Source organism: Nocardioides imazamoxiresistens, assembly GCF_032378595.1.
GTDB lineage: Bacteria > Actinomycetota > Actinomycetes > Propionibacteriales > Nocardioidaceae > Nocardioides > Nocardioides imazamoxiresistens.
Map to the genome: position 1 here is coordinate 114279 of NZ_JAVYII010000003.1, position 55402 is coordinate 169680.

Here is a 55402-nt window from a genome sequence, read left to right on the forward strand (position 1 = left end):
CCCGGACCGCTTCGCCGCCGCCCTCACCGACCGGCCGCCGCCCCGCGGCCGGTTGCTGCGCTGGGCGGTGGAGAAGCGCCGCCGGCGGCTGCGGCTCGAGCCGGAGCACGTCGAGCAGTTCGGTACGCGGCTGCGCCGACGCCTCGCCGACATCGACCACCTCGTCGACGACCCGCTCGGGCCGCGCGAGGGCGCCGTCGTCGTGTGGGCCGGGATGCGTGGCGCCGTCACCCTCGCTGCCGCCCAGACGCTGCCGTCCGACACCCCGGAGCGGTCGCTGCTGGTGTTCCTGGCCTTCTGCGTCGCGGCGGGCTCGCTGGTCCTGCAGGGAGCGACCCTCGGCCTGCTCGTGCGCTGGGTGCGCCCGGCCGGCGTCGACACCGAGGCGCTGGCCCGCGAGCGGGCCCAGCTCGTGGAGGTGCTCCGGGCGACCGCCGAACGGGTACGCCGCGACGCCTCCGAGGAGGGTGTCCCGCTGCTCGTGGCCGTCATCGAGGCGCAGCGGGACGTGCTGCTCGACCTCGCCCGCGAGGGCACCTTCGCCACGGCGTCGCTGCGCGCGGCCATGGCCGTGCTCGACGCCGACCAGATCCGGCTCGAGCTGCGCGGCAAGCCGGTCGAGGACGCGTAGGGCCGCGCGCGCCCGACCTCGGCCGAGAAAACGCGGACCGACGACGGGAAAACGCGGACGCAGGACGCGTCCCGGGGCCGGATGGTCCGCGTTTTCTTCCGGCCGGTCCGCGTTTTCTTCTCCGTGGATCGCCCGGGCCATCGATGCACCACCACCCCGCGCTCGCACCGGTGCTCCTCCGGGTCCACGACCGGCGAACCGGCCCCGGACCCGTCACGCCCGGCCCCGCCCGGGAAAACGCGGACCGACGACGGGAGAACGCGGACGCAGGAGGCGTCCCGGGGCCGGATCGTCCGCGCTTTCTTCCGGCCGGTCCGCGTTTTCTTCGTCGCAGTCGCAGTCGCGGGCGCGGATCGTTCGACCCGGGCTACGAGTCCTCGGCCATCGCGACGCCGAGGCCGCCGAGCGGTGCGGTGAGCGCGCGCGCCCGGGTCGCCCGGTCGACGAGACCCCGCCGGGCGAGGGTGTCGACGGCGGCGGCGAGGTCGGCGCGTACGCCCTGCTGCACCGTCTCCGGCGCCTCCTCCGCCGCCGTCCGGGCGTGCTGCTCCGCCACCGGCGTGCCGGGCGGGTGCGGGTCCCGGGCGGCACGGAGTCCGACCACGAGCATGCGTGCGGCGACCACGACGAGGGCGACGACGCCGACGATCCCGATCGGGTCGCGCAGCTCCACACCCGCCGTCGGGGCGGCGAGGACGCCGACCAGGGCGAACGTCGCCGGCAGCAGGAGGAGGAACCCGACGATCTGGGCAGACCCGGGTCGCAACGCCGGCACGAGCGGTCGGTGGCGCCGGACCAGCCCGCGTACGCCGCGACCGCCCCCAGCGCCAGGCCCGCCCTGCCCGCCTCCGACGGGACGCCCGCCGGGGTGTCGGGCAGCAGCCACCCGACCGCCATCGCGGTCCCGAGGAGCACCGCGAGGATCGACCCGACGAAACCCAGGAGGCCGACGACCCCCCTCACCCACGACCCGGCCCGCTCCCGGACGATCTGGCCCCGCAGGCGCAACGGCGCCAGCATCACGACGTGCCGCAGCACGGTGCCGCGACGCTCCCACGCCGCCGCCTCGAGCAGCCACCAGTCGTCGGCCGACCACGTCTCGGCGGAGGCGGCGAGCCGTCGCGCCGGGCCGGCGTCGCTCACCGACCGGCGGCGAGGCGGTACTGCCGCACCGAGAGCGGCACGAACACCACGAGGATCAGACCGACCCACAGCAGCGTGTAGAGCGCCGGGTGCTGCATCGACCACGCGTCGCCGACCGGCACCCGCGGGTCGTAGTTGCCGAACAGCTCGCGGCACGCCTGGGTCAGCGTCGAGACCGGGTTCCACTCCACCAGCACGCGCAGCACGCCCGAGAAGCTCTCCAGCGGCACGAACGCGTTCGAGACGAACGTCAGCGGCATGATCACGATGAACGAGGCGTTGTTGATGACCTCGACCGACGGCACGAGCAGGCCGATCCACGCCATCACCCAGCTGATCGCGTAGGCGAACACCAGCAGCAGCGCGAAGCCCGCGATCGCGTCGAGCACGCCCTCGCGGATGCGCCAGCCGATCAGCAGACCGGTGATCGCCATGATCGCGAGCGACAGCACGTTGTAGACCACGTCGGAGGTGGTGCGCCCGATCAGCACCGCGGCCGGCGACATGGGCAGCGACCGGAAGCGGTCGATGATGCCCTTCTGCATGTCCTCGGCCAGGCCGGCGCCCGTGAAGGTCGCTCCGAACACGACCGTCTGGGCGAAGATCCCGCCGATGAGGAACTCGCGGTAGCCGACCCCGCCCTCCGGCCCGATCGCGCCCTCGAAGACGAACGCGAACAGCAGGATGAACATGATGGGGCTGACCAGCACGAAGACGAGCACCTCGGGCACCCGCTTGATCTTGATGAGGTTGCGCTTGGTGACGACCCAGCCGTCGCTGGCCGTGCGGGCGAGGCTGCTCATGCCTGCTCCTCGGAGGTGGCGGCCGCGTCGGCCTCGGCGGGCTGTCCGGTCAGCGTGAGGAACACGTCGTCGAGGGTCGGGCGTCGCAGGCCGACGTCGAGGAGCTCGATCCCCGCGGCCTCGAGGCCGTCGAGGGCGTGGCGCAGCGCCGGTACGCCGTCGCTCACCGCCGCGGTCAGCCCGCGGCCGCTGTCGTCGACCTGCACCTCGGTGCCGTCGATCGCGACCCCGGCGAGGATCCGGACGGCGGCGTCGCGGTCGTGCGCGTGCCGCAGCACGGCCTCGACCCGCTCGCCGCCGGTCTGCGCCTTGAGCTCGTCGGCCGTGCCGCGCGCGATGGCGTTGCCGTGGTCGATGACCACGATGTCGTCGGCGAGGCGGTCGGCCTCCTCCAGGTACTGCGTCGTCAGCAGCAGCGTGGAGCCCGAGGAGACGAGCTCGCGGATGACGTCCCACATCTCGAGGCGGCTGCGCGGGTCCAGGCCCGTGGTCGGCTCGTCGAGGATCAGCACCGGCGGGGAGGCGACCAGCGCGCCCGCCAGGTCGAGGCGGCGTCGCATGCCGCCGGAGTAGGTCTTCGACGGCCGGTCGCCCGCGTCGGCCAGGGAGAAGCGCTCCAGCAGCTCGCGGGCCCGCTCGCGCGACTTCGTCCGGCCCAGGCCGTAGAGCCGGCCCACCATCTCCAGGTTCTCGAACCCGGTCAGGTGCTCGTCCACCGCCGCGTACTGCCCCGAGAGACCGATCCGGTGGCGCACGCCGTCGGGATCGGCGAGCACGTCGACGCCCGCGACGTGCGCCGAGCCCTCGTCGGGTCGCAGCAGCGTGGCGAGGATCCGCACCGCGGTCGTCTTGCCGGCGCCGTTCGGGCCGAGCAGGCCCAGCACGGTGCCCTCGGGCACGCTCAGGTCGAGGCCGCGCAGGGCCTCGACCTTCCCGTACCGCTTCACCAGCCCGGTGGCGGTGATGATGTCGGTCATGGGGGTCCTCTCGGGAGGGGTCGACGGAGGCTATCGACTCCCACCGACAACCGGAATCATCGCTGCGCCCGGGAGGACCTGCATCACTCCAGCAGGAGGTCCAGTCCGGCCTGCGCGGGGCCAGGCACCCGCACCCCGAGGTCCACGACCTCGTCGTCCCACACCTGCACGCCGAGGTAGCGGGTCGTGTCGCCGGAGGAGACCAGGAAGGTCAGCGCCACGACGCCCGGCGACGACCCGCCCTTGAACGCGACTGCGTCCGCCCCGGCCGGCGGCTCGAGCCCGGGGTTGGTGGTGAGGATCCGCGCCAGCGGCGCGCCGGCGGGCGTGCTCCCCGCCTCGTGCAGCGCGACGTGCAGCCCGCAGGCCTGGGCGGGGGTGAGGAAGTACTCCACCCCGTCGGTCCAGCCGGGAGTGGTGACGGTCGCGGGGTCGAGACCCTCCAGGCCCGGCAGGGCGTCGAGGATCGCGCGCCGCTCCTCGGCGTCCGCCGCGGACCACTGCGCCCGCTGCTCGGGGGCGCCCCAGCCGAGCCGGAAGAGCTGGCGCGTGGTCGGCACCGGCACCAGGTCGTCGAGGCCGTGCTCGGTCGCCCACGCGTCGACGCGGTCCCCCAGCGCGGCCATCAGCAGGTCCGTGGCGGTGTTGTCGCTGATCGAGATCATCCCCAGCGCCGCCTCCTCGACCGTGACGACGGTGCCGTCGGGCCGGTCCTGCAGCTCCCCCGACGGCAGCGAGCGGACCTCGTCGGTCACGGTCAGCTCGTCGTCCCAGGCGAGGTCGCCGTCGGCGACGGCCTCGACGAGGGCGTTGAGCACGACGAGCTTGAAGACCGAGCCCGACGGTGCCGCCACCGGGTCCTCGGTGGCGTACGTCGGCTCGCACCGGCCGTCGACGACGTCGGCCACGAGCAGCTGCACGTGGTCGGCGTCCTCGGCGAGCAGGGCCTCGAGCTCGGCGTACGAGGCGACGTCCGGCACCACGGGCACCGGGGTGAACAGCAGCGTCGAGAGCAGCCCGTCGCCGTCGACCGCGACGACGAGCTGCAGCGGCGCTCCGGTCGCGGGCTCGAGGCGCACCTGCAGGCCCGTGCTGCCCTGCGGCACCACGGTGCCGACGGTGTACGGACCGCCGGCCCGCACCTGGGCCAGCGCCGGCGTCAGGACCTCCACCGTCAGCTGCTCGGCGACGGCCGGGCTGACACGCTCGGCGACCTCGTCCTCCGTGAGGTCCGCGGGGTCCCCGCCGTCCTCGGCCAGCAGGTCGAGGACCCACCGGACGTGGTCGCCGGCGGGACCGTCGGGGATCTCCGCCTCGCCCGAGGCCGCGGCATCGGTGGCCCCGGTCGCGGTGTCGGCGCCGCCGGGCTCGTCGCCGTCCCCCGGACCGGAGCAGCCCGCCACGACCAGGCAGGTCACGGCGAGCAGGGCGGTGACGGTCGGTCGCATGCGGTCCCCCGAGGATCGTGGTCGAACGGTCCCCGCACGCTACCGAGCGCCCGTCACGCCCAGGTGCCCACGGTCTCGCGCAGCGTCCGCGGCGCGCGGCCGAGCAGCGCGGCCAGGTCGTCGCCCGTGCCGGCGAGGTCGCCGTCAGCGATGTTGAGGTCGGCGGTCACGAGGAACCCGGCGGTGCCCTCGTCGAGCCCCGCGCCGAGGAGGACCTCGCGGTACGCGTCGGCGTCGAGCGCGGCGTACGTGACCTCGCGGCCCAGCACCTCGCCGAACGTGGCGGCCAGCTCGGCGTGCGTCCACGCGGTGGGGGCGACCAGCTCGTACGCCTTCTGCTCATGGCCCTCGGTGCTCGCCACGACGGCTGCGGCCTCGGCGAGCTCGGCGCGCTCCACGCTGGCCACGCGGCCGTCGGCGGCCGCGGCGGCGATCGCCCCGGTGGCCTGCGCCTGCGCGAACGCGGGGGCGTAGTTCTCGGTGTACCAGCCGTTGCGCAGGAACGTGCGCGGCAGCCCGCTGGCCTCGATCAGCGCCTCGGTCTCGCGGTGCTCCGGGGCGACCACCAGGTCCGTGTCGATGTTGGCGGTCGAGGTGTAGACGACCCGCGCGACGCCGGCAGCCACGGCGGCCTCGACCACGTTGCGGTGCTGGGCGGTACGCTGCCCGACCTCGCTGCTCGACACCAGGACGAGCACGTCGCCGGCGGAGAGCGCCGACCCCTCGGCCTGCACGTCCGTGTAGTCGAGCCGCGCGGTGCGCACGCCGCGCTCCGCGAGGTCGGCGATCCTCGCCGTGTCGCGCGCGGTCGCGACCACGTCGCCCGCGGGCACGCCGCGCTCCAGCAGCTTCTCCACGATCTGTCGGCCGAGCTGTCCGCTGGTGCCGGTCACCACGATCGCCATGTCAGGTCTCCTTCGTCAGGGTGCGTACGCCGCGTGCTCGCGGCGGTTCCGACGGGCTCAACCGGGCCGCGACCAGCACCCTTCCCGGAGTCGGGTACCGACTTTGAAGTAGGGTACCCACCTGCGAGTAAGGTGGACGACATGTCCACCGGTCTGCGCCTCGACGCGCTCGACACCGCGTGCCCCCACATGCGTCTGCTCTTCGAGCACGTCACCAGCAAGTGGGGCCTGCTCGTGCTCCTCGGCCTCGACGGGCGCACCCTGCGCTGGAGCGAGCTGAAGCGCGAGATCGTCGGCGTCAGCGAGAAGATGCTGATCCAGACGCTGCAGACCCTGGAGGCGGACGGGCTCGTGCTGCGCGAGGCTCGGCCCGTCGTTCCGCCGCACGTGGAGTACTCCCTCACCGACGCCGGCCGCGAGGCCGCCACGCTGCTGGCCCCGCTCGCGCTGTGGGCGCAGGACCGCGTGCAGGCGGCGGCGCCGAGCGCCTGAGGCAGCCCGGCCGGTCCGTGGAGGGGGTGTCCGTCAGCGGCGCAGCGTCGCGAGGAAGTCCGCGATCCGCTCGATGGCCTCGGTCAGCATGTCGACGTCGGGCAGCGTGACGAGCCGGAAGTGGTCGGGCTCGAACCAGTTGAAGCCCGTGCCGTGGGTGACCAGCAGCTTCTTCGCCCGCAGCAGCTCGATGACGAACTTCTCGTCGTCGTCGATGCCGAACATCTCGGTGTCGAGCTTGGGGAAGCAGTAGAGCGCGCCCATGGGCTCGACGCAGGAGACGCCGTCGATCTCGTTGAGCAGGCGCCAGGCGGTCTTGGACTGCTCGTAGAACCGGCCGCCGGGCACGATGTACTCGTTGATCGACTGGTAGCCGCCCAGCGCGGTCTGGATCGCGTGCTGCGCCGGCACGTTGGCGCACATGCGCATGTTGGACAGCAGGGTCAGGCCCTCGAGGAAGTCGCCGGCAAGGTGGCGCGGGCCGGAGATCATCACCCAGCCGGCGCGGTAGCCGCAGACCCGGTACGCCTTCGAGAGGCCGGAGAACGTCAGGCACAGGACGTCCTCGCCCGCGAACGTGGCGGTGTGGTGGTGCTGGACGCCGTCGAACAGGATCTTCTCGTAGATCTCGTCGCTCATCAGCACCAGGTCGTGGCGCCGGGCGATGTCGACGAGGCCCTTGACGGTCTCCTCGCTGTAGACCGCGCCGGTCGGGTTGTTCGGGTTGATCACCACGAGCGCCTGGGTGTTCGGGGTGATCTTGGACTCGATGTCCTCGAGGTCGGGGTTCCACCCGTTCTCCTCGTCGCAGCGGTAGTGCACGGGCGTACCGCCGCACAGCGAGACCGCCCCGGTCCACAGCGGGTAGTCGGGCGCCGGCACCAGCACCTCGTTGCCGTCGTCGAGGAACGCCTGGAGGACCAGCGAGATCATCTCGGAGACGCCGTTGCCGATGAAGACGTCGTCGACGGAGGTGTCCGTGAGGCCGCGGGACTGGTAGTACTGCGCGACCGCCGTGCGGGCCGAGTAGATGCCGCGCGAGTCCGAGTAGCCCTGCGCGTCCGGCAGGTGGTTCACCATGTCCGCGACGATGGACTGCGGCGCCTCGAAGCCGAACGGCGCCGGGTTCCCGATGTTGAGCTTGAGGATGCGGTGCCCCTCCGCCTCGAGCCGCTGCGCCTCGACGAGGATCGGGCCCCGCACGTCGTAGCGGACGTTCTGCAGCTTCTGGCTCTGGACGATCTCGCGCATGGCGGCAGTCTGGCAGCACGACCGGCCGCGGCGCGCGGGGGTTTTGCTCACGCCCCCCGGTCCGCGCGCGGCAGCCGCGCCTCCGGGCCCGGTCCGGGCTGGCACCGCGGGCACCACCAGGTACGCCGGTTGGCCGGGTCGCCGGGCGACTCCGCCACGACCCGCACCGTCGTGCCGCAGCGCGGGCAGGGCCGCCGCGCCCGCCCGGCGACCCAGTGGCTCTCGCCGCGCCGGCTGTTGCCGGTGGTGACCTGGTAGGCCCCCGGCACCTGGACCGAGTGCCGCAGCGCCGTCGCCGCCCGCTCCACCAGCCGGGGCACGTCCACCTCGCCGACCGGCGTCCACGGGCTGCGGCCGAGGAGGAACGCGAGCTCGTTGACCCACAGGTTGCCCAGACCGGCCAGGTTGGTCTGGTCGAGCAGGGCCGAGACCAGCGGGGTGGTCGGGCGGGCCAGGAGGCGCCGCACGGCCTCGTCGGGGTCCCAGTCCTCGCGCAGCGGGTCGGGGCCGAGGTGGCCCACCAGCGTGTGCTCCTCGGCGGTCGGCACCAGCTCCAGGTCGTGCAGCAGGACCCCCCAGGCCGTCGGCCCCTCGGTCGTGCGCAGCACCACCCGGACGTCCGGCATCAGCCGCGACGGCAGACGCCGCCCGGCACGGGTGACGGTCCAGCTGCCGTCCATCCGCAGGTGGGAGTGCAGCGTGGCGTCGCCGCTGAAGCGGGTCAGCAGGTGCTTGCCGTGGGTGGCGTGCTCGAGGATCGTGCGTCCGCCCAGGTCGCGGGTGGCCAGACGCGGCACCCGCAGGTCGGCGGCGGCGAGCGTACGCCCGCGCAGCGAGCGGTCGAGCCGCAGCGCGAGCAGCCGGACGCTGTCTCCCTCGGGCACGTCGGCGACGCTAGCCGAGGCAGCCGAGCGGCCGGCTCACCCCGGCACGTGCCCGCTCACACCGCCTTGCTCGCCGCCACCGCCAGACGGTCGACGAAGTCGTTCATCGCGTGCCCCGAGTGGCCCTTGACCCAGCGGAACGCGACGTCGCCGCGCTCGACGTACAGCTCCACGAACGGCTCCCACAGGTCGCGGTTGGCGACCGGCTTGCGGGCCGAGTTGGTCCAGCCGCGCTCGAGCCAGCCCTGCCACCACCGGTCGCGGAAGCAGTTGACGACGTAGGTCGAGTCGCTGACGACGACCAGCGGCCCCGGGTTGGCGCGTACGGCCTCGAGTGCAGCGCGGATCTCCATCCGCTGGTTGGTCGACGCGCGCTCGCCGCCGGAGGCGTACGCCTGCTCGTCGCGCGCCCACGCCCACCCGCCCGGTCCGGGATTGCCGGCGCAGGCGCCGTCGGTGAAGACCTCGACCGCCCCCTCCGGGGCGGCCATGTCGGCCGGGCGCGGGCGCCGGGCCCGGGTGGCGCCGGTGGTGCGGGTGGTGCGGGCGGGGGTGCGTCGGGCGGTGGGCATCCGCGCATCCTCCCCGATCCGCGGAACATCGGCGGCACCGCCTCGGTTGCACCCTCCATGAGCACCGTGGACCTGGCCGGCGCCGACTTCGAGCGCACCGTGACCGAGAACGAGCTCGTCCTCGTGGACTTCTGGGCGTCCTGGTGCGGCCCGTGCCGCCAGTTCGCGCCCGTCTACGACCAGGCGTCGACCCAGCACGAGGACGTCGTCTTCGCGAAGGTCGACACCGAGGCCGAGCAGCAGCTCGCGGGCGCTGCGCAGATCACGTCGATCCCGACGCTGATGGCGTTCAAGAAGGGCCACCTCGTCTACCGCGAGGCCGGCGCCCTGCCCCCGCAGGGCCTCGAGCAGCTGATCACCGCGCTGAAGGAGCTCGACGTCGACGCCGCGATCGCCGCGCAGAAGGCCGCCGAGGACGGGGACGGGAACGGCGCGCCCGCCTGACCCCCACCTCCCCCACCGCTTCTCCACCCGGGTCGTCGGGAGGTGTCGCCGGTGGGTCAGCGGGCGGCGAGGAGCTCGCACACCCGCGGGGCGACCTCGGTGCCGTACAGCTCGATCGCGTGCATCAGCTGGCCGTGCGGCATCGGGCCGTTGGAGTACTTGAGGTCGAAGCGCTGCACGTCGAGCTTGGCCACGGTGTCCGCGATCTTGCGGGCCACGGTCTCCGGCGAGCCGACGTAGAGCGAGCCGACCTCGACCTCGGCGTCGAACTGCTCGCGCGTCGCGGGACCCCAGCCGCGCTCGGCGCCGATCCGGTCGCGGTTGGCCTTGAAGTGCGGGAACAGCAGCTCGCGCGCCTCCTCGTCGGTGTCGGCGACGAAGCCCGGCGAGTGCACGCCGACGGGCAGCGGCTCGGAGCCGAACTCCTTCAGCGCCCGGTGGTAGAGGTCGACGAACGGGGCGAAGCGGGCGGGCTCGCCGCCGATCACGGCGAGCATCAGCGGGAAGCGGTAGTGCGCGGCGCGCACCACCGACTCGGGCGACCCGCCGACGCCGATCCAGGTCGGGATCCGGCCGGCGGCCGTGGTGGGGAAGACCCGTGCCCGGTCCAGCGGTCCGCGGACGCTGCCCTGCCAGCTGACCTCGCCCTCGCCCTGCAGGGCGGCCCACAGGTCGAGCTTCTCGCTGAACAGCTGCTCGTAGTCGGCCAGGTCGAGGCCGAAGAGCGGGAACGACTCCGTGAAGGAGCCGCGTCCCAGCGTGACCTCGGCGCGGCCGGGCGCGATGGCGTCGAGGGTGGCGAAGCGCTCGTAGACGCGCACCGGGTCGTCGCTGCTCAGCACGGTCACGGCGGTGCCCAGCAGGATCCGTTCCGTGCGGGCCGCGACGGCCGCGAGCACGACGTCGGGAGCGGAGACCGCGTAGTCGTCGCGGTGGTGCTCGCCGATGCCGATCGCGTCGACGCCGACCCGGTCGGCGAGCACGGCCTGCTCGACCACGTCACGGATCACCTGGGCGTGCGGGACGGGGCTGCCGTCGGCGTCGACGGTGACGTCGCCGAAGGTGTCGAGACCGAGCTGGACGGTGGTCGGGGCAGTCATGTCGGACCTTCCTGGCAGGTGCTGGTTGACCGTTCAACCACGCCGAGATCGGGAGTGTTCCACGACCCCGCAGTGTGGCACCATTGCGCCCGACGCAGCCGCGGTCGCGCCTGCGCACCTCGTGCCACCACCCTCCCTGACTCGTGGATCCCCGGAGACGCCCATGTCCAGCAACGACGCGCGCATCCGCACCGGCGACGACGCCGTGCGGGAGTACGTGGCGCTCGACCGCGCGCTGACGCGGCTCGAGGTGGTCGACCCCGCCCAGTCGGCGGGTCTGCGACTGCAGCTGAACCGGGCACGGAAGGCGTACCTGCGCGCGGGCGACCGCGGCCTGGAGACCTACCTCGACCTCCTGACGCTGCTCGGCACCGCCTGCGCCAGCGCCCTGCAGGACGACCCCGGCGTCCCGGGTGGCTCCGGCCCCCGCCCCGCCGTCGACGACGCGCCCGCCGCGGCGCACTGACGCCGGCGCCACGGACGCGGCGGGAGCACGCGACGTGGACGAGGCACGGGCCGCCGGCCAACGCACCCTCGACGACCTCGCCGTCGGGTTCCTCGTCCGCCCCGGCGTCGACCGCCGGCGCATGTTCGGCAGCGACGCACTGGCCGTCGACGGCCGCATCTTCGGCTTCGTCGTGCCCGGCGGCTCCCTCGTGGTGAAGGTGCCGGCCCGGCGGGTCGACGAGCTGCTGGCGCTGCCGGGCGCCGAGCGGATGCAGATCGGTCGCAACCCCGCGCGCGAGTGGGTCGCGGTCCCCGAGGCGACGGGGCTCTGGGAGCAGCTGCTCGAAGAGTCGTACGCCTTCGTCCGCGGCGCCTGACCACCCCACCGCAAATGTGAGCAGTGCTCTTGCTTTGTCGCGCCTCCGCACGCATGCTGTCCTCGCCAATAGAGAGCGCTGCTCACATTTCGGAGGACCCCCCATGAACCGCACCCGTCTCGCCCTCGTCGCCGCAGCGGCCGCGCTGCTGGCGTACCCCGTCCTGCGTGGCTACGGCGTCGAGGACGGCCGCGCCGCCGCGGAGCTGTACGCCCGCCCCGCCTGGCTGTGGGCGCACGTCGCCGGGATGGCCGGCTTCGCGCTCGTCGCCGCGGCGCTGGCGGACCTCGACCGCTGGGCGCACCGCGTCGCCGTGGTCGGGGTCGCGCTGCTGCTGCCCTACTACGGCGCGGAGGCGTACGGCCTGCACGCCGTCGGGCGCCGCGTGCTCGAGACCGGCGACGACGCCGTGCTCGCGCAGGGCAGCGGGGCGGCGGACCTGTTCCGCTACGAGCCCGTCGCCATGACCCTCTTCGCGCTCGGGTGGCTCGCCCTCGCGGTGGTGGCCGGTCGCCTGGCGCTGCGGTCGGCCCGCGGGCGCACCGGTCGCCTCGCCCGGGCCGGGTACGCCCTCACCGCGCTCGCCCTGGCCACCTACCTGCCGCAGTTCTTCCTGCCCGCGGGCGGTCGCGTCGCGCACGGTGCGCTCGCCGCGGGCGGCCTGGTGCTGCTGGCCGTCGGTCTCCGTGAGACGGGTCAGGCCCGGGCCGTGCGACGGGCCAGCGGCACCGCGAGCAGCAGCAGGACGGCCGGCAGCGCGAACGCCGCCGCCAGGCCCGTGCCCTCGGCGAGCAGCCCGAGCGAGGCCGCGCCGAGCACCACGCCGGCGTAGTTGAACAGGTTGACCCGCGCCACGACGGCGTCGCTGCGGTCCGGGTCGAGCGCGCCGGCGGCGCCGAAGGCGATCGGCACGAGCGTGCCGGCCGCGACCCCCGCCGCCGCGAAGCCGACGACGGCGCCGGCGATGGTGCCGCTGGCGGCGACGACCGCGCAGCCGACGACACCGGTGGCCAGGCCTCCCAGCGCGACCGGGCCGCGGCCCCAGCGGCGCACGAGCCGGTCGGTGAGCAACCGCGAGGTGAGCACGGCGGCCTGGTAGGCGGCGTACCCCAGCGGCGCGATCCCCGCCGCGGCGCCGAGGGTGTCGTCGATCAGCACCGTGCTCCAGGTCGAGACCGCCGAGTCGACGACGAACGCGACCAGCACCAGGGCGCCGATCGCGACGGTGCCCGCGGGCATCCGCACGCGGGTCCCGGCCCCGGGCGTGCCCGGGACCACCGCCGGGACCACCGCCGGCGTCGCGACCCCGGGCGTCCGGTCGGCCCGCGCGAACGACAGGCCGCGCACCAGCAGACCGAGACCGAGCAGGCCGACCCCGGCCTGCACGAGGGCGGCGAGCAGCGGGGAGAGCAGCGGGTAGGCCCCCACCGCGCCCACTCCGGCCGTCGCGAGGGCGCCGACGATCGCGGCCGCGGTGTAGCCCGCGTAGAAGCGGCCGAGCAGCGGGGTGCCGCCGAGCCGCTCGAGGAGGACGCCCTGCATGTTCGTGGCGGCGTCCACGGCTCCGAGACCGACGGCGTACACGACCGTCGCGGCGAGGAAGACGCCGAGACCCGGTGCGGTGGCCGCCACCGCCAGCGCCGCCGCCTGCACGAGCAGGCCCGCCGCCAGCGCCCGGTCGCTGCCTCGACGCCGCGCCACGACCCCGGCCAGCACGGAGCCCAGAGCGGCGGCGACGCACACCGCGACCAGGAGCCCCGAGATGAACGCGTCGTCGACGTCGTGGCGGTCCTTGAGCGCGGGCAGGCAGGTGACGACGGTGGCGTACCCCAGCCCCTGCGCCGCGTACGCCGCGGCGACCGCACCCCGAGTGCCTCGATCCATGCACGCATGATGGACCCCGTGAGCGCCCTGACCTGGACCGACCTGCCGACGACCCCCGCCCTGGAGCGTCCCGACCTGCTCGCGGCGCCGGTCGCGGCCGCCGTCGCGGGCCTCGCGGACCCCGCCGCGGCGCGGGTCGTCGAGATCGACCCCGACCTGGCGGACACCGCGGCGATGACGCAGGCCTACGGCGCGCCGCTGGAGGCGAGCTTCAACTGCGTCGTCGTCGCCGGTCGCCGCGACGGCGAGGAGCGGATCGCCGCCTGCGTGGTGCGCGCCGACACCCGCGCCGACGTCAACGGCCTGGTCAAGCGCACGCTGGACGTGCGCAAGTGCTCCTTCCTCCCCACCGACCGCGCGGTCGCGGAGTCGGGCATGGAGCACGGCGGCATCACGCCCCTCGGCCTGCCGGCCGGCTGGCGGGTGCTGGTCGACGCGCGCGTGCGCGAGGCCGACGTCGTGATCCTGGGCTCGGGCGTGCGCCGCTCCAAGCTGCTGGTCCCCGGGGCCGTCCTCGCCGCCGCGCCGGGCGTAGAGGTCGTCGAGGGCCTGGGACGCTGAAGGACCGGGGTCGCCGAGACGTCAGCGGCGGCCCACGTCGTAGATCGACAGCTGGATCCCGTTGGAGTAGGCGGCGCTCTCGGTCAGCGTCAGCAGCGTCTTCCCGGCGCCGTCGGCGAACAGCCGCTTCCCGCCGCCCAGCAGCACCGGGAACGTCAGCAGCGTGAGCCGGTCGACGAGGCCCGCGGCGAGCAGCCCCTGGGCGAGGGTGGGGCTGCCGTGGACGTGGATCTCGCCGCCCTCGGTCTGCTTCAGCTCGGCGACCTCGTCGAGCCCGCGCAGCACGTGCGTGTTGTTCCACTCCGGGTCCCTCAGCGTGGAGGACACCACGTACTTCGGCATCGCGTTGTACTCCGCGAACTCCTCCATGGTCGGCCACACGGGCGCGAACTCGTCGTAGCTGCGGCGACCGAGCAGGAGCGCGGTGGCGGCCTCCTGCTCGCGGCCCTTCACCTCGTAGGCCTCCGGCACGAACTCGACGTCCTCGAACGTCCACCCGGCGTGCGGGTGCTCCCCGCCGCCGGGGGAGTCCACGACGCCGTCGAGGCTGATGAACTGGGTGACGACGATCTCTCGCACGGGGTCTCCTCCTGGTGCCCGGTGGCCCGGGGCCGGCCGCGTGGTGCGGTGACGGCGAGTCTGACCGGTGCCACCGACGGAACTCATCGCAGGGCGTAGGTTCGACCCCGTGCTCGAGCTGACCTTCACCGGCGAGGTGGTCGAGTGGCGGGGCCCGGCGCCCCACCACTTCGTCGCGGTGCCCGAGGACCTGGCCGCCGAGATCGCCGAGATCGCCTCGGCGGTGACCTACGGCTGGGGCTGCATCCCCGCCACCGTGCGGATGGGCGCCACCTCCGTCACCACCTCGATCTTCCCGAAGGACGGCGGCTACCTCGTGCCGCTCAAGGTCGCGCTGCGGCGCCCGGAGGGCGTGGGGCTCGGCGACGTCGTCACCCTGACCGTGGAGATCGCGGAGCCGTGAGCACCGCGCGTACCCCCCGCCAGGTGGCGCGGGCCGAGACCCTGCGCCGGATCCGCGTCCTCGCGCTGGCCCAGCTCGCCGAGAGCGGCGCCAGCGAGCTGTCCCTGCGGGCGATCGCGCGCGAGCTGGGGATGGTCTCGAGCGCGATCTACCGCTACTACGCGAGCCGCGACGAGCTGCTCACCGCGCTGATCGTCGAGGCGTACGCCGACGCCGCGGCCGCCGTGGAGGCCGCCGGGAGCACCGGTTCCCCCCGCGAGCGCTGGCTCGCGGGGGCCGCGGCGCTGCGGGCGTGGGCGCGGGCGGAGCCGCACCGGTTCGCGCTGGTCTACGGCTCCGCGGTGCCCGGCTACCGCGCCCCGGCCGACACCGTCGAGCCCGCCGGGCGGGTCGTGCGGGCCTTCGCGGCACCCGTCGTCGCGGCCTCCCCGCAGCTCGCGGCCGCCGCGCCCGGGATCGCGACGCCGCTCGCCGGCGAGCTCGCCGCGGCCGACGAGGCGTTGGCGCTGGACCTCGACCCCGCCGTGACGCTGTGGCTCGTCGGCGCCTTCGCCCGCGTGGTCGGGCTGCTGACGCTCGAGCTCAACGGGCACTTCGTCGGCGCGTTCGAGCCCGCCGACGCCCTCTTCGCCGCCACCCTCGACCGCGAGGCCGCCGCCCTCGACTGGTGAGCTCAGCTCTCGTGCACGAGGGCGGCGATCCTCCGCTCGAGGTCGTTGAACTCCGGCCCGTTGACGTCGCGGACGTCCCCGAGGCCGACGGGCACGATCTCGGCGATGTGCCCCGGCGCGCCGTGCGAGGCGCCGCCGGCCATCACGACGACCCGGTCGGAGAGGTAGACGGCCTCCTCGATCGAGTGCGTCACGAACAGCACGGTCGCGCCGCTCTCCGCGCGCAGCCGCTTCAGCTCGTGCTGCATCGTCGTGCGGGTCAGCGCGTCCAGGGCGCCGAACGGCTCGTCCATCAGCAGCAGCGCCGGGTCGCCCGCGAGCACGCGGGCGATGGCGACGCGCTGCTGCATGCCGCCGGACAGCTCGCCGGGGAAGCGGTCGGCGAAGCGGCTGAGGCCGACGACCTCGATCATCTCGGCGGCCCGCCGCCGCGCCCTCGACCGCGGTACGCGCTGCTGCCGCAGGCCGAAGCGGACGTTCTCCGCGACGGTGAGCCACGGGAACAGGCCGTAGTCCTGGAACACCACGCCGCGCTCCGGCGCCGGGCCCCGCACGGGCGCGCCGCCGACCTCGACCGTGCCGGAGGTGTGCCGCTCGAAGCCCGCGAGGATCCGCAGCAGCGTCGACTTCCCGCACCCGCTGGCGCCGACGATGGCGACGAACTCGCCGGGCGCGACCTCGAGGTCGACGTCGGCGACCGCGTCGACCGGGCCGCGTCGGGTCTCGTAGCGCTTGCCGACCGCGGCGAGCACGACCCGGCCGGACTCGTCGACGACCGGCGCGACGGCGCGGTCGGTGGTGGCTGCCGTCCCGCTCGCCGGCGTCACGGCGCTCATGCCCGCACCAGCGGCCGACGGCCGAACAGTCCCTTGAAGCCGAGCACCAGCAGGCGGTCGGAGAGGAAGCCGGCGAGGCCGATCACGATCATGCCGACCACGACGCGGTCGGTGCGTACCTGCTCGCGGGCCAGCATGATCATGCTGCCGAGTCCGGTGTCGATGCCGTTCGCCTCCCCGAGCACGAGGATCACCCAGCCGAGGCCGAGGCCGATCCGCAGTCCGCTGACGATGCCGGGCGTCGCCGCCGGCACCACCACCTTGAGCAGCACGCCGGTCGGCGACGTGCCGAGCATCCGGGCCGCCTCGACGAGCCGGGGCGGCACCTCGCGGGTGGCGGCGATGGTGTTGAGCAGGATCGGGAAGAACGCCGAGAGCGTGATCAGGAAGATCGTCGCCTGGCTGCCGAACCCGATGATGAGCAGCACCAGCGGCACCCACGCCGTGGCGGGCACCGGCCGGAACAGGTTGACCGCCGGGTCGAGGGCCGCGTTGACCAGCGGGAAGCGGCCCATCAGTACCCCGATCGGCACGGCGAGCGCCGCCGCCAGACCGAAGCCGGCCAGCACGCGCAGCGCGCTGGCACCCAGGTGCTCGAGCAGGGTGCCGCTGTAGGCGTCGTCGAAGATCCCGCCGAAGGCGAAGTCCCACAGCAGCCGCGCCACGACGTCCGGCGGTGGCAGGAACGCCATCTTGATGTCGAAGACCAGCACCCACTCGCCGCGGACCCCGAGGTCCCACATCAGCAGCAGGAGCGCCACGAAGCCGAGGCCGAGGGCGGTGTGTCCGACCCGGCGGCGCCAGAGGGCGGCCCTCACGACTCCTCCGGCTCCTCGCGCGAGGCGAAGGAGGTGTCGACGACGTCCGCGACGTCGGGGGCGGTCGCGATCATGCCGAGGCGGGCCATCTGGGCGCCGAGGTTGGCGATCTGCTCCTCGTAGGTCGGCGAGAGGTCCGAGCGCAGCCAGAAGTTCTCCAGCGCGGTCGCGAAGACGGCCTCGTCCCCGCCGTACTCCTCGACGAGCTCCGGCAGCCACTCGTCCTGGTTGCCGACCATGTACTCCGTCGTCGCCGCGTGCGTGTCGACGACCTCCTGGACGGCGTCGGGGTTCTCGTCGATGAACGCCTGGCTGGCCAGCAGCCCGATGTTCACGCGGCCGATCTCCGTCTCGTACGGCGACGCGAGCTCGGTGCCGCCGGCCGCCAGCGCCAGCGAGACGCCGATCTCGGGGGCCAGGAACGCGTCGATCTGGCCGGTGTCGAAGGCGTTGAAGAACTCCGGCGCCGACAGCGAGACGAGGTCGACCTCGTCGGTGCCGATCCCGGCCTCCTCCAGCAGGAGCTGGAGCACGACGTACTGCGAGCTCGACTCCAGGTAGCCGACGGGCCGGCCCACGAGGTCGTCGATGCTGTCGATGCCCTCGGCGGCGACGAAGCCGCTGCCGCCGTCGGAGGCCGCGGCGACGACCTTGACGTCGCGGCCCTGCGCCGCGCCCGCGATGGTGGCGGTGATGCTGCCGACCGCCATGTCGACGGTGCCGCTGAGCAGCGCGTCGTTGAGGGCCGGCGCGGTGTCGAGCGTGACGACCTCGTACTCGATGTCCCCGGTGGCGTGGTCGCCGTAGAGGAACGGCGCGTAGAAGTGCGGCTGCCCGCGCAGCGTGCCGACGGTGACGGTCGTGACGTCGCCGTCGTCGTCGCCGCCCGTGGAGGTGCAGGCGACCGAGGCGCCCAGCAGGGAGGCGACGGCCGCGGCGGTGCCGAGCCGGGCCCGCAGCGAGCGGGCGGACGGGCGGGGTCCAGACAGTGGGGACACGGGGGAGCTCCTCGGGCCGGTTTCGGGAAGCCCCACCGTCTGCGACGTTCGTTTCACGCCCGTGTCGGACGTGTTGTCACCGCGGCACGGTCGCCGTCACCGCGTGAACAACTCGCGGCGTCAGTCGGCCGGCAGGTCGATCTCGAAGTAGTACGACTCCACGTCCGGACCCCGGCGCTCGTGCCGGTCGAACCCGACGGACTCGTAGAGCGCGACCGCGGCCTCGTCGGTGTTGGTCGTGGTGAGGTCGAGGTAGGTCGCCCCGCGGGCGTGCACCGCGTCCATCGCGGCGCGCAGCAGGACGCGTCCGTGCCCGCGGCCCCGCAGCGCGGGCACGACGTAGAGCTCGGCCAGGTACGCCTCGAGCGCGTCCTCCCACAGCGACGGGCGCAGCCGCAGCAGCGCGAGGCCGTGCGGTCCGTCCCCGGCCTCCCCGGCGTCCCCTCCCTCGTCCGTCGCGGTCGCCAGCACCACGACGGTGTCGTCGGCGAGCAGCGCGCCCACCCGGGCGGCGAGCCACTCCTGCGGCGGCGCCGGGTCGTCGTACTCGGCGTTGAAGTCGCGCAGCAGGCGGGCGACGTCGGCGGCGTCGGCCGCCGTCGCGAGGCGGGTCGTGGTGCCCACGGCGCGCCCCTCAGGCCCCGCGCCGGGCGTGCGGCACGGGGCAGCCGGGCACGTGCGTACCCATCTCCTCCACCACGAAGCCGTCGGGGTAGCTGCGGATGCGGCGCTGGTCGCGGACGTACGCCGGTCGTCGGCGCGGCGGCAGCAGGCGCACGAGCCGGCCGCGCGCCCGCAGCGCGCCGGTCGCCAGGCGGCGCGCCCGGGCGCTCGGTCGCGGGTAGCCGAGGGCGTCGAGCAGCGCGTCGTCCATCAGCGCCAGGCTGGACGCGCGCACGGCGCGCCGCGTGCCGCGCGGGTAGAAGGTGGTGAGCAGGTCGAGCGTCGCGTCGGCGACGCGCCGCGACCCGGCGTCGTACGCGAAGTGCTCGCGCTCGTAGGAGTCCATCAGCTGCTCGTACGCCGCGTAGCTCGTGGGCAGGTCCCGGATGCCCATCAGCCGCCCGACCTCGGCGTAGTAGTGGACGGTCGCGGTGCGCTCGTCGTCGGTGAGGTCGCGCCAGCCGTACGCCGCCACCCACCGCGTCGGGCACACGACGAACGTGGCCAGCACGTAGCGCATGTCGTCGTTGCCGATGTCGTACATCCGGTGCATCTGGTTGATCCGCCGGATCGCGGCTCGGCCGCGGGGACTGTCGGCGCCCTCGACGAGCGGGACCTCGAGCAGCAGGGACGTGTCGTCGTAGCGCTGCTGCGTGCGGGCGGTGAACTCGTGGGTGCGGTCCAGCAGGCCACCGATGCTGGGCACCGCGAAGGTGCGGAAGAGCGCGAAGCTCAGCGCCTGGTTGAGGTCCCAGGGGAACTCGTACAGCGCCAGGGTGCGGTAGATGTCGGCGTGCTGGGTGACCGGGTCGAGACCGGCGGTGCGACGGCGTCGGGGCACGGGCAGCTCCTCCATCACCCTGGGGGTGGCCGTCACCCTAGGGCGCTCAGGCGAGGTCGTCCAGGGGCCCCGGGACGCGGTCGGGCGAGATGCCCAACGCCTCCTCCGAGCGCTCCACGTCCGCCCACTCCTGCTGCAGCAGCACCAGCACGACCGTGCTCGAGAGGGCCTCCAGCGAGAGCCGTCCGCCGGTCGGCAGGTCCCAGGCCTCGTGGCCCTCGCGGCGGGCCGCGGGCGTGGGCTCGAGACCGAGCGCGGCGGTCACCTCGGGCAGCAGGGCCGCGTACGCCTCGGCGACGCGCGCCGCGGTCGTCGGCTCGCGCCGGTCGGCGCGCTCCGCGAGGTCGACCTGCACCCGGGTGACCGTGTCGCCGCGCGCGGAGACCGCGGCCCGCGCGGCCGGGGTCAGGCCGGTGCGCAGGTCCACGTTGCTCAGCCCCTCGCGCTCGACCGTCCAGCCCAGGTCGGCGGCCAGCCTCGTCACGAGCCCGCGGTCGGCGGGCCAGGTGACCGGCGCCAGCGCGGCGACCACGGCGCGTACCTGCTCGGCGTCGGCGCGCCGCAGCGGATCCACCTGCCCGCTCACGCGAGACGCGCCGGGAAGCCGCCGGTGGCGACCGGGCTCCAGCGGGTGGGCGTGATCCGGATCAGGGACTTGCCCTGGTCGAGCATGGCCTGGCGGTACTCGTCCCAGTCCGGGTGCTCCCCCGCGATGGTGCGGAAGTAGTCGACGAACGCGTCGAGGGCCTCCGGCACGTCGAGCACCTCGGCGGTGCCGTCCACCTGCACCCACGGGCCGTCCCACTCGTCGGAGACCACGACGACGCTCGCGCGGGGGCGGTGGCGCGCGTTGCGGGTCTTCGCGCGCTCGGGGTAGGTCGCGATGACGATCCGGCCCTCGTCGTCGACGCCGCCCGTGACCGGCGAGCCCTGCGGCGTGCCGTCGGAGCGCTCGGTCAGCAGCAGCATCTTGTGCCGCGGGCGGACGAAGTCGAGCAGCTCGTCGCGCTCGACGGAGGTGGTGGTGGCGATGGTGCGAGGCATGCGTCGATCCTGCCAGCGGGGCCCAGGCGTCCTGCGTGCCGCCGCCGGCCCCGGCGCGTGGATGTCAGCGGAGCCGGGCCGGGGCACCCCTGCGGGCCCGCTCGACCGCGACGGCGAGCGAGCCGTGCCACGCCGGGCCGTGGCCGGGCGCCAGGACGCCGGCGTCGAGCGCCGCGATCCGGTCGAGCGCCGCGTCCGCGCCGGCCGGGTCGTGGGTGAAGAAGTCCGGCAGCAGCTGCGGTCCGGCGATCCGGGACAGCGGGTGGCCCGTGACCAGGGCGTCCCCGGTGGCGAGGACGCCGCCCGCGAACAGGTACGCCGCGTGCCCGCTCGTGTGGCCGGGCGTCGGGACCGGGACGGGGCGGCCGGGCAGGTCGAGCGGGTCGCCGAGGGCGTACGCCGTCGCGTCCGGCAGCCGCGGGTGCCGGGTGGCGCCGGCCGCGCTGACGGCCAGCCCCCACCGGGCGACCCGCGGGCGCCACGCGCGGCGCGCGACGTCGAGCGGCGTGGCCTGCTCGGCGCGTTCGCCGCGCAGCCCGGGGAGCTCGTCCGGATGGGCGAGCACGGGCGTGCCGTGGCGTTCGTGCAGCCGGACGACGCCGCCGGTCTGGTCGACGTGGGCGTGCGTGACGAGCACGGCGCGCACGTCCTCGGGCCGGTGGCCCAGGGCGGCCAGCGACGCCTCGAGGCGGTCGGCGTCGGCGGGGTAGCCGCCGTCGACGAGCGTGACGTCGCGGCCCTCGCGCACCACGACCCAGCTCACCGCCGTGCCCGTGACGAGGTACGCGTCGCGGCCGACCTGCTGGATGCGCGGTGGGGTCATGGGGTGATGGTCGTCGATCGGTGGTGATCGCCGGCGCAGGCGCCACGGGGAGCGCTAGCGTGCGGCGCGTGGCCGACCAGGTGAGGTTCAGCGGTGTCGTGAGCGTCGACGAGCACCTCCTCATGCTGCTGCCCGAGGACGACCCCGAGCCCGAGGCGTCGTTCGACGCGATGCTGGTCGACCTGGCGGGGCGCTCCGGCCTGTACGTCCACACCGGCTGCGCGACGGGTCCGGTGCACGTGACCGTGCTGCTCCACGGCGACCGGCCGGCCGACCTCGACGACACGTGGGAGGCCCAGGAGCTGGTCAGCATCGACCTGCGCGGCCCCCTGTTCGTCACGTGGCTCTGGGACGACGGGACGCTGGGTGGACCCCACCTGCGTCCCGAGCGCCCCGGCCCCCACCGGGTGCGCGTGAGTGTGCGCGGGGACCGCTCGCTGCACTACGACCACGTCGTCGACGAGCCGAACGAGGAGTACCTCGTCGAGCTGTGGCCCGACACGGTGCTGCGCGCGAGCGCGAGACGACCCGCCGCGACGGTGTCGGCGACCCGATCCCCGAGCCCGAACCGGCAGCGAGTGGCGGACGAGGCGTCGTGCACGTGGTCGACAGTCACTACGTGCCGCCGCCGGACGGGTTGCGGCTGGTCGACGAGTGGACGGTGATGGCAGGTCTGACCCCGGCGGAACAGCACGACACCACGAGCCCTGAAGCCGAGGCTGCCTCCCATGCGTTCCACGAGCTGCTTCCACTGCCAGGATTCGCCTGGGTGTGGCGGGCCCTGCTCACGGACGACTGGCACGTGTGGCACACGGACCCGGACCGCCTCGAGGAGCAGCTCGCACCGATCCGCGCCGCGCACCCGTCGGTCCGGTGGGTGGTGCACCATGCCAACTTCGATCGCGCCGGCACGGACCGGCTCATCGAGGAGCGCTCGTTGAACGGCATACCGGGCCTCATGCACGCCCACCTGCGCAACGACGGCTCGGGGCTGGCGATCAGCATGTATCCCGACTTCCCGGAGGCCGACCTGCCGGCGATGGCCGAGCGGATCGCCCTGCTCGATCTGCCCATGCCGGCATGGATCGAGATCTTTCAGTTCCCGGACCGCGAGCCGGACCCATCCGTCGCGTTCTGGTTCCACGACGAGACGCGTCCGTTCGACGGTCGCTAGGCAGACGGTCCGGACGGACGCGCCCAGCAGGTCAAGGCAGGGCGACCGTGCCGGTGGGTGTGACGATGTAGCGGCGGCCGTGGGGGCTGGTCCAGATGAAGCCGTCGGGTGGTTCGTCGGGGCGGGTGGGTCGGTAGCGCCAGCGGCGGTCGTGTTCGCGGTGGGCTGTGCCGGGCGGGTCGCTGCTGAGCGGTGAGGGGTGCGTCTTGGCGCGGTGGTGGAGCCGGCAGAGCGGGACGAGGTTGTCGCTGGCTGTCCGACCGCCGGCGTGCCATTCGACGCGGTGGTCGAGGTCGGAGGCCCGCGCTAGCCGGTTGCAGAACGGGAACCGACACGTCGGATAGCGGAGCTGGACCTGCTCGACGAGCCGCTCGGGGATCCGATAGCTCGGCGTCGCGATGCGCTCGTCGAGGTCGATCACCGGCTTGACCACCACCTGGGTGCTGTCGGTGCGGCACCAGTCGCGGACCTGCTCCGCGGTCACCGTCCGCAGCCCGACGCCCGGAGCGGTGACGGTCGCGAGGTCGATGCCGGTGCCGCCGGTCAGCGGGTCGATCCCGACCGACGACGACTCCAACGCGGCCTGCGACAGGTGGACGTGCAGCACCACCTGACGCGCCGCCACCGATGAGGCCTCCGCACGGTCGTCTGTGCCGGTGAGGTCGAGTGCGGTCTGCTTGCGGGCCAACTCACCGACCGCGATCGCCCGTCGGACGTCGAGCGACTCACCCGACCCCAACGCAGCCAGTTCAGCGGCACCACGGGCGACGACCTCCTCGAGATCACGCGCGTCGGCCAGGTCCAGCTCACCGGACACGGCGACCGTGCCGCCGACCTGACCGTGCACCCCCAGCGCCTCACGGGCACGGAAGTCGATCGTGAAGAACCGGCCCGCGTCCGCGGCCGCCCGGTCGGCTTCGGTGGTCTCGGGGTCGAACCGCGCGGATGCCTCAGCGACGAGCCGGTCGATCCCCGCCCCCGAGATGGAGTGCGCGACGTGGGCGATGTTGCGGTCCACGAACCCCGCACCCTCGAACGTCAACGTCCGCGTCGCGCGGGCGATCCGCCGGGCGCGCCACACCTGCACCCCACCCGCGGCGACCCGGGCCGCGATCAGCGGGAGGCGGTGTCGGACCTCGACCGCGTCACCGACCAGCGCACGACCCGCCTCTTGGCTGAGGCCCATCGCGGTGACCAGTTCCAGGACCGCGAACTCCGACACGAGCGGGGCGCCGGGTCCGCCGTACGCCAGCCACCGGTCACCACCCGGCACCGCCGCGAGGGACTCCTCGTCGTCGACCCACATGCCCAAAGGGCCGATCGGGTCACCCACCGTCGACGTCCCGCACTCAGCATCCAGATGGGCATCGGCGTAGTCGGCAGCCGCGAAGAACGCGCCCGCCTCAGCAGCGCGCTGGGCCCGCATCGCATCGGACGCAGCATCCAGGAGCGCAGCCCGCGACGGGCTGTCCGTGTGGTGCTGGGTCCCCTGGTCCATACCCCAAATTCTACTCGAACGTGCGTTCGCTAACCAGGGTCGCGGACCCATCTGTGGAGGACGTCTCCGCAGGTCAGGCCACGTGACCGCCCTCCCGCGCGTACCCCCACCCGCACCGCGGCAGAACCCGCAACTCGACGCCCCGAACCGTGCCACTCGTGCCAGCTCGGCAAGCAACCGGCGCGGTACGAACAGCCGCGACCTGAGTCCGCGTGCTCACCCCCGGCTGCGCCCCGATGCGCGAGGATCGCGACCGTGCGTCACCACCTCGCGCGCGGCTGCACCGCGCTGGCCCTCGCCGCGATCGCCTGGCTGGCGACCGCCGCCTGGTTCTCGCTGGACGGGTACCCCTGGCCCGAGGGCTCCGCGCTCGCGTCCGACGGCACGACGCACCGCCTGGACGTCGCGGCGGGCGCCGAGCTGGACCTCTGGAGCGACGAGGCGACGGCCGCGCCGCGGTGCACGGCGACCGACGCGGCCACGGGTGCCGACCTCCCGATCACCGAGACCGACGACCCGGCGTCCCGGTCCGCCGGCGTCGGCGCCATCGGCGCCTGGACCGCGAGCCAGCGGGTCGAGGCGGGCAACGGGGCCCTCGACCTCACCTGCGACAGCAGGGAGGGCCCGGGGCAGCGCGTGCGGGTCGCGCCCGCGCCGACCCCGCTGTCCGTCCTCGACCCCGCGCCCCGACGGCGTGGTCGGCGGGCGCCGCGCTCCTGCTGCTCACGGTCGGTCTCTTCGTGGCCTGCACGATCGCCTTCGGACGACGCGAGCAGCGGCGGCCCGCGCCCCCACGCTGACCGCGCCGGCGCTACCGCTCCGCCAGGTACGCCTCGGCGGCGGCGTTCCAGCGCTGGTCGAGCCCCTCCCACGTCTCGCCGCGACCTCCGACGACGGCCGACAGGAAGGTCCGGTCGGTGGTGGCGTCGAAGCGCGTCCCCGGCGGCAGCTGTGCCACCAGGTCGAGGAACGGCTCGACGCTCGGCAGGACCACGTCCCCGTGCCGGTCGAGGTCGAGGTCCTCGGCCGAGTCGACCCCGGGCACCACCAGCACGGCCCCGGTCGCGATCTCCCCGCGCCGGGCCGGGTCGGCCGGGCGGAGACCCGGCGCCGGCCCCACGTGCAGCGACACGTCCACGACCAGGTCGTCGGCCGCCTGCAGCGCCGCCAGCTCCGACCAGACGGCCCGCAGCTCGGTCGTCACGCCCTCGTCGGTGCGCAGGACGGGGACCGCCTCGGCCGAGTACGCCACCTCCCACCGCTCCACGGCCGACAGGTCGGGATGCTGGGCCACCTCGTCCAGGAACGCCGTCACCGCCGCCGGGTCGCGCGCGGAGTCCAGCGCCACCGCGAGCTGACCGAAGCGGTCCACCGCGACGTGGCCGCCCTCGCCGAGGACGGCGTCGAGGGCGCTGGTCGCCCGCTCCGCGTCGCCGATCCGTTCGCGCAGGCCGGGGACGGGCTCGCTGACGTCGCCGGAGTAGCGCAGCAGCGGGCGGGCGGCGCCGGCGCTCTCCCGCCAGACGGTGATCTCCTTCGCCCCGACCCACTCCCCCTCGGCGAACGCGCGGTCGACGACGTCGACGATCTGGCCCGCCGAGGCGTCGTCGGCCATCGCGATCGCGTAGCGGAAGTAGAACGGGCCCACGGCCGGGTCCTCCTCGCTCCACCGCTCGACCTCGACGTCGACCACCCCGGGCATCGTCTCGACATCGGTCCACGGCGTCCCGCCCGCCGCGTCCTCCGCCGTCGCGCCGAGCAACCCCGCTCGCGCCGCGACGAGGAGGGCGCCCAGCAGCACCACCGGGAACAGCACGAGCAGGAGACGTCGGGGCGACACGGGCGCGACCCTGCCCAGCGGCGCCGGGGCGTACGCCTGGCACCCGGAATCCGCGGCACGCCACCGCGCCGAGGGTCGGCGGATCGGGGCCTCAGAGGCTGCGGCCAGCCCACGCCCAGGCGTACGTGCCGTCGTCGCTGGCCGTACCGGCCTCGCCGAGGCCGAGGGGTCGGAACGTGTCGACCATGACGGCCGACTCGTCGAAGGTCTCGGCCCCCAGGGAGGCCTCGATCGCCGCGGGCTGCGGGCCGTGCGCGTGCCCGCCCGGGTGCAGCGAGATCGAGCCGATCCCGATCCCGGTGCCCTTGCGGGCCTCGTAGTCGCCGCCCACGTAGAACATGACCTCGTCGGAGTCGACGTTGGAGTGGTAGTACGGCACGGGGACCGCGAGCGGGTGGTAGTCGACCTTGCGCGGCAGGAAGTTGCAGATCACGAAGTTGTGACCCTCGAAGACCTGGTGCACCGGCGGCGGCTGGTGGATCTTGCCGGTGATCGGCATGTAGTCCTCGATGTTGAACGTGTACGGGTAGAGGCACCCGTCCCAGCCCACGACGTCGAACGGGTGGGTGTCGTACACGAAGCGCGTGCCGACGATGCCGCCCGGGCCGTCGCCGCGGTGCTTGACCAGCACCTCGACGTCGGTGCCCTCGGCGAGCAGCACGTCGTCGGGCCCGTGCAGGTCGCGCTCGCAGAACGGTGCGTGCTCGAGCAGCTGCCCGTAGCGCGAGAGGTAGCGCTTCGGCGGTGCGACGTGACTGTTGGCCTCGACCGGGTAGAGGCGGCTGGGCCCGTCGGTCGTGTCGGGCACCCAGCGGTGCGTGGTGGCCCGCGGCACGATCACGTAGTCGCCGGTGCGGTACGACAGCGTGCCGAACACGGTCTCCACCACGCCGGCGCCGGACTCGACGTAGACGCACTCGTCGCCGGTCGCGTTGCGGTAGTAGGGCGAGACCGCGCCCGCGACGACGTACGAGATGCGGACGTCGGCGTTGCCGAGCACGAGCCGCCGCCCCGTCACCGCGTCGATCGCGCCCGCCGCCTGCGCGTCGAACAGGTCGTGGAGCCGCAGGTGACGAGGCTTGAGGGGGTGGTTGGCCACGGTCGACTGGTCGCCGAGCTCCCAGATCTCGCTGGCCACGATGGCCGAGGGCACTCCGCGGTGGTAGAGCAGCGACGAGTCGGACGAGAAGCCCTCCTCCCCCATCAGCTCCTCGTAGTACAGCCGCCCCTGGTCGTCGCGGAACTGCGTGTGCCGCTTCTGGGGGACCGAGCCCACCTGTCGGTAGTACGCCACCGGGTTCCCTTCGTTAGTTCGATATCAGAACATGTGCGTTCTCATTTAGAAGATAGTGGGTTAGTCTCCAGGACGTGTCAATCCCCGTGCCGACCGCCCCCGTGCCCGCGGCGTTCCGAGACCTCGTCGACGACGCGGCCGTGTTCCCGCCCGGCGAGGCGCCCCTGCCGTCCGCCGTGACCGCGCACGCCGCGCACCTGCGCGCCCCCCACGCTCCGCTCGTCGGACCCTTCGTGGTCGGCGCCCCGGCGCTCCCGGAGGTCGCCCGCCTCGTGGACACCGAGACCTACTCCCACGCCCCGATGCGCGTGAGTGTCGTCGTCGCGTCGCCCGACGCCGTCCCCGACGCGGTGGGCGCGGTGCAGTCCGCCGACGGGCTGGACCTCGCGGCGCTCGAGGTCAAGCTGCCGCCGGCCGCCCGGCCCTTCCCTGCCACCGTGCCGACCATCGCCGCCGCCGCGCCGCGGGGCGTGCTCGTCTACGTCGAGATGCCCCGCCCCGGCGACCCCGCCTGGACGCCCACGGCCGACGCCGTCGCCCGGCACGGCCTGCGGATGAAGTTCCGCACCGGCGGCGTCCGCGCGGACCTCTTCCCCTCCGAGTGGGAGGTCGCCACCTGGATCGAGGGGGCGGTCTCCCGGGGCGTCGCCTTCAAGTGCACCGCCGGTCTGCACAACGCCGTGCGCCACACCGACCCCCGCACCGGGTTCGAGCACCACGGCTACCTGAACGTCCTGCTCGCGACGCTGCTGGCCACCGACGGCGCGCCGCTCGACGCCACCTGGGAGGCGGTGGCCGAGCGGCGGCCCGACCGTGTCGCCGCAGCGGTCGGCGACGCCTCCCCCGACGCGCTCGCCCGCGCGCGCCGCTCCTTCGCCTCCTACGGCTCGTGCTCCGTGACGGAGCCGTACGACGACCTGGTGGCCCTCGGCCTGCTCGAGCGGCCGACCGCCCCCGAGACCCCGACCGACGAGGAGACCCCGTGAACGCCGCCACCCCCGCCACCCCCGGCGCCACCCCCGACCCGGGAACCGTCACCTGGGTGCCCGGCGCGGCAGGGAGCCTGCACGACGTCGACAACCTGCCGTACGGCGTGTTCGATCTGCCGGGCGACGACGCCCCGGCGCGGGTGGGCGTCCGGATCGGGGACCACGTGCTCGACCTGGCTGCCGCCGCCCAGGCGCTGGCGCCCGCGTACGGGCCGCTGCTCGACACACCCCGCCTCAACGACCTGATGGCCGCGGGACACACCACCTGGACGGCCGTGCGCGCCTGGGTCACCGACCTGCTGCTCGACCCGGCCAGCGAGGACTCGCTGACGCTGCACCCCGTCGCGTCGGTACGCCTGCACCTGCCGTTCGAGGTCGCCGACTACGTCGACTACTACGCCTCCGAGCACCACGCGTCGAACGTCGGACGCATGTTCCGCCCGGACGCCGAGCCGCTGCTGCCGAACTGGAAGCACCTGCCGGTGGGCTACCACGGCCGCGCCGGCTCGGTGGTGGTCTCGGGCACGCCGATCCACCGGCCCAGCGGGCAACGCCGCCCGGCCGGCGCGGACGCGCCGTCGTTCGGCCCGAGCGCCCGCCTGGACATCGAGGCGGAGCTGGGCTTCGTCGTCGGCCGCGGCGTCGAGCTGGGTACGCCCGTGGGCACCGCGGACTTCCGCACCACCGTCTTCGGCGTCACCGGCGTCAACGACTGGTCCGCGCGCGACGTCCAGGCGTGGGAGTACGTGCCCCTCGGGCCGAACCTCGCGAAGTCGTTCGCCACGTCGATCGGTGCCTGGGTCACGCCGCTCGAGGCGCTCGAGGCCGCCCGCGTGCCCCTGCCCGGGCAGGACCCCGAGGTGCTGCCGTACCTGCGCGAGGACGGTCCCGGCGGCTACGACATCGAGGTGGAGGTCGAGCTCGACGGCGAGGTGGTGGCGCGGCCGCCGTACCGCGACATGTACTGGTCGCCCGCCCAGATGCTGGCCCACATGACCGTCAACGGCGCGTCGCTGCGGGTCGGCGACCTGTACGCCTCGGGAACCATCTCCGGGCCCGAGCGGCACCAGCGGGGCTCGTTCCTCGAGCTGTCCTGGGGTGGCGCCGAGCCGTTCACCGCCGCGGGCCGCGAGCGGACCTTCCTCGAGGACGGCGACGAGGTGGTCCTGCGCTACACCGCGCCCGGCGCGCGGGGTCGCATCGCGCTCGGCGAGGTCCGTGGGACGATCGTGCCCGCTGTCTGACCCCTCCGTCCCCCGCCCTCGCAGGAGCCCCCGATGAGCACCGCGTCCGGTCCGAGTCACGAGGCCCCCGAACCGGTGCCCGGCGTGGGCGACGGCTCGCAGACGCTCGAGCGCGGCCTCGCGGTGCTGCTGCAGCTGGGGCGGCACCCGGAGGGCCTGACACTGAGCCAGGTGGCGACGGCCGCGGGCCTGCACCGCTCCATCACCCGCCGACTGCTCGTGTCGCTGGACCGCACCGGCTTCGCCACCAAGGACTCGGGCGGGCGCTACCGCGTCGGGCCGACGGCCGCGGAGCTCGGCGCCGTCGCCCAGCCACGCCTGCGGGAGACGGCCGGGCCGGTGCTGCACGTGCTCGCCCGCGAGGTTGGGGCCACGGCGTGCCTGGTCGAGGCCTCGGGCGAGGCCGCGGTGACCACCGTGGTGGCCGAGCCGCCCACGGACGGCCCTCGGTTCTCCTACCGCCTGGGCAGCCGCGACCCGCTCGACCGCGGCGCCGGCGGCCTCGCCGTGCTGGCCTCGGGCCCCCCGCTGCCGCGTGAGCCGGAGCGCATCGCCGCCATCCGCGAGGCGGGGTACGTCACGACGTACGCCGAGCTCAACCCCGGGGCGTACGGCATCGCGGCCCCGCTGCCCGGCTGGGGCGTGCGGGCCGCCATCTACGTCGTCACTGCGCAACCGGAGGTCGTCGACACCGCGATCGAGCCCGTGCTGCAGGCCGTGCGCGAGATCGGCGCCGAGCGCTCCGCCTGAGGACGCCGCCCGAGGACGCCGCCCGAGATGCCGCCTGAGATGCCGTAGGCCCGGCGGCCACCTCCGATGAGGGGCCGCCGGGCCGCGGGCGAGCGAGGTCGGTCAGACGGTGTCGGTGATCGCCGCCGGGGACTGCTGCGCGGGCTTGACGAAGATCAGGAGCACGATGGCCAGCCCCATGCACACGGCGGGGAAGATCATGCTGAAGATGACGTCGCCGGCGACCGCCGTCTTGCCGATCACGAACGGGCCGAAGAACCCGCCCGCGGCCGCGATCGAGTTGATCACCGCCAGGCCGACGGCCGTCTGCGCACGGGTGAGCGCCTCGCTGGCCAGGGCCCAGAACGGGCCGAGGTAGGAGAAGACGCCGACCGCGAGCAGGCACAGACCGACCAGGCCGAGGGCGGGGGTGTCGCGGAAGACCATCGTCACGACGAGGCCCGTCACCGCGACCGCGAGACAGACCATGACGATCGGCTTGCGGTTGCCGAGGAGGTCGGAGTAGCGCGCGACCAGCAGCATCGCCACCGCTCCGCAGACGTACGGGATCGCGCCGACGAGACCGATGTTGGTCGAGGAGTATCCCGGGTTGAGCTGCGCCACGATCTGGGGCAGGAAGAACGTCATCCCGTAGAGACCGACGGCGTAGAGCAGGTTGATGAACGCCAGGTAGAGGATCCGCGGGTTCTTCATGGCGTCGAGCTCGAGCGACATGTGGCCGTCGTCCTCGGCCTGGTACTCCTTGCTGATCTCGCCCTCGAGCCAGGCGGCCTCCTCCTTCTTCAGCCACCGCGCCTTCTCCGGCCGGTCGGCGAGGAAGAACAGCACCCAGATGCCCAGGAACACCGGCGGGGCGCCCTGGAGGATGAAGACCCACTGCCAGGAGTTCAGCCCGAACCAGTTGACGTGGTCCAGGATGAGACCGGCCGAGACGCTGCCGACCAGCAGGGCGATCGGCTGGGCCAGCGAGAAGCCGGCGATGCCGCGGCTGCGGTCCTGGGTGCGGAACCAGAACGTCATGTAGAGCAGCAGGCCCGGGAAGAGCCCCGCCTCGGCCACGCCCAGCGCGATGCGTGCGATGTAGAGCTGCGTGGTGTTCTGCACGAACCCGGTGAGGATCGTGATGATGCCCCAGCTGATGGCGATGCGAGCCAGCCAGAGCCGCGCGCCGACCTTCTTCATGATGATGTTGCTGGGGACCTCCAGCACCGTGTAGGCGACGAAGAAGATCGCCGCCACGGTCCCGTAGGTGGCCAGGCTGATGCCGAGGTCGCTCGACATCTCCAGCTGGGCGTAGCCGATCGCCGCACGGTCCATGTAGTTGAACATGTAGAGCAGGAACGCTGCCGGCAGGATCGAGCGCCTGACCTTGGCCAGGACGCTGGCGCCGTCGACGGACGCAGCCGCCGAGTGGGTGGTGGACATGGGTTCTCCCGGTCTTTCGTGGGAACGAGTGTGCCGCGTTCAGTGCCCGAGGGCCGCGGCGGCGGACTGGCCGGCGAGCCGGCCCATGGTGAGGGCGTTGGCGACGGCGTTGCCGCCGCCGACGTAGCGGTTGCCGAGGACCCCGCCGCCGGCTTCTCCCGCCGCGTACAGACCCGGGATCGGCCGGGCTGCCACGTCGAGGACCGCTGCGGAGGTGTCGATCTCGAGGCCCGCGTGGGTGCAGACCAGCTCGGTCGGCAGGACGCAGGTCGCGTAGAAGGGCGGCACCGCGATGGGCGCCAGGGGGGTCGTGACCCCCTTCGCCGCCAGCGTCCGGTCGCGCTGGAAGTCGACGTCGCTGCCGTGCGGGAGCTGGGCGTTCCAGCGCTCGACGGCCGCGACGAGGTGGTCGGCGGGCACGCCGACGGCGGCGGCGAGACCGGGCAGGTCGTCGGCCCGCGTCACCTGGCCGGTGCCCACGAGCTCGAGCACGCGGTCGGCGTCCCAGTCGGCGTACCCGTCCGGCAGCGCGGTGCGCGCGGCTTCGTCGAAGACCATCCAGGCGGGCCCGCCCTGGGCCTCGATGAGACCCCCGGAGACGGCGTAGTTGGCGTCCTCGTCCATGAACCGTCGGCCCTGGCCGTTGACGTGCACCCGCGACGGAGGCGGGAAGCCCGCCTGCCAGTGGTGGTGGCGGACGAACTCGGCGGTCGGGAGCATCAGGCCCCACCCGTCGCCGGCGACGGCGGCACGGACCTGCTCGCCGTACGCCAGGTGGTCGCCGCGCGAGCCCTCGGCAGCCACGACGAACAGCGACTCGCCGGCCCGCAGGGCGTCGGGGAACCAACGCTCCACCAGAGCCGGGTCCTGCGCGAGGCCGCCGCTGGCGACGACCACGGCACCCGCCGTGAGCTCGACGCCGTCGGCGACGACGCCGGTGACCCGGGCGGGGCCGGACCCCTGCGGCTCGGCGACCAGCAGCCGCTCCACGCGGGTGTGCAGCACAGCGTCGATGCCGTGGGCGCGCCGGGCGCGGTCGAGCACCTGGACGAGGCCGTACCCCTGGTCCTTCGGGACGTGCCCGCGCCAGACGTCCTCGACGCCGGCACGGCACAGTCCGGGCTGGTGGGCGTTGCCGGAGACCTGGGCGGGCACCTCGAGACCGAGGTCCAGCATCCACTCGAGCGTGGGGCCGGCGAGCTCGCAGAAGCGGCGTACCAGGCCCGGCTTGAGAAGCCACTGGTTGAGGTCCATGTAGTGCTGGAAGAAGCGGTCGACGGTGTCCTCGACCCCGAGCTCCTTCTGCACGCTCGTCGCGGCGGCGGTGAAGAGACCGGCGGACAGCTGGGTGGATCCGCCCAGCTCGCCCTCGGACTCGAACAGGATCACGGAGGCTCCGCGCTCCGCCGCGGAGACGGCGGCCGCGAGGCCCGCCCCGCCCCCGCCGATCACCACGGCGTCGTAGTCGGTGTCGCCGGCCATCAGAGCTCTCCGTCCATCTCGGTGAGGATGCGGTGGTAGGTGCCGTTGGACACGAGCGCACCGTCGACGGTCAGCTCGGCCCCGGACATGTACGTGGACCCCTCGCCGAGCAGGAAGCGCACGACGTCGGAGATCTCGTCGGCACGGCCCATCCGACCGAGCGGGATGCTCGCGACGGCGCTCGCCACGAAGCCGTCGGACCCCGCCAGCAGCGGCGTCTCGACCAGGCCCGGGTGCACCGAGTTGACCCGGATGCCCCACGCCGCCAGCTCGCCGGCCGCGCTCTTGGTCAGACCGCGCAGCGCCCACTTCGAGGTGGAGTACGACGGCGAGAAGTAGCCGATCTGACCGGCGATCGACGAGATGTTGACGATCGAGCCGCCCCCCGAGTCGCGCATCAGCGGCGCACACGCCTGGATCCCGTGGAAGGGCCCGTCGACGTTGATGGCCATCACGCGCGACCAGACGTCGGGCGGGGTGTCCATGAAACGCAGGCGGCGCGAGACGCCGGCGTTGTTCACGAGGCCGTGCAGGGCCCCGTGCTCCTCCCGGACCTCCTGCACCAGCCGGTCCCAGGCCGCGCGGTCGGTGACGTCGAGGGGGTAGGCCGTCGCGCGCCCGCCGTCGGCGGCGATCTTCTCCGCCACCGGGGTCGCGTCGGCGACGTCGGCGAGCAGGACCGTCCACCCGTCCGCGGCGAGCGTGCTCGCGTGGGTGGCGCCCATTCCGCCGGCCGCGCCGGTGACGAGGACGACCCGCGGTCGCTCGACGTCGGTCTCAGACATGACGCGAGCCGCCGTCCACGGCGAGCACGTGTCCGGTCACGTAGCGCGCGGAGTCGGAGAGCAGGAACAGCATCGGTCCGACGATCTCCTCGGGCGAGCCGAGACGGTGCAGCGGCACGTTGTCGAGCGCCTTGGCCAGAGCCGCGGGATCGTCCTGCACCCAGCGGGTCATCTCGGTGTCGACGAAGCCGGGGGCGATCGCGTTGACGCGGATCCCCCGGTCCCCCAGCTCCACTGCCAGGCACTCGGTGAGGTGCGAGACCGCGGCCTTGGAGGAGCAGTACGCCGCGCGCCCACGGCGTACCCGGACCGCGGCGACGCTCGCCATGTTCACGATGGCGCCACCCGGCCGCATGCGCGCCGCGGCGGCCTGGGCCCCGTAGAGCACGCCCTCGACGTTGACGGACAGGGTGGTCTGCATCTGCGCGACGCTGATCTCCTCGACCGGCGCCTCCGGGAACACGCCGGCGTTGTTGATCCAGATGTCGAGGCGCCCGAAGCGGTCCAAGGCGGTCTGGGCGAGTGCCTCCTGGGCGTCGCGGTCCCGCACGTCGACGCCGGCGCCGACCACCTCGCCCGCCCCCGTGACCCCGCCGTTCTCCTGCCGCAGACCGCTCGCGGCCCGCTCCATCAGCTCCGCGTCGATGTCGGCCCCGACCACGTTCACCCCGCGGCGCGCGAGCGCGGCGGCGAAGCGCGCGCCCATCCCGCGTCCAGCGCCGGTGACGACGGCGACACGGTCGCGCAGCTCGGGGTGCTGGACCTGCATCAGGTCGCCCTGCACGCGGCCCGGGTGGTCGGTGGCGTCGGTGGTGCCGGCGGTGTGGGCGGTGTCGGTGAGGGTCATGCGTCGCTTCCTGTCGTGGGGGAGTCGAGGTGGTCGTGGGGGTCGGGCGGGCCGGCGTCGGGACGGTCGTCGCGGCGGACCTCACGGCGCTGGAGTCGCCACGCGTCGCCCTCCCGGGTCCACCGGTCGGCCAGCACCGTGAGCCGCTGGAGGCGGCTGGGCTCACCGGGCGCGGTGGCGACGATCTGCAGGTACGCCCGCGCCGTCACCGTGCCGGCGTCGTCGATCGAGACCACGTCGACGTCGGAGACGACGTGGCGGGACACGACGCGTTCCGCACGGCCGGCCGCGGCGTACTCCTCGGCGAACGCCGTGAGCGCTGCGGTGCCCGTCACCGGTCGCGCGTAGGAGGGCGAGTCGAAGATGCCGTCGGCCGTGAACGTGGCCGCCCAGCCCACGGCGTCGCCGCCGTCGATGAGGTGGCTCTGCCGCGCGTACGCCCGGTGGATCTGCCACGCCACCGCGTCATCGGCCTGCATCGCGCTCCCTATGTGTCCGTTATACGCACCTCATGTGCGTTTATGGCACGCATAGTTAGCCACGTCACGTGATGTGCGTCAACCCGTCGCTTCGGCTCGCGTGGGACGCGGGGCGGCCGACGTAGGGCGCGCCGACGTCGCGGCGACGTCCCGGCGTGGTGGGACGGAGCTGGTCCACGTCGGGAGTCCCGCCGGGGCCGGGGCCCGGCCGGGTGCGTCAGGACCCGGCGGACAGGTGCGCGAGCACCCGCGGCGTCACGTCGTGGGCGTGCTCGTCGAAGAACCCGTGCCGGCCGTCCTCGTCGAGGTGCAGCCGTGCGCCGGGGATCGCGTCGGCGAGCACCTCGGCGTTGACCGCCGGGGTCATCCGGTCGTCGGTGCCGTGCAGCACCAGCGTGGGCGCGGCGATCGAACCGAGCACCGCGGTGGCGTCGTGGCGACCGCTGACCCGCAGGTGCCACCGCGCCGCCCGCGGGTCCATGGCCGGGTCGCCGAACAGGTCGCGCGGCGCGTGCTCGACGCCGCCGTGCCGGGCCACCCAGTCCGGTGTGTAGAACAGGTCGAACGACGCGGCCAGACGCACCGCGGGGTCGGGGTCGCCGAGCGCGCGGCGCACGTCGGCGTCGCGCTCCACCGCCAGCGACCCGCCCGGCGAGGTGCAGGCGAGGACCAGCCGGTCGACGAGGTCGGGGTGCGCCGCCGCGAGGTGCTGGGCGATACGCCCGCCCATCGAGGTGCCGTAGACGTGGGCGCGCTCGCGCCCGAGCGCCCGCAGCACGGCCGCCACGTCGTCGGCGAACTCCGGCGTCGACCAGCCGTCCGGGCCGTCGAGCAGCGCCTCGGGCACCGTCGTGGCGCCGGTGCCGCGGTAGTCGAGGGTGATGGTGAGGTACGTCCGCGCGAACGCGTCGCGCAGTCGGTCCCACCAGCCGTGGTGGTTGGCCTGGCCCTGCAGGAGCAGCAGCGCGGGGGCGCCGTAGGGGCCCTGGACCTGGAAGGCCAGCCGCGTGCCGTCGTCGCGGCGGGCGGCGCCACCGAGGTCGGCCCGCCGGGCCGTCATCGGCGGCTGCCCGAACCCGGCGCCGCGTACGGCTCCAGCAGCTGGTCGACCGGCGCGTGGTCGTCGGTCAGGACGTCGGCGCCGTCGACCCACGCCTCCAGGTCGGCCCCCGCCAGCGTGGTCCACCCCGAGTCCCCCTCCCCGAGCGCGGCGCGCACGGGCGCCAGGTCGAGCGGGGCGTCCGAGGCAACGACCACGAAGTTGCCGCCGTCCGGGGCCGCGTCGGGGCCGGTGGCGAGGTCGACGGGCTCGCCGAGGACCGCGACGTGGCGCAGCTCGGCGGCCACCGTCGCCACCTCCGCGCGCACGAACGCGAGGTCGCCGTGGTCGATGACGTTCGCGACGTAGGTGCCGTCGGCGGTGAGCACGCGGCGTACCTCGGCGATCGCCTCGCGGGTGGCCAGGTGCCAGGGCACGCTGACGCCGCCGAACGCGTCGCCGACCACGAGGTCGCGGCTGGCGTCGGGCAGGTCGGCCAGCGCGAGCCGCCCGTCCTCGACGCGCACCTCGATGCCGTCGCCGGTCTCCAGGCCCAGCTCCTCGCGGTCGAGCGCCAGCACGCCGCCGTCGATCTCGGAGACGAGGCTGTCGGTGCCGGGCCGCACGTGGTCGAGGTAGCGCGGGAGGGTGAGGCCGCCGCCGCCGAGGTGGTACGCCCGCAGCGCCTCCCCGGACGGGTACGCCGTGTCGACCACCGCCGCCATCGCCTGCACGTAGGCGAACTCCAGGTGGGTGGGGTCCTCCAGGTCGACGTAGGAGTGCCGCAGCCCGTCGAGCACCAGGATGCGACCCGACTCGCGCTCGGGGTCGGTCTCCACCGACGCGCAGTGGTAGGTCGTCTCGGCGTCGCAGCCGCCCGGGGCGACGGTCGCGGCGAGGCCGCCGCCAGCGACGAGCAGAAGGGGTACGCCGCTCGCCACCGCGCCCCGCCGGCCCACGCGCAGGCCGACCTGGACCGCGAGCGCCGCGACGGCGAGCGCGACACCAAGCCCGACGAGGATCCAGCTCACGGGAACCCGGCTGACCAGGACGAACCCGGTCAGGACGGTGCCGACGATCGACCCGGCCGTGCCGATCCCCGAGAGCCGTCCGACGACGGTGCCGGTGCTGGCCAGGTCGGTGAGGCGCAGCTTGGTCACCATGGGCGTGACCGCGGACAGCAGCGCGCCGGGCACGATGATCGAGACGGCCGCGGCGGTCATCAGCAGCAACGGGTCGCCGCTCGCGCCGACGCCCCGGACCACGAACGGCGTCAGGGCGGTCGCGACCCCGGAGACCGCCAGCGCCGGAGCGATCGTGCGGCGCGGGTCGACGACGTCGGCGAGCCGGCCTCCGGCCCACGAGCCGAGCGCGATCGCGGCCAGCGCGATCCCGATGACCAGGGTGTTCGTCTCGAGCGTGAGCCCGAGGTAGGGCGCGAGGAGCCGCAGGGCGACGAGCTCGACCACGAGCACCGCGGCCGAGGAGCCGAACACGAGCGCGACCGCGGCGCGCGGGCCGAGCTGGCGGGGGCCGGCGCTCATCCGTCGTGCTCCTCTCGGGGCCCGTCGCCCGACCGGAAGGGCTTCCCGGTCGGCCGGGGAGGACCCGGCGGGCGGGTCGAATCTACGTCCCCGGACGTCGGGCGGCCCGCCCGACCCGGCTCAGCGGCAGCAGGGTCCGGTGCCGGCGGCGTGGTCCGCGGGGGCGTCGGCCGGGTCGGCGCCCAGGTCGTCGTCGTGGCCCGCGGCCAGCCGCGCCCACTGGGGGATCGGACGGCCACCGGGCCGTTCGGCGGCACGTCCGTCGGCGTCGGTGCGCATCTGCGAGGACGTGGTCGTCGGAAAGCGTCGGGGCCACCCCGCGGGTGAGTCCTCCCACGCCTCCTGGCGCCCGTGGACCGTCATGTCGAGCATCGCGTACGCGCTGCCCATGTGCTCGCAGCCGCGCGCGGTCGTCCAGTAGGTCTCGAAGACCCGGTCGCCGTCGCGCAGGTAGCAGACCCGCATCCCGAAGTGCCGCCCGGCGACGAGGGTGTCGACGGACGCCGCGGGCACGGCGTACCAGGGCATCTCCCACCCCATGAAGCGCCGGTAGCGGTCGCTCGCGTCGAACGGGCCCTCGCACAGCACGGCGAAGGTGACGTCGTGCCACATCGCGAAGGCCGCGAAGAGCTGGCTGCGCCCCTCGAGGACCTCCAGCAGCGGCACCTCCCCGGCGGCCCCGACGACCGGCGTCGCCGGGTCGACCTCGACCATCGGCAGCCGACGCCGCTCCGCGGCGATCGCGTCGCCCTCGCGCGTGTGCGCCTTCTCGCGCTCGCGCAACGCGTCGACCCGCTCCTGCCAGGCGGCGCGGTCGACGACGGGCGGGAGCGCGGAAGCGGTGGAGGCCATGGTGGGTGGACCCGCGAAGGGGTCGGGACTCATCGTTCCTACTGCGCCATGTCGACGAACCGCGAGTAGTGGCCCTGGAACGCGACGACGATGTCGCGCGTGGGCCCGTTGCGGTGCTTGGCGATGATGAGGTCGGCCTCGCCGGGGCGGGTCGACTCCTTCTCGTAGACGTCGTCGCGGTGCAGCAGCAGCACCATGTCGGCGTCCTGCTCGATCGAGCCGGACTCACGCAGGTCGCTGACCATCGGCCGCTTGTCGGCACGCTGCTCGGAGCCACGGTTGAGCTGCGAGAGCGCGATCACCGGGACGTCCAGCTCCTTGGCCAGCAGCTTGATCTGCCGGGAGAACTCCGAGACCTCGATCTGGCGGCTCTCGACCTTCTTGCCCGAGCTCATCAGCTGCAGGTAGTCGATGATGATCAGCCGCAGGTCGTGCTTCTGCTTGAGCCGCCGGGCCTTCGCCCGGATCTCCATCATCGTCATGTTCGGGCTGTCGTCGATGAAGACCGGCGCGCTGGAGACCTCGCCCATCTTCTTCGCGAGCTTGGCCCAGTCGTCGTCGGTCATCGCGCCGTTGCGGATGTGGTTCAGCGGCACGCGCGCCTCGGCCGATAGCAGACGCATGGTGATCTCGGAGCGGTTCATCTCCAGGCTGAAGAAGACGCTGGTCATGTTGCTGTGGATCGAGGCGGCGCGCACGAAGTCCAGCGCCAGCGTCGAGTTGTGGGTCGGCACCATCGAGCGGCCGGCCAGGTAGAGGTGCTCGTCGTTGTCGACCTGCACGCACCGCACCGGCACGCTGCGCACCCGCCGCACGGCCACGACCTCGCGGCGGCCGACCCCGGCGGTGGGCGCCGGCCGGTGCTCCTTGTGCTCGAGGTGCTTGCGCTCGAGGCGGAACACGTCGTCCGCGGCCGTGAAGACCACGTCGTGCACGGTGACGATGTCGTCGTCGGGGCCGGCGGAGAAGTGCTCGGTCGAGCGCCGCGCGGCGTAGCCCAGCGACGAGACCAGCTCGTGCGCCCCGTCCGCCATCCGCTCGTCCGCGAACGGCAGACGGCAGGCACCGCCCTCCACGACCGCGCCGACGGTGTCCAGCAGGCCGGCCAGCAGCGCGCGGCGCTGCGCCTCGGACGCGCGCAGGTAGGCCGCCGGCACGTGCCGCGACCCCAGCAGCCCCGCGGTGCGCAGCAGCGCGGTGAACGAGCCGTGACGGGTCCAGCAGCCCTGGCAGTGCGCCCGCAGCCCGCGGTGCTCGGCACCGCACGAGACGCAGCGCCCCTCGACCGGCTCGGGCTGCGGCACCGAGACGGCGTGCACGCCGCCGCCGCGGGCGACGACCTCGTAGCCCTCGGCCTCGACGAGCAGCGGCACCTCGGGACCGCCGGCCCGGATCCGCGCGGCGGTCTCGAAACCGGCCCCGAGCCAGGCACCGAGGGCGTACGGCCCGATCGGCAGGTCGGCCGGCTCGCCGACCAGCGGCGCCGAGGTCACGATCGCGTGGTTCGGCCGACCGCCGACGTGCAGCGTCGCGGCCATCTCCTCGGTCGTGACCGTCGCCGGGGCCCAGCCGTCCTCACCCGGCGCTCGGGTCTGCGTCACCCACTGGTGCCCGGCGTCGGCGACCACGCGGGAACCGTCGGACAGCTCGACCTCGTAGCAGGCGTGGCCGACGAGCACGTCCGTCGCGGCGACCACGCTGGTCGGGCGGCCGGCGGCGTCGACCAGCAGGTCGCCGACCTGCACCTCGCCCATGGTCGTCCAACCCGAGGGGGTCGGCAGCGGGGTGTCGAGCGCCAGCGCCTTGCCCATCGCGGGACGGGCGGCGACCACGATCATCTGACCGCCGTGGAAGCCGTTGGTGAGCTCGTCGAAGTCGGCGAACCCGGTGGGCACGCCGTAGACGCCGGCCTCCCGGTTGCCGATCGCCTCGATCTCGTCGAGGACGCCCTCCATGATGTCGGCCAGCGGCGCGTAGTCCTCGCCCGAGCGCTTCTCCGCGAGCTTGAAGACCTCGGCCTGCGCGACGTCGACGATGTCGTCGACCTCGCCCTCCCCCGCGTACCCCATGTGCACGATCCGGGTGCCCGCCTCGACGAGACGGCGCAAGACGGACTTCTCGCGGACGATCTCGGCGTAGTAGCCCGCGTTCGCCGCGATCGGGACGTTGGCCGACAGCGTGTGGAGGTAGGGCGCCCCGCCGACCTTCTGCAGCTCGCCGCGGCGCTGCAGCTCGGCGGCGACGGTGACCGGGTCGGCCGGCTCGCCGCGGCCGTAGAGATCGATGATCGCGTCGAAGACGGACTCGTGCGCCGGGCGGTAGAAGTCCGTGCCCCGCACCGACTCGACGACGTCGGCGATCGCGTCCTTGCTCAGCAGCATGGAGCCGAGGACCGACTGCTCGGCCGCGTTGTCCTGCGGAGGGGTCCGGTCGCCGGCGCGCTGGGGCGGTGCCTCGCCCGGCTCGTACGGCGACGGACCGTCGCCCCACTCGTCCGGCGGGGGTGCCGAGAAGTCCGTGTCGCGATCGGTCACGCTCACCCTGGTCTCCTCCTCGTCTGGCCGCGGCCGCCGCTCCCGGAACGCGTCGGCGCCGCCGTGCCCGCACGCTAGGCGCGGGGTCCGACAGCGCCGCTGCCGACCGCTCGCGCACGCGCGGGTCGGGGGCCGAAACTACGTGTCCGCAGCAGCGCGCGACACCACCCTGTCCACAGGTCCTGTGGATAACTGGCCGAGGTCGGTGGACGACACGCGGGACGCCTGTCCCTGGCTGGGGATGAAGCTGTGGGAATTGCAGCGGCCGCGCGGTCTCCACCCCGCTGACCTGGGAAGACTTGTTCCGCACCGTGTGGACAGAAACTCCGGGCCTGTGGATTCGCGACGCCGGGCCCACGACACGCCGAGGCCCGCCCGCCGCCGTTCCGGCGAACGCTGTACACAGATCCGGCCCCTTTACACACAGGCCCGCTCCCCTGTCCAGATTTCGCCGCAGATCACCGCCGCGGTCTAGATTGCCGACGTGCTGCAGCAGCGTGACCGCGAGATCCTGAGGCTCGCGGTCCCGGCCTTCCTGGCCCTCGTCGCCGAGCCCCTCTTCCTCCTCACCGACGCCGCGATCGTCGGCCACCTGGGCACCGCCGAGCTCGCCGGTCTCGGGATCGCGGCCGTGGTCCTGCAGACGGTCGTCGGCCTGTGCGTCTTCCTGGCCTACGGCACGACCGCGGCCGTCGCCCGGCTCCTCGGCGTCGGCGACCTGCGTCGGGCGCTGGCCCAGGGCGTGGACGGGATCTGGCTCGCCGTCGGTATCGGCGTCGTCGCCACCGCGGTCGGCGTGCCGCTGGCCGACCCGCTGGTGCGGGCGTTCGGCGCCGGCGAGCGCGTCAGCGACTTCGGCGTCACCTACCTGCAGATCGCGCTGCTCGGGGTGACCCCGCTGCTGGTGATGCTGGCCGCGACCGGGGTGCTGCGCGGCCTGCAGGACGTGCGTACGCCCCTCGTCGTCGCCGTCCTCGGCAACGCCCTCAACGCCGCGCTCAACTTCCTGCTGGTCTTCGGGCTCGGCCCCTTCCCCGCCCTCGGCGTGGCGGGCGCGGCGCTGGGCTCCGTCGTGGCGCAGGTGCTGTGCGCCGTGGCCCTGACGGTCGTCGTCGCCCGCGGCGCTCGGCGCCACGGCGCCTCCCTGCGCCCGGACCTGCGGGGGATCCGGGCCGCGGGCCGCGCGGCGGTGCCGCTGCTGGTGCGTACGCTCACGCTGCGCGCCGCCCTGCTGGTGACCACGTACGCCGCCGTCCTGGCCGCCGCACGCGCCGTCGAGGGCGACGAGGCCGTGACCCTGGCCGCCAACCAGCTCGCCTTCACGATCTGGGGCTTCCTCGCGTTCGTCCTCGACGCGATCGCCATCGCGGCGCAGGCGCTCACGGGCCGCTCGCTGGGGGCCGGCGACCTCGAGGGCACCCGGGCGACCACGCGGCGGATGGTCCAGTGGGGCGTCGGCAGCGGTGTCGTGACGGGCGTCGTGCTCGCCGCCTCGAGCCCCTGGCTGGGCCGGCTCTTCACCCCCGACGCCGCGGTGCAGGCCGCGCTGGCCGGCGTCCTGCTCGTCATCGCCGTCGGCCAGCCGCTGGCCGGCGTCGTCTTCGTGCTCGACGGGGTGCTGATCGGGGCCGGCGACGGCACCTACCTGGCGTGGGGCGGCGTGGCCGTCCTGGCCGTGTACGCCCCGGCGGTGCTGGCCGCCGCGGTGCTCCTGCCCAGCCTGCTCGCCGTGTGGGCCGCGCTCGCCTTCGTGTTCATGGGCGCGCGCGGCGTCGTGCTGGTGCACCGGGCCCGCACCGAGGCGTGGATGGTCACCGGGGCCTGAGGGCGCCGGGACCCGCGCAGGGACGGCCCCACGCACGACGACGGGCCGCCCTCCCGGAGGAGGACGGCCCGTCGAGGGGTGCGTCTCGAGCGAGACGCGGGGCTCACGCCGCCTGGACGTTGATGGCCACCGCGGCGGAGACCTCGTCGTGCAGCTTGACCGACACGGTGTGCGGGCCGAGCGTCTTGACCGGGTTGGTCACGACGATCGTGCGCTTGTCGATCGACTCGCCGGTGGCGTCCTTGATGGCGTCGGCGATCTCGGCGACCGTGACGGCGCCGAAGAGGCGACCGCCCTGGCCGGCACGGACCTTGACGTCCACGGACGCGCCCTGCAGCTTGGACTTGATCTCCTCGGCGTGCGCCTGGTCGCGCACCGCGCGCGCCTTGCGGGCCGACTTGATCGAGTCGATGGTCTTCTCGCCGCCGCGCGTCCACGCGACCGCGACACCGCGCGGCACGAGGTAGTTGCGGCCGTAGCCCGGCTTGACGTCGACGACGTCGCCGGCGGCGCCGAGACCGTCGACCTCCTGGGTCAGGATCAGCTTCATGGTTCTCTGGCTCCTTCTCAGCGACCGGCGGACGAGTACGGCAGCAGAGCGACCTCGCGGGCGTTCTTGATCGCCATGGCGATCTTGCGCTGCTCCTGGACGGTCACGCCGGTGACGCGACGGGCGCGGATCTTGCCGCGGTCGGAGATGAACTTGCGGAGCAGGTTCACGTCCTTGTAGTCGATCGTCGTGACGCCGGCAGCCTTCAGCGGGTTCTGCTTCTTCTTCGGCTTGCGGATGATGGGCTTCGCCATTGTGGTGCTCTCCTTAGAGCCCGGCCGGGGCCGGAATGGGATCGTTGACGCGTTGGTGCGGACGGCCGGAGGGCCGTCGTGGGTGTTCGCCGGTCAGGCGCAGCGGGTCAGAACGGGGGCTCGTCGTTGCCGACCCCGGGGGCACCCCACGGGTCGGACGAGCCGCCACCCTGGCCGCCGCGCGAGCCGCCACCGGAGGAGGGAGCGGGCGAGGCCCACGGGTCGTCGGCCGCCGGGCCGGACGAACGCTGCGGCCCGCCGCCCTGGTTGCCGTAGCCACCCTGGCCACCGCCCTGACCGCCACCCTGGCCGCCGCCGTAGCTGCCGCCACCGCCGCCGCCACCGTTGCCGCGGCCCGCACGGGCCACCTTCGCGGTGTGGTAGCGCAGGGCCGGGCCGACCTCTTCGACGTCGATCTCGAAGGAGGTGCGTCGCTCGCCCTCACGCGTCTCGTACTGACGCGACCGGAGCCGCCCCGTGACGATGACGCGCATGCCCTTCTGCAGGGACTCGGCCACGTTCTCCGCGTACTGCCGCCAGACGGCGCACGAGAGGAACAGCGCCTCGCCGTCCTCCCACTCGTTCGTCTGCCGGTTCAGCGTGCGCGGCGTCGACGCGATCCGGAAGTTCGCCACGGCCGCACCCGACGGGGTGAAGCGCAGCTCCGGGTCGTCGACGAGGTTGCCGATGACCGTGATGTTCGGCTCGCCTGCCATGTCTCTCCTCGGTGGTTCTCAAGCTCGATCGCGGGTCGGTCCCGGCGTGTGGCGCCCATCGTCGCGTGCGCCGGCCGCCGGGGCGACCCTTCGTCCACAGCCCGGTCGGGCCGTGGCGCGATCAGCCGCGGATGTCGGGGCGAATGACCTTGGTGCGGAGGATCGACTCGTTCAGCGACAGCTGCCGGTCGAGCTCCTTGACCGTCGCAGGCTCGGCCTGCAGGTTGACGACCACGTAGATGCCTTCGGCGTTCTTCTTGATCTCGTACGCCAGCTTGCGGCGGCCCCAGACGTCGACGTTCTCGACGCTGCCACCGTCCTTGACGACGACGTTGTCGAGGTACTTCTGCAGCGACGGGGCGACCGTCCGCTCCTCGAGGTTCGGGTCGAGGATGACCATCAGCTCATATGCACGCACAGCGGTCTCCACCTCCTCTGGACTAGGCGACCACGGTCTCTCCGTGGCAGGAGGGCTCTGCGTCACCGCGGGTCGGCCCGGCGCACGGGGGCGCCGCGGAACGTCCTGCGGTGGTTGTGCCCACCGTCTCCCCGTCGGTCGGGGCGGTAAGGCGACCCCTGAGGCTATCAGCGGGCCGCGCGGGGCGCCCAATCCCGCCGGATCGGCTCTCGTCGGTCCCCGTCCCTACGATGGCGGGCATGACCGACCTCCTCATCGGCGCCCACGTCGACCAGACCGACCCGATCGCCGAGGCGGCCGCCCGGCAGGCCCCGATCGTGCAGATGTTCCTGGGCGACCCGCAGGGCTACAAGGGCCCCGAGGTGGCGTACGCGGGGGGCGCGGCCGCCCTGCGGGCCGCCGCGCAGGAGGCGGGGGTCGGCATCTACGTCCACGCGCCGTACATCGTGAACGTCGCGACGACGAACAACCGGATCCGGATCCCGAGCCGCAAGCTGCTGCAGCAGCACATGGACGCGGCGGCGGAGATCGGCGCGCTCGGCCTGATCGTGCACGGCGGCCACGTCAACAAGGCCGACGACCCGGCCAAGGGCTTCGACAACTGGCGCAAGGCGGTGGAGGCGACCGACATCAAGGTGCCGCTGCTGATCGAGAACACCGCGGGCGGCGACAACGCGATGACGCGCTACCTCGAGCGGATCGCGGGCGTGTGGGCGGCGATCGGCTCGGCGGAGGGCGCCGACCAGGTCGGCTTCTGCCTCGACACCTGCCACGCCCACGCCGGCGGCAACGCGCTCGAGACGGTCGTGGACGACGTCCGGGCGATCACGGGCCGCATCGACCTGGTGCACGCCAACGACTCCCGCGACGACTTCGACTCCGGCGCCGACCGGCACGCGAACTTCGGGGCCGGTCGGATCGACCCGGACCTGCTGGCCGCCGTGGTGCGCGACGCGGGCGCCCCGGTGGTCTGCGAGACCCCGGGCGGCGCCGACGAGCACCGCGAGGACTTTGCCTGGCTGCGCGACCGGCTAGCCTCGCAGCCGTGACGACGCCGCCGCTGACCTCTCCCCAGACCGCCGTCCCGGCACCGTCGGGGCCGCTCGCCGTGCGCACGATCTCGGCGGACGAGCACCGTTCCTTCGTCGCCTCACGGCGCTCGGTCAGCTTCCTGCAGACCCCCGGTTGGGGCGCCGTGAAGGCGGAGTGGCGCCACGAGTCGATCGGCTGGTTCGACGGCACGGAGCTGGTCGGCGCGGCACTGGTGCTCTACCGCCAGGTCCCGAGGCTCAAGCGCTACCTGGCGTACCTGCCGGAGGGCCCGGTGATCGGGTACGCGGACGGCGAGCTCGCCGCGTGGCTGACGCCGATGACCGCCCACCTCAAGCGCCAGGGCGCGTTCGGCATCCGGATCGGCCCGCCCGTCGTGCTGCACCGCTGGGACGCCGCGGGGGTCAAGGAGGGCATCGCCTCCGACGAGGTGAGCCGCCTGGGCGAGCTGCCGCCCTACGAGCGCAGCGCCGAGGGCGCCACCGTGGTCTCGCAGCTGCACGAGCTCGGCTGGCAGAAGCTGACCGCCGAGGGCGGCTTCAGCGCCGGTCAGCCCGCCTTCAACTTCCAGATCCCGCTGCGGCGCCCGAGCGAGGCCGGCGACGGCACGACGGAGCCGCGCAGCGAGGCGGACGTCCTCAAGGGCATGAACCAGCTGTGGCGTCGCAACGTCAAGAAGGCCGACAAGGCCGGCGTCGAGGTCACCACGGCGACCGACGACGAGGCCCTGGCGGCGTTCCACGAGCTGTACGTGCACACGGCCGAGCGCGACCGGTTCACGCCGCGGCCGCTGGCGTACTTCCGCACCATGCGCGACGCGCTCAACGCCGACGAGGCGGGCCGCTTCACGTTCTTCCTCGCCCACCACGAGGGCGAGCTGGTGGCGGCGACGATCGCGATCCGGGTGGGCGCCCACTACTGGTACTCCTACGGCGCCTCGTCGACCGTCAAGCGCGACGTGCGCGGCTCCAACGCGGTCCAGTGGGCGATGATCCGCGCTGCGCTCGATGCCGGCTGCGACGTCTACGACCTGCGCGGCATCACCGAGACCCTGGACGCCGACGACGCCCACGTGGGCCTCATCCAGTTCAAGGTGGGCACCGGTGGCGAGGCGGTGGAGTACGCGGGCGAGTGGGACCTGCCCGTCAACCGCCTGCTCTACCGCGCGTTCGACCTCTACATGAACCGACGGGGCTGAGGGGAGCGACATGAGCCTGACCCTGACCGTGGACGGTCCGCGCTGGCGCGAGCACCTGCGCGCCTACACCGACGCCCACCCGGGCCTCGTCCCCGTGGCGAAGGGCAACGGGTACGGCCTGACGCTCGGCCGCCTCGCCCGCCGGGCCACCTGGCTCGGCGTCGACACCCTCGCGGTCGGCACCTACGACGAGCTCGGCGAGGTCGCCAACCGCTTCGAGGGCTCGCTGCTGGTGCTGACGCCGTGGCGTCCCTTCGGCACCCCGCTCGACCTCGCGCCGGGCAGCCCGCTGACCCGTCGCGTGATCCACACCGTGAGCCGGGTCGAGGACCTGCGGGCCCTCCTCGACCGCGACCCCGCGTCGCGGTTCGTCCTGGAGCGCACCACCTCGATGCTGCGCCACGGGCTCAGCGCGCGGGACCTGCGCGAGGCCGGCGCCCTGCTCGCGGAGCGGGGCGGCCTGGCCGGGCAGCTCGCCGGCGTCGCGCTGCACCTGCCGCTGGCCCAGGGCTCCCACCTCGGCGAGGTGCGCCGGCTGATGACTGACGTGGTCGCCGCCGACCTGGCCACGACCACGGTCTGGGTCAGCCACCTCTCCGACGCCGAGCTGGCGGCGCTGACGGCGCAGTACCCCGACTACACGTTCCGGCCCCGCGCCGGCACGGGCCTGTGGCTCGGCGACCGCAGCGCCCTGTCGGTCACCGCGACCGTGCTGGACGCCCACCCCGTCGAGCGCGGGGACGTCTTCGGCTACCGCGGGCGCTCCGTGCCCAAGCCGGGCACCATCCTGGTCGTCTCCGGCGGCACGGCGCACGGCATCGGGCTCGAGGCGCCCAGCGGCGACCTGTCGATGAAGGCCCGGGCGGCGACGCTGGCCCGCGGCGGTCTCGACGCGGTCGGCTTCGTGCGCTCGCCGTTCTCGATCGGCGGCAAGCAGCGGCTCTTCGCCGAGCCCCCGCACATGCAGGCCTCCATGCTCTTCGTGCCGAGCGGCGCGACCGTGCCGGCCGTCGGCGAGAGCGTGGACGTGCGGGTGCGCTACACCGCGACGACGTTCGACCGCGTCGTGGTCACCTGACGCTCGACGGGCATCCGCTCCTCGGCCACCGGGTCGGACGACGGGATCGCCACGTCGCGCACGACGAGCGCGGCCAGGCTGCCGAGCGCGACCAGGCGCAGCAGCGTCATCGCCGCCAGGGGGCCCTCGACGGGCGTCTCGCCCCGCACCAGCGCGCCGTCGGTCGTCCACCAGACGGTCGCGGCGTACGCGACCTCGACCAGCTGCCAGCCCAGCAGCGGGACCACCCGCGGCAGCGCCAGGACGGCGAACGGCAGCACCCACAGGGCCGCGGCCGGGCCGCCCCCCAGCAGCCCCACGGCCACCGCGACCACGAGCAGGCACACCTGCTCGAGGCGCACCGGCCGTGACCGGCGCCGCTGCGCGACCACGACCCCGACGGCCGCGGTCCAGACGAGGAGCACGACGAGCGCCACGAGCGGGTACGCCGGCACCTCGCCGCCGCGGACGGCCTCCACGACCGCGCGCACCGATCCCGGTGCCGCGGGCGCGTCGAACGCCGCGGCCCAGCCGGCCGCCCAGACGCCCGGGCCCGTCAGGACCGCGGGCAAGGACAGCGCGAGCCAGGTGCCGGCGGCCGACCCTGCCAGCGCGAGCACGTCGGGCAGCGCGCGGCGCGCCGCCACGACGGCGACCAGCACCGCCAGCAGCACGGCCCAGGCCGTCCAGGCGAACGTGAGCGCGCCACCGAGCATCACTCCGGCCGCCAGCCACCGGGAGCGGCGCGCGGCCAGGACCCCGCCGACGGCCAGGGCGACACCCACCAGCGAGAGGTCGACGAGCCCGGCGATCGCGACCACCGGGGCGGTCGCGACGAGGACGCCGTCCCACGGCCGCGAGGCGCGCCAGCGGCCCACGGCGACGACCAGCGCGACGAGGGCGCCCAGGACGAGCACGGCGGCCGCGCTCAGCGTCGCCGACGCCTCGGCGCGCACGTCGTCGTCGCGGTAGAGGTCCTCGACCGGCTGGCTGCCGCGCGCCGCCGCGGTGGTCTCGTCGGGACCGACGAGGTCGGCGAGCCCGGCGCGCACCAGGGTGAGACCCACCAGCGCGTGGTCGGGACCGGCGTCGTAGCGCACCACCGGCGAGCCCGGCTCGCGCGGCGCGGCGGTGTCGCCGACGGCGGAGCCGTACGGCCAGAGGTCCTGCGCACCGCCGTCCGCGACGTAGGTCGCGGGCAGCGCGGAGAAGCAGACCGGCGCGAAGCGCGACGAGTCGGCCTGCCAGCCGTCCTGCTCGCACCCGGCGCGCAGACCGGCGCCGACGAGGACCACGAGGCCCGCGACCAGCACCCCGACCAGCAGCGGCGCCCAGCGGCGGGGTCGGGCGAACCGACCGCCCGGCCCGCCGAGGACCCCGCTGAGCGCGGCGACGCCCGGGTCGTCGACCGAGGGCGCCACGCGGCGCGTCACGGGCGGGCTACTGCCCGTTGCCGGGGTCGGGCAGCAGGCCCGGCGGCTCCGTCTCGGGCGGGCCGGTGGTCTCGGGCGGGCCGGTGGTCTCCGGCGGCTCGGTCGGCTCGGTCGGCTCCGTGGGCTCGGTCGGCTGCGTCGGCTGCGTCGGCTCCGTCGTCTCGGTCTCGGTGGGCTCCGAGGTCTCCGTGGGCGTCGGCGTGCTCGGCGCCCGGTCCCGGGTCGGCGGCGGCGTGTAGTCGTCCGCGTTCGGCCGGTCGTTCTCGCCCTCGAGGAAGACCGGGTCCGGGAAGTCGAGCTCCTCGGTGCCCTCGAGCGCGCGCTCCATCACGGACGTCCAGGTGCGGGCCGGGAACGACCCGCCGAAGAACTCCGGCAGGAAGCCCTCGAGCTGCTGGCGGCCGTCTCCGCGGGTGTAGGTCACCGCGGTCGCGAGCTGCGGCGTGTAGCCGACGTACCAGGACGAGGAGACCTCGCCCTTGTCGTTGGTCGCCGTGCCCGTCTTGCCGGCCGCCGGCCGGTCGAGCGCCAGGGCCGCGCTGCCCGAGCCGCTCTGCACGACCTGCTGCAGCGCGTACGAGGTGTCGGCCGCGACGTCCTCGGAGATCGCGCGCTCCGGCGCGCTCTCGGCCTCGTACTTCACGGTGCCGAACCGGTCGGTGACCCGCTGCACCACGTGGACGGGGTTGTAGACGCCGCCGTTGGCGATGGAGCCGTACGCCGCCGCCATGTTGACCGCGCTGACGTCGCCCGAGCCGAGCGAGACGCCCAGGTTGGTGTCGAGCCCGCGCGAGTTCGTCGGGATGCCGAAGTCGCCGCCCTCGTTGGACGGCATGCCCAGCGCCTCGGCGGTGTCGAGGATCTTCTGCGGGCCGTCCTCCATCTCCTCGGCGAGCTCGAGGAAGGCGGTGTTGATGGAGTCCTCGGTCGCCCGCTCGAGCGTGACCCGGCCGTAGGACCGGTTGCCCTGGTTCTCGACCTCGCTGCCGTCGGCGGTCTCGTAGGGCGAGTTGCCGTCGAAGTAGTCACGCAGCGAGTAGCCGTTCTCGAGCGCCGCGGCGACCGCGAACGCCTTGAAGGTCGAGCCGGGCTGCACCAGCGCGGTGGACCAGTTGATCTGCGACTGCAGGTAGTCCTGGCCACCGTAGAAGCCGCGCAGCGCACCCGTCGACGGCTCGACCATCGCGACGCCGACGTGCAGGGAGTTCGCCGCGTTCTGCGCCTCGTCCTCGTTGTAGGGGAAGAAGCCCTCGGGGTACTCGTCCGCCACGCCCTGCTCGGCCGCGGCCATCGCCTGCGACGTCAGGGTCGTCTCGACCTGGAGGCCGCCGCCGTCGATCTCGTCGGCGCTGAAGCCGAGGGCCTCGAGCTCGTCGCGGACCAGCTTGAGGGCGTGGCCGCGCTGGCCGCCGTAGGTGTCCGACTCCTCGATCTCCGGGAAGGTCGGCAGCTCGGCCGCCGCGTCCGCGTCGTCCTGGCTGATGTCGCCGGCCTCGACCATGCCGGCGAGCACGTAGGCGTACCGGTTCTCCAGGTTGGTCCGGCCGGTCTCGGTGTCCGGGTTGTGCTTGGTCGGGTTGTTGATCACCGACGCGAGCACCGCGGCCTCGCCGAGGGAGAGGTCGCCGGCGGACTTCGCGAAGTACGCCTGCGAGGCGGCCTCGATGCCGTAGGCGCCGCGGCCGAAGTAGATGGTGTTGAGGTAGCCCTCGAGCACCTGCTCCTTGCTCAGCTGGCGCTGGATCTTCAGCGAGAGGATGGCCTCCTTCGCCTTGCGCGTCAGCGTGCGCTCCTGCGAGAGGTAGAGGATCTTCACGTACTGCTGGGTGATCGTCGACGCCCCCTGCGTCGCGTTCCCCGAGGCGTTGGAGAACGCCGCGCGCAGGATGCCGCGCGGGTCGATGCCCCGGTTCGTCCAGAAGGTGCGGTCCTCGGCGGCGACGACGGCGTCGCGCACCACCTCGGGCATCTCGTCGAAGGAGATCGACTCGCGGTTCTGCGTGGCGAAGGACCCGAGCTCCTGCTCGCCGCCCGCGTAGTAGATGTTCGTCGTCTGCGTCTGGAACGCCGCGTTGGGGTCGGGGATCTCGGTCGTCTGGTAGGCGACCACGAAGGTGCCGACGGCGATCAGCGCCAGGACGAGGAAGCTGGTCGTGCCCCACAGGAGGACGCGCTTCCACCAGGGGCGCTTCGGCCCCTTGTCCTTGCCCCGCGTCGTCCCCTTGCCCCGACCGGGACCGGAGGGACCGCCGGGACGGCCGGTGCCGGTGGCGCGACCGGGGCCGCTGCCGGCGCCGGTGGGGCGGCCGCCTCGCGGCGCTCCCGCGCCTGCGGCACCGGACCTCGGTGGGGTGCTCGGGCGGCGCCCGCCCGTGTCGGCGGGACCGTCTGCGCGTCGCTTTCCCGGCATCGTGGCCTGCTTCCTCCTGTGCTCGGTCGGCCACCGGGGGTGTGGCCAAACCCGGTCAAGGGTACGCAACGGCGCTGCGAGGCGGGCTTCCTCGAGGCAGACCCGCGCCCCGCGCGGGATCCCGGGCGTACGCGCGCATGCCGCGGCCACCCGTGGGACACCCCACGGTCGCGCCGACTTCACGTCTGCGGATATATCGCTACGATAGATCGCATGGCACGTCGTGCGGAGACCATCGAGCTGGCAGTCCTCGGACTGCTGCACGAGGCACCCATGCACGGCTACGAGCTCCGCAAGCGCCTCAACCTGATGCTCGGGTGGGGTCGCCTGCTGTCGTACGGCTCGCTCTACCCCGCGCTGAAGCGGATGCTGCGCACCGGCCTCATCACGGAGACCACGGTGTCCACGACACCGGTCACCCGCCGGCCGCGCATCGTCTACGAGGTGACGGAGGAAGGCAAGCTCGAGTTCAAGCGCCTCATGTCGGAGGTCGGCCCCGCAGCGTGGGAGGACGACACCTTCGGCATCCGGTTCGCCTTCTTCGGCCGCACGGACATGGAGATCCGTCTGCGCGTGCTGGAGGGCCGGCGCACCCGGCTGCAGGAACGTCTCGACCGCGTCCAGTCCGACCTGAGCCGCACCCAGAAGGAGGTCGACCGGTACGCGGTCGAGCTCCAGCGGCACGGGGTCGAGTCGGTCGAACGGGAGGTCCGTTGGTTGTCGGACCTCATCGACGCGGAGCGCGAGCGCCCGGCGGAGGCACCTGAAGACCTGTCCACACCAGGAGAAAGCAAGTAAGGAGAGAGCCCCATGGGTTCGGTTCGAGTAGCGATCGTGGGAGTGGGCAACTGCGCCACCTCCCTGATCCAGGGCGTCGAGTACTACAAGGACGCCGACCCCGCAGGCACCGTGCCGGGGCTCATGCACGTCGTCTTCGGTGACTACCACGTCTCGGACGTGGAGTTCGTCGCCGCCTTCGACGTCGACGCGAAGAAGGTCGGCTTCGACCTCGCGGAGGCCACGCAGGCGAGCGAGAACAACACCATCAAGATCTGCGACGTGCCCCCGCTGGGCATCACCGTGCAGCGCGGCCCGACGCTCGACGGCATCGGCAAGTACTACGCCGAGACCATCGAGGAGTCGGACGCCCCCGCGGTCGACGTCGTGCAGGTCCTCAAGGACACCAAGGCCGACGTCCTCGTCTCCTACCTGCCGGTGGGCTCGGAGGAGGCGGACAAGTTCTACGCGCAGGCCGCCATCGACGCGGGTGTCGCGTTCGTCAACGCGCTGCCCGTCTTCATCGCCTCGGACCCGGAGTGGGCCGAGAAGTTCCGCGTCGCGGGCGTCCCGATCGTCGGCGACGACATCAAGAGCCAGGTCGGCGCCACCATCACGCACCGCGTGATGGCGAAGCTGTTCGAGGACCGCGGCGTCACGCTGGACCGGACGTACCAGCTCAACGTCGGCGGCAACATGGACTTCAAGAACATGCTCGAGCGCGAGCGCCTGGAGTCGAAGAAGGTCTCGAAGACGCAGGCCGTCACGTCGAACCTGCACGGCTCGCTGGCCGGCAAGGTGCACGACAAGAACGTGCACATCGGCCCGTCGGACTACGTCGCGTGGCTCGACGACCGCAAGTGGGCGTACGTCCGCCTCGAGGGTCGCGCGTTCGGCGACGTTCCCCTGAGCCTCGAGTACAAGCTCGAGGTGTGGGACTCCCCGAACTCCGCCGGCATCATCATCGACGCGATCCGCGCGGCGAAGATCGCCAAGGACCGCGGCATCGGTGGCCCGATCATCTCCGCGTCGTCCTACCTCATGAAGTCGCCCCCGGTGCAGCTGCCGGACGACGAGGGCCGTCGTCGCGTGGAGGCGTTCATCCGCGGCGAGGAGTGACCTCCTCGCTCCGCAGGACCCACGCATGACCCACGCATGACGCGGAGGGCCGCACCCCGTCGGGGTGCGGCCCTCCGTCGTTTCCGGGGGTCGCGTCCGGTGACCTGCGACAGGGGCGCCGCGTCAGTCCTCGAGCCCGTCGAGGATCCCCTCGGCGAGCATCCGCTCCGCGAGCTCGACGAGCAGGTCCGGCGCCTCGGCCGCCGACGCCCCGCTGCCCTCCGCCGGCACCGGCACGACGGTGAGGAACCGGGCGTCGTCGACGGCCACGGTCAGGGCCGGGAAGCCCAGGTCGTCCAGGCTCGCCCCGGCCGCGCCCCGGACGTCGACGTCCTCGCCGCGCAGGTAGTCCTCCGCGTCCGGCAGCGGGATCCCGTCGACGACCAGGGTGCCGCCGTCAACGGTCTGGTACGAGCAGCGCACGGCCGCCGGCGTCGCGTGCGCCCGCGCTCCCGCCACCTCGCCGACCAGGGCGACCACCGTCGGGTCGTCCGCCGCGGGGCACGGGCCCGTCGGGCCCAGCAGCTCGACGTCGTCGAGCAGCGCCGGCGTGACCGCGTCGAGCAGCGCCGTGGCGATCTCCTCGGTCACCGCGGCGTCGAGCGTCGACGCCTCCGGTGCGTACGCCGTGGCGTTGCGCACCAGCACCGTGACGTCGCCCTCGCGCGCCACGAGGTGCTCGAGCACGCCGGACTCCGACGTCTCGAGCGTCCGGTACGCCTCGTCCCCCACCCCGTCGACCGGCTCGCGCCCGTCCGGCGCGTAGGCCGGCAGGTGCCCCGCGATGGACGGCTGGGTCCAGCCCAGGCCGTCGACCCGCACACCCACCTCCAGCAGGCCGCCGGGGTCGACGGCGCAGGCGACGAACGGCTGCTGCGCGATCAGCGTCTCCTGCGGGTCGGCCGCCTCCCAGTCGCGCGCCACCGGCGGCAGGAGGTCGCAGATCCGCGTCCCGGGCAGCGCAGCCCCGTCGTCGCGAGCGTCGGTCCCGCCCGACCCGCCGCCGCAGGCCGTGACCGCACCCAGGACGAGTGCGGCCACGGCGGCCACGGCGGCGCGCGTACCCCTCCTCATCGGCTCACGGGCATCAGCTCGTGGGGACCGGGGCCCACTCGTAGGCCTGGACCACCACGAACCCGGGGCCGGAGAAGACCTGCTGCAGCGCCTCGCCGGAGCCGCCCCGGATCAGCGAGCGCGCCGACATGCTGCTCTGCACGGTCGGCG

General features: G+C 73.9%; 58 protein-coding genes (2 of these 58 only partly in view). 19 read left to right on the forward strand and 39 right to left on the reverse strand.

Annotated elements, in window-relative coordinates; genetic code table 11:
- A protein-coding gene (locus RDV89_RS07445) for a cation:proton antiporter (protein ID WP_315732330.1) crosses the window boundary here: on the forward strand, nt 1-631 show its end. 1049 nt of this gene lie to the left of the window's left edge; the window shows 631 of its 1680 coding nt (coding positions 1050-1680); the start codon falls outside the window, past its left edge; its stop codon occupies nt 629-631.
- A gap of 367 nt (nt 632-998) precedes the next feature.
- Here the strand turns inward: RDV89_RS07445 and RDV89_RS07450 are convergent, their stop codons facing one another.
- The 5 genes from RDV89_RS07450 to RDV89_RS07470 form a co-directional block, all read right to left on the reverse strand.
- Nucleotides 999-1397 (reverse strand): hypothetical protein, encoded by a 399-nt coding sequence (locus tag RDV89_RS07450; RefSeq protein ID WP_315732331.1) that lies wholly within the window; start codon nt 1395-1397, stop codon nt 999-1001.
- Nucleotides 1398-1770: 373 nt separating this feature from the next.
- On the reverse strand, nt 1771-2577 hold the full coding sequence (locus RDV89_RS07455; RefSeq protein ID WP_315732332.1) for an ABC transporter permease: 807 nt from the start codon (nt 2575-2577) through the stop codon (nt 1771-1773).
- Entirely contained in the window at nt 2574-3554 is a 981-nt protein-coding gene (locus RDV89_RS07460) for an ATP-binding cassette domain-containing protein (protein ID WP_315732333.1), read from the reverse strand. The genes RDV89_RS07455 and RDV89_RS07460 overlap by 4 nt, the downstream gene beginning before the upstream one ends.
- A gap of 83 nt (nt 3555-3637) precedes the next feature.
- Nucleotides 3638-5002 (reverse strand): serine hydrolase, encoded by a 1365-nt coding sequence (locus RDV89_RS07465; protein ID WP_315732334.1) that lies wholly within the window; start codon nt 5000-5002, stop codon nt 3638-3640.
- Between the two features lie 53 nt (nt 5003-5055).
- Nucleotides 5056-5907 carry an NmrA family NAD(P)-binding protein gene (locus RDV89_RS07470; RefSeq protein WP_315732335.1) on the reverse strand — a complete coding sequence of 284 codons (852 nt, stop codon included), beginning with the start codon at nt 5905-5907 and terminating at the stop codon, nt 5056-5058.
- 141 nt (nt 5908-6048) lie between these two features.
- On the opposite strand from RDV89_RS07470, the gene RDV89_RS07475 reads away from it, so the two are divergent.
- The gene (locus RDV89_RS07475) at nt 6049-6399 is read left to right on the forward strand and encodes a winged helix-turn-helix transcriptional regulator (protein ID WP_315732336.1); all 351 of its coding nucleotides are present in this window, start codon (nt 6049-6051) and stop codon (nt 6397-6399) included.
- 33 nt (nt 6400-6432) lie between these two features.
- Here RDV89_RS07475 and RDV89_RS07480 read toward each other — a convergent pair whose 3' ends face one another.
- From RDV89_RS07480 to RDV89_RS07490, 3 genes are read right to left on the reverse strand one after another with little or no spacing between them, the layout of a single operon-like run.
- A complete protein-coding gene (locus tag RDV89_RS07480; RefSeq protein WP_315732337.1) occupies nt 6433-7650 on the reverse strand; it encodes a pyridoxal phosphate-dependent aminotransferase in 1218 nt (405 codons plus the stop codon).
- A gap of 47 nt (nt 7651-7697) precedes the next feature.
- On the reverse strand, nt 7698-8534 hold the full coding sequence (locus RDV89_RS07485; protein WP_315732338.1) for a DNA-formamidopyrimidine glycosylase family protein: 837 nt from the start codon (nt 8532-8534) through the stop codon (nt 7698-7700).
- A 56-nt stretch (nt 8535-8590) separates the two neighbouring features.
- Nucleotides 8591-9106, reverse strand: coding sequence for a ribonuclease H family protein (locus RDV89_RS07490; protein WP_315732339.1), 516 nt, complete (start codon nt 9104-9106; stop codon nt 8591-8593).
- Between the two features lie 57 nt (nt 9107-9163).
- On the opposite strand from RDV89_RS07490, the gene trxA reads away from it, so the two are divergent.
- Nucleotides 9164-9550, forward strand: a complete 387-nt coding sequence (trxA, locus tag RDV89_RS07495; RefSeq protein WP_315732340.1) for a thioredoxin — start codon at nt 9164-9166, stop codon at nt 9548-9550.
- 56 nt (nt 9551-9606) lie between these two features.
- On the opposite strand, the gene RDV89_RS07500 is transcribed toward trxA, so the two are convergent.
- Complete coding sequence (locus RDV89_RS07500; RefSeq protein ID WP_315732341.1) at nt 9607-10650, reverse strand: LLM class flavin-dependent oxidoreductase; 1044 nt, start codon at nt 10648-10650, stop codon at nt 9607-9609.
- Nucleotides 10651-10813: 163 nt separating this feature from the next.
- Here RDV89_RS07500 and RDV89_RS07505 point away from each other — a divergent pair, with 163 nt between their 5' ends.
- Together RDV89_RS07505 and RDV89_RS07510 are read left to right on the forward strand one after the other, a co-directional pair.
- Complete coding sequence (locus RDV89_RS07505; RefSeq protein ID WP_315732342.1) at nt 10814-11116, forward strand: hypothetical protein; 303 nt, start codon at nt 10814-10816, stop codon at nt 11114-11116.
- Between the two features lie 34 nt (nt 11117-11150).
- On the forward strand, nt 11151-11474 hold the full coding sequence (locus tag RDV89_RS07510; RefSeq protein WP_315732343.1) for a TfoX/Sxy family protein: 324 nt from the start codon (nt 11151-11153) through the stop codon (nt 11472-11474).
- 696 nt (nt 11475-12170) lie between these two features.
- Here the strand turns inward: RDV89_RS07510 and RDV89_RS07515 are convergent.
- Complete coding sequence (locus tag RDV89_RS07515) at nt 12171-13358, reverse strand: MFS transporter (protein WP_315732344.1); 1188 nt, start codon at nt 13356-13358, stop codon at nt 12171-12173.
- Nucleotides 13359-13367: 9 nt separating this feature from the next.
- Between RDV89_RS07515 and RDV89_RS07520 the strand changes: the two genes are divergently transcribed.
- The gene (locus RDV89_RS07520) at nt 13368-13919 is read left to right on the forward strand and encodes a YbaK/EbsC family protein (protein ID WP_315732705.1); all 552 of its coding nucleotides are present in this window, start codon (nt 13368-13370) and stop codon (nt 13917-13919) included.
- A gap of 21 nt (nt 13920-13940) precedes the next feature.
- On the opposite strand, the gene RDV89_RS07525 is transcribed toward RDV89_RS07520, so the two are convergent.
- Nucleotides 13941-14498, reverse strand: coding sequence for a dihydrofolate reductase family protein (locus RDV89_RS07525; protein WP_315732345.1), 558 nt, complete (start codon nt 14496-14498; stop codon nt 13941-13943).
- Nucleotides 14499-14607: 109 nt separating this feature from the next.
- Here RDV89_RS07525 and RDV89_RS07530 point away from each other — a divergent pair, with 109 nt between their 5' ends.
- Together RDV89_RS07530 and RDV89_RS07535 are read left to right on the forward strand one after the other, a co-directional pair.
- The gene (locus RDV89_RS07530) at nt 14608-14901 is read left to right on the forward strand and encodes a DUF1905 domain-containing protein (protein ID WP_315732346.1); all 294 of its coding nucleotides are present in this window, start codon (nt 14608-14610) and stop codon (nt 14899-14901) included.
- Nucleotides 14898-15572 carry a TetR/AcrR family transcriptional regulator gene (locus RDV89_RS07535; RefSeq protein WP_315732347.1) on the forward strand — a complete coding sequence of 225 codons (675 nt, stop codon included), beginning with the start codon at nt 14898-14900 and terminating at the stop codon, nt 15570-15572. The genes RDV89_RS07530 and RDV89_RS07535 overlap by 4 nt, the downstream gene beginning before the upstream one ends.
- Nucleotides 15573-15574: 2 nt before the next feature.
- On the opposite strand, the gene RDV89_RS07540 is transcribed toward RDV89_RS07535, so the two are convergent.
- From RDV89_RS07540 to RDV89_RS07575, 8 genes are all read right to left on the reverse strand, one after another.
- Nucleotides 15575-16408, reverse strand: a complete 834-nt coding sequence (locus tag RDV89_RS07540; protein ID WP_315732348.1) for an ABC transporter ATP-binding protein — start codon at nt 16406-16408, stop codon at nt 15575-15577.
- Nucleotides 16405-17226, reverse strand: a complete 822-nt coding sequence (locus RDV89_RS07545) for an ABC transporter permease (RefSeq protein ID WP_315732349.1) — start codon at nt 17224-17226, stop codon at nt 16405-16407. Before RDV89_RS07545 ends, RDV89_RS07540 begins: the two co-directional genes overlap by 4 nt.
- Nucleotides 17223-18224 (reverse strand): ABC transporter substrate-binding protein, encoded by a 1002-nt coding sequence (locus tag RDV89_RS07550; protein WP_315732350.1) that lies wholly within the window; start codon nt 18222-18224, stop codon nt 17223-17225. Before RDV89_RS07550 ends, RDV89_RS07545 begins: the two co-directional genes overlap by 4 nt.
- Nucleotides 18225-18344: 120 nt before the next feature.
- Nucleotides 18345-18848 (reverse strand): GNAT family N-acetyltransferase, encoded by a 504-nt coding sequence (locus tag RDV89_RS07555; RefSeq protein WP_315732351.1) that lies wholly within the window; start codon nt 18846-18848, stop codon nt 18345-18347.
- A 10-nt stretch (nt 18849-18858) separates the two neighbouring features.
- The gene (locus tag RDV89_RS07560; protein ID WP_315732352.1) at nt 18859-19728 is read right to left on the reverse strand and encodes an oxygenase MpaB family protein; all 870 of its coding nucleotides are present in this window, start codon (nt 19726-19728) and stop codon (nt 18859-18861) included.
- A 46-nt stretch (nt 19729-19774) separates the two neighbouring features.
- Nucleotides 19775-20314, reverse strand: a complete 540-nt coding sequence (locus RDV89_RS07565) for a DUF6301 family protein (protein ID WP_315732353.1) — start codon at nt 20312-20314, stop codon at nt 19775-19777.
- A complete protein-coding gene (locus RDV89_RS07570; protein WP_315732354.1) occupies nt 20311-20772 on the reverse strand; it encodes a PPOX class F420-dependent oxidoreductase in 462 nt (153 codons plus the stop codon). Before RDV89_RS07570 ends, RDV89_RS07565 begins: the two co-directional genes overlap by 4 nt.
- Nucleotides 20773-20836: 64 nt before the next feature.
- Nucleotides 20837-21595, reverse strand: a complete 759-nt coding sequence (locus RDV89_RS07575) for an MBL fold metallo-hydrolase (protein WP_315732355.1) — start codon at nt 21593-21595, stop codon at nt 20837-20839.
- 68 nt (nt 21596-21663) lie between these two features.
- Between RDV89_RS07575 and RDV89_RS07580 the strand changes: the two genes are divergently transcribed.
- Nucleotides 21664-22260 carry a hypothetical protein gene (locus RDV89_RS07580; protein ID WP_315732356.1) on the forward strand — a complete coding sequence of 199 codons (597 nt, stop codon included), beginning with the start codon at nt 21664-21666 and terminating at the stop codon, nt 22258-22260.
- A complete protein-coding gene (locus tag RDV89_RS07585) occupies nt 22191-22769 on the forward strand; it encodes a hypothetical protein (RefSeq protein WP_315732357.1) in 579 nt (192 codons plus the stop codon). Before RDV89_RS07580 ends, RDV89_RS07585 begins: the two co-directional genes overlap by 70 nt.
- 31 nt (nt 22770-22800) lie before the next feature.
- Here RDV89_RS07585 and RDV89_RS07590 read toward each other — a convergent pair whose 3' ends face one another.
- From RDV89_RS07590 to RDV89_RS07600, 3 genes are all read right to left on the reverse strand, one after another.
- Complete coding sequence (locus tag RDV89_RS07590) at nt 22801-24267, reverse strand: HNH endonuclease signature motif containing protein (protein WP_315732358.1); 1467 nt, start codon at nt 24265-24267, stop codon at nt 22801-22803.
- 811 nt (nt 24268-25078) lie between these two features.
- Nucleotides 25079-26107 carry a hypothetical protein gene (locus tag RDV89_RS07595; protein WP_315732359.1) on the reverse strand — a complete coding sequence of 343 codons (1029 nt, stop codon included), beginning with the start codon at nt 26105-26107 and terminating at the stop codon, nt 25079-25081.
- Between the two features lie 91 nt (nt 26108-26198).
- Nucleotides 26199-27401 carry a homogentisate 1,2-dioxygenase gene (locus tag RDV89_RS07600; protein ID WP_315732360.1) on the reverse strand — a complete coding sequence of 401 codons (1203 nt, stop codon included), beginning with the start codon at nt 27399-27401 and terminating at the stop codon, nt 26199-26201.
- A gap of 74 nt (nt 27402-27475) precedes the next feature.
- Here RDV89_RS07600 and RDV89_RS07605 point away from each other — a divergent pair, with 74 nt between their 5' ends.
- From RDV89_RS07605 to RDV89_RS07615, 3 genes are read left to right on the forward strand one after another with little or no spacing between them, the layout of a single operon-like run.
- Complete coding sequence (locus tag RDV89_RS07605) at nt 27476-28387, forward strand: hypothetical protein (RefSeq protein ID WP_315732361.1); 912 nt, start codon at nt 27476-27478, stop codon at nt 28385-28387.
- On the forward strand, nt 28384-29634 hold the full coding sequence (fahA, locus tag RDV89_RS07610) for a fumarylacetoacetase (RefSeq protein WP_315732362.1): 1251 nt from the start codon (nt 28384-28386) through the stop codon (nt 29632-29634). The genes RDV89_RS07605 and fahA overlap by 4 nt, the downstream gene beginning before the upstream one ends.
- A 33-nt stretch (nt 29635-29667) precedes the next feature.
- On the forward strand, nt 29668-30384 hold the full coding sequence (locus RDV89_RS07615; protein ID WP_315732363.1) for an IclR family transcriptional regulator: 717 nt from the start codon (nt 29668-29670) through the stop codon (nt 30382-30384).
- A gap of 102 nt (nt 30385-30486) precedes the next feature.
- Here the strand turns inward: RDV89_RS07615 and RDV89_RS07620 are convergent, their stop codons facing one another.
- The 9 genes from RDV89_RS07620 to dnaB all read right to left on the reverse strand — a co-directional run bounded on the left by RDV89_RS07620 (nt 30487) and on the right by dnaB (nt 41371).
- Nucleotides 30487-31809, reverse strand: a complete 1323-nt coding sequence (locus RDV89_RS07620; RefSeq protein ID WP_315732364.1) for an MFS transporter — start codon at nt 31807-31809, stop codon at nt 30487-30489.
- Nucleotides 31810-31848: 39 nt separating this feature from the next.
- Nucleotides 31849-33291 carry an FAD-dependent oxidoreductase gene (locus RDV89_RS07625; protein WP_315732365.1) on the reverse strand — a complete coding sequence of 481 codons (1443 nt, stop codon included), beginning with the start codon at nt 33289-33291 and terminating at the stop codon, nt 31849-31851.
- Complete coding sequence (locus tag RDV89_RS07630; protein WP_315732366.1) at nt 33291-34076, reverse strand: SDR family NAD(P)-dependent oxidoreductase; 786 nt, start codon at nt 34074-34076, stop codon at nt 33291-33293. The genes RDV89_RS07625 and RDV89_RS07630 overlap by 1 nt, the downstream gene beginning before the upstream one ends.
- Nucleotides 34069-34923: an SDR family NAD(P)-dependent oxidoreductase gene (locus tag RDV89_RS07635; RefSeq protein WP_315732367.1), complete on the reverse strand. Its 855-nt coding sequence runs from the start codon at nt 34921-34923 to the stop codon at nt 34069-34071. Before RDV89_RS07635 ends, RDV89_RS07630 begins: the two co-directional genes overlap by 8 nt.
- Nucleotides 34920-35402 (reverse strand): nuclear transport factor 2 family protein, encoded by a 483-nt coding sequence (locus RDV89_RS07640; protein WP_315732368.1) that lies wholly within the window; start codon nt 35400-35402, stop codon nt 34920-34922. The genes RDV89_RS07635 and RDV89_RS07640 overlap by 4 nt, the downstream gene beginning before the upstream one ends.
- 217 nt (nt 35403-35619) lie before the next feature.
- Nucleotides 35620-36462: an alpha/beta fold hydrolase gene (locus RDV89_RS07645; RefSeq protein WP_315732369.1), complete on the reverse strand. Its 843-nt coding sequence runs from the start codon at nt 36460-36462 to the stop codon at nt 35620-35622.
- On the reverse strand, nt 36459-37985 hold the full coding sequence (locus tag RDV89_RS07650) for a fused MFS/spermidine synthase (protein WP_315732370.1): 1527 nt from the start codon (nt 37983-37985) through the stop codon (nt 36459-36461). Before RDV89_RS07650 ends, RDV89_RS07645 begins: the two co-directional genes overlap by 4 nt.
- A 120-nt stretch (nt 37986-38105) precedes the next feature.
- Nucleotides 38106-38870 (reverse strand): DUF899 family protein, encoded by a 765-nt coding sequence (locus RDV89_RS07655; protein ID WP_315732371.1) that lies wholly within the window; start codon nt 38868-38870, stop codon nt 38106-38108.
- Nucleotides 38871-38875: 5 nt separating this feature from the next.
- On the reverse strand, nt 38876-41371 hold the full coding sequence (gene dnaB, locus RDV89_RS07660) for a replicative DNA helicase (RefSeq protein ID WP_438823266.1): 2496 nt from the start codon (nt 41369-41371) through the stop codon (nt 38876-38878).
- Nucleotides 41372-41858: 487 nt separating this feature from the next.
- Here dnaB and RDV89_RS07665 point away from each other — a divergent pair, with 487 nt between their 5' ends.
- Nucleotides 41859-43196 (forward strand): MATE family efflux transporter, encoded by a 1338-nt coding sequence (locus RDV89_RS07665; RefSeq protein ID WP_315732706.1) that lies wholly within the window; start codon nt 41859-41861, stop codon nt 43194-43196.
- Between the two features lie 103 nt (nt 43197-43299).
- On the opposite strand, the gene rplI is transcribed toward RDV89_RS07665, so the two are convergent.
- The 4 genes from rplI to rpsF all read right to left on the reverse strand — a co-directional run bounded on the left by rplI (nt 43300) and on the right by rpsF (nt 45134).
- Nucleotides 43300-43746 carry a 50S ribosomal protein L9 gene (gene rplI / locus RDV89_RS07670; RefSeq protein WP_315732373.1) on the reverse strand — a complete coding sequence of 149 codons (447 nt, stop codon included), beginning with the start codon at nt 43744-43746 and terminating at the stop codon, nt 43300-43302.
- A 17-nt stretch (nt 43747-43763) separates the two neighbouring features.
- Nucleotides 43764-44000, reverse strand: a complete 237-nt coding sequence (gene rpsR / locus RDV89_RS07675; protein WP_315732374.1) for a 30S ribosomal protein S18 — start codon at nt 43998-44000, stop codon at nt 43764-43766.
- A gap of 107 nt (nt 44001-44107) precedes the next feature.
- The gene (locus tag RDV89_RS07680; protein WP_315732375.1) at nt 44108-44716 is read right to left on the reverse strand and encodes a single-stranded DNA-binding protein; all 609 of its coding nucleotides are present in this window, start codon (nt 44714-44716) and stop codon (nt 44108-44110) included.
- Nucleotides 44717-44837: 121 nt separating this feature from the next.
- Nucleotides 44838-45134: a 30S ribosomal protein S6 gene (rpsF, locus tag RDV89_RS07685; protein WP_315732376.1), complete on the reverse strand. Its 297-nt coding sequence runs from the start codon at nt 45132-45134 to the stop codon at nt 44838-44840.
- Between the two features lie 239 nt (nt 45135-45373).
- Here rpsF and RDV89_RS07690 point away from each other — a divergent pair, with 239 nt between their 5' ends.
- The 3 genes from RDV89_RS07690 to RDV89_RS07700 are packed head-to-tail and all read left to right on the forward strand — an operon-like array spanning nt 45374 to nt 48460.
- Nucleotides 45374-46183 carry a deoxyribonuclease IV gene (locus RDV89_RS07690; RefSeq protein ID WP_315732377.1) on the forward strand — a complete coding sequence of 270 codons (810 nt, stop codon included), beginning with the start codon at nt 45374-45376 and terminating at the stop codon, nt 46181-46183.
- A complete protein-coding gene (locus tag RDV89_RS07695) occupies nt 46180-47382 on the forward strand; it encodes a lipid II:glycine glycyltransferase FemX (RefSeq protein ID WP_315732378.1) in 1203 nt (400 codons plus the stop codon). Before RDV89_RS07690 ends, RDV89_RS07695 begins: the two co-directional genes overlap by 4 nt.
- 10 nt (nt 47383-47392) lie before the next feature.
- Nucleotides 47393-48460, forward strand: a complete 1068-nt coding sequence (locus tag RDV89_RS07700; protein ID WP_315732379.1) for an alanine racemase — start codon at nt 47393-47395, stop codon at nt 48458-48460.
- On the opposite strand, the gene RDV89_RS07705 is transcribed toward RDV89_RS07700, so the two are convergent.
- Both RDV89_RS07705 and RDV89_RS07710 read right to left on the reverse strand, forming a co-directional pair.
- On the reverse strand, nt 48421-49872 hold the full coding sequence (locus tag RDV89_RS07705) for a glycosyltransferase family protein (protein WP_315732380.1): 1452 nt from the start codon (nt 49870-49872) through the stop codon (nt 48421-48423). The two genes, RDV89_RS07700 and RDV89_RS07705, sit on opposite strands and share 40 nt — an antisense overlap.
- 7 nt (nt 49873-49879) lie before the next feature.
- On the reverse strand, nt 49880-52282 hold the full coding sequence (locus RDV89_RS07710) for a transglycosylase domain-containing protein (RefSeq protein ID WP_315732381.1): 2403 nt from the start codon (nt 52280-52282) through the stop codon (nt 49880-49882).
- Between the two features lie 213 nt (nt 52283-52495).
- Between RDV89_RS07710 and RDV89_RS07715 the strand changes: the two genes are divergently transcribed.
- Together RDV89_RS07715 and RDV89_RS07720 are read left to right on the forward strand one after the other, a co-directional pair.
- Nucleotides 52496-53080: a PadR family transcriptional regulator gene (locus tag RDV89_RS07715; protein ID WP_315732382.1), complete on the forward strand. Its 585-nt coding sequence runs from the start codon at nt 52496-52498 to the stop codon at nt 53078-53080.
- Nucleotides 53081-53092: 12 nt separating this feature from the next.
- Nucleotides 53093-54178, forward strand: a complete 1086-nt coding sequence (locus tag RDV89_RS07720; protein WP_315732383.1) for an inositol-3-phosphate synthase — start codon at nt 53093-53095, stop codon at nt 54176-54178.
- A 123-nt stretch (nt 54179-54301) separates the two neighbouring features.
- Here RDV89_RS07720 and RDV89_RS07725 read toward each other — a convergent pair whose 3' ends face one another.
- Together RDV89_RS07725 and RDV89_RS07730 are read right to left on the reverse strand one after the other, a co-directional pair.
- Nucleotides 54302-55228 carry a hypothetical protein gene (locus RDV89_RS07725; protein WP_315732384.1) on the reverse strand — a complete coding sequence of 309 codons (927 nt, stop codon included), beginning with the start codon at nt 55226-55228 and terminating at the stop codon, nt 54302-54304.
- A gap of 37 nt (nt 55229-55265) precedes the next feature.
- Nucleotides 55266-55402, reverse strand: partial view of an AIM24 family protein gene (locus tag RDV89_RS07730; protein ID WP_315732385.1) — the final stretch only. It continues 529 nt past the right edge of the window; 137 of the gene's 666 nt are visible here — the last part of the coding sequence; the start codon falls outside the window, past its right edge; its stop codon occupies nt 55266-55268.

Bases quoted from the DNA above. Each gene is read 5' to 3' on its own strand.
- RDV89_RS07455 (WP_315732332.1), bottom strand. From the start codon at position 2,577: ATGAGCAGCCTCGCCCGCACGGCCAGCGACGGCTGGGTCGTCACCAAG.
- RDV89_RS07460 (WP_315732333.1), bottom strand. From the start codon at position 3,554: ATGACCGACATCATCACCGCCACCGGGCTGGTGAAGCGGTACGGGAAG.
- RDV89_RS07465 (WP_315732334.1), bottom strand. From the start codon at position 5,002: ATGCGACCGACCGTCACCGCCCTGCTCGCCGTGACCTGCCTGGTCGTG.
- RDV89_RS07470 (WP_315732335.1), bottom strand. From the start codon at position 5,907: ATGGCGATCGTGGTGACCGGCACCAGCGGACAGCTCGGCCGACAGATC.
- RDV89_RS07475 (WP_315732336.1), top strand. From the start codon at position 6,049: ATGTCCACCGGTCTGCGCCTCGACGCGCTCGACACCGCGTGCCCCCAC.
- RDV89_RS07480 (WP_315732337.1), bottom strand. From the start codon at position 7,650: ATGCGCGAGATCGTCCAGAGCCAGAAGCTGCAGAACGTCCGCTACGAC.
- RDV89_RS07490 (WP_315732339.1), bottom strand. From the start codon at position 9,106: ATGCCCACCGCCCGACGCACCCCCGCCCGCACCACCCGCACCACCGGC.
- trxA (WP_315732340.1), top strand. From the start codon at position 9,164: ATGAGCACCGTGGACCTGGCCGGCGCCGACTTCGAGCGCACCGTGACC.
- RDV89_RS07500 (WP_315732341.1), bottom strand. From the start codon at position 10,650: ATGACTGCCCCGACCACCGTCCAGCTCGGTCTCGACACCTTCGGCGAC.
- RDV89_RS07505 (WP_315732342.1), top strand. From the start codon at position 10,814: ATGTCCAGCAACGACGCGCGCATCCGCACCGGCGACGACGCCGTGCGG.
- RDV89_RS07515 (WP_315732344.1), bottom strand. From the start codon at position 13,358: ATGGATCGAGGCACTCGGGGTGCGGTCGCCGCGGCGTACGCGGCGCAG.
- RDV89_RS07520 (WP_315732705.1), top strand. From the start codon at position 13,368: ATGGACCCCGTGAGCGCCCTGACCTGGACCGACCTGCCGACGACCCCC.
- RDV89_RS07540 (WP_315732348.1), bottom strand. From the start codon at position 16,408: ATGAGCGCCGTGACGCCGGCGAGCGGGACGGCAGCCACCACCGACCGC.
- RDV89_RS07570 (WP_315732354.1), bottom strand. From the start codon at position 20,772: ATGCCTCGCACCATCGCCACCACCACCTCCGTCGAGCGCGACGAGCTG.
- RDV89_RS07575 (WP_315732355.1), bottom strand. From the start codon at position 21,595: ATGACCCCACCGCGCATCCAGCAGGTCGGCCGCGACGCGTACCTCGTC.
- RDV89_RS07590 (WP_315732358.1), bottom strand. From the start codon at position 24,267: ATGGACCAGGGGACCCAGCACCACACGGACAGCCCGTCGCGGGCTGCG.
- RDV89_RS07615 (WP_315732363.1), top strand. From the start codon at position 29,668: ATGAGCACCGCGTCCGGTCCGAGTCACGAGGCCCCCGAACCGGTGCCC.
- RDV89_RS07620 (WP_315732364.1), bottom strand. From the start codon at position 31,809: ATGTCCACCACCCACTCGGCGGCTGCGTCCGTCGACGGCGCCAGCGTC.
- RDV89_RS07625 (WP_315732365.1), bottom strand. From the start codon at position 33,291: ATGGCCGGCGACACCGACTACGACGCCGTGGTGATCGGCGGGGGCGGG.
- RDV89_RS07630 (WP_315732366.1), bottom strand. From the start codon at position 34,076: ATGTCTGAGACCGACGTCGAGCGACCGCGGGTCGTCCTCGTCACCGGC.
- RDV89_RS07635 (WP_315732367.1), bottom strand. From the start codon at position 34,923: ATGACCCTCACCGACACCGCCCACACCGCCGGCACCACCGACGCCACC.
- RDV89_RS07640 (WP_315732368.1), bottom strand. From the start codon at position 35,402: ATGCAGGCCGATGACGCGGTGGCGTGGCAGATCCACCGGGCGTACGCG.
- RDV89_RS07645 (WP_315732369.1), bottom strand. From the start codon at position 36,462: ATGACGGCCCGGCGGGCCGACCTCGGTGGCGCCGCCCGCCGCGACGAC.
- RDV89_RS07650 (WP_315732370.1), bottom strand. From the start codon at position 37,985: ATGAGCGCCGGCCCCCGCCAGCTCGGCCCGCGCGCCGCGGTCGCGCTC.
- RDV89_RS07655 (WP_315732371.1), bottom strand. From the start codon at position 38,870: ATGAGTCCCGACCCCTTCGCGGGTCCACCCACCATGGCCTCCACCGCT.
- rplI (WP_315732373.1), bottom strand. From the start codon at position 43,746: ATGAAGCTGATCCTGACCCAGGAGGTCGACGGTCTCGGCGCCGCCGGC.
- rpsR (WP_315732374.1), bottom strand. From the start codon at position 44,000: ATGGCGAAGCCCATCATCCGCAAGCCGAAGAAGAAGCAGAACCCGCTG.
- RDV89_RS07680 (WP_315732375.1), bottom strand. From the start codon at position 44,716: ATGGCAGGCGAGCCGAACATCACGGTCATCGGCAACCTCGTCGACGAC.
- RDV89_RS07690 (WP_315732377.1), top strand. From the start codon at position 45,374: ATGACCGACCTCCTCATCGGCGCCCACGTCGACCAGACCGACCCGATC.
- RDV89_RS07700 (WP_315732379.1), top strand. From the start codon at position 47,393: ATGAGCCTGACCCTGACCGTGGACGGTCCGCGCTGGCGCGAGCACCTG.
- RDV89_RS07710 (WP_315732381.1), bottom strand. From the start codon at position 52,282: ATGCCGGGAAAGCGACGCGCAGACGGTCCCGCCGACACGGGCGGGCGC.
- RDV89_RS07715 (WP_315732382.1), top strand. From the start codon at position 52,496: ATGGCACGTCGTGCGGAGACCATCGAGCTGGCAGTCCTCGGACTGCTG.
- RDV89_RS07720 (WP_315732383.1), top strand. From the start codon at position 53,093: ATGGGTTCGGTTCGAGTAGCGATCGTGGGAGTGGGCAACTGCGCCACC.